We start from the raw sequence: 56,142 nt of genomic DNA, 5'->3' as shown, positions 1-56,142 counted from the left end.
CGCTCGCGGTTGACGGCCAGGGCGTCCGCCTCGATCCGGGCAATGTCCAGAATGTCCTCGATGATGGTCAGCAGGTGCCGACCGCTGCTGGAGATGCTCTCCGCGCATTCCCGGTATTTCGGGGAGCCGACGGGGCCGTAAAGTTCTCCGCTGGTGATCTCCGAGAAGCCGATTATGGCATTCAGCGGGGTGCGCAACTCATGGCTCATATTGCTCAGGAAGCGGGATTTGGCCTCGCTCGCCGCCTCAGCAGCGGCCCGGGCGCGCCGTTCGCCGTCCGCCCGCTTCTCACTGCGTCGGACTTCGAACAGCAGCAGCATCACGACGGCCCCGCCCATCATGAAAATGGCCAGGGTCGAATAGAAGTGGAAGGAATCGATTTCCAGCAGTTCTTCCAACAGCTCCGCCCGTTTGTCACCGATCGCCACCGTCCGCGTGATCTCGTGCAGCGCCGGGCGATAGGGCGTCAGCGCGCGGACGATTCGGTTCCGGCTTTCCAGATCGCCCGGTCGCAGCTGCTCCACATCGGCCTCGATCGACCGCACCGCCTGGAACAGGGATTGGACCGTTTCATAGGCCCCGGGAACGCTCCGCGCCGTCGCGGCTTCCGGTCCGGTAAAGAAGACCGGAAAGCGGCTCCACAGCAGGTCGTATTTCAGGATCATGTCGGCGCGCGTGACATCCTCGCCCAGAACATAGCCGTCCAGGTCGACGATGAAGCCCAGCAGTTCGCGCTGCATCTCGCTGGCGATCCAGTGATTGGTCCGGGTCAGATAGGCATAGGCCCGCCGCTCCGACTCGGTCGTGAATTGCTGTACCGCGATCAGGACCAGCAACATGATCCCGAAACCGACGGAGACGCCGATCCGCAGCCGCCAGTCCTCGAATGCGCCAAACAGGCGCCCCACCCTCTGAACCATCTCCTAGCGTATCTCCAATCCGCGCAGTTGCCAGACCGACTTGTCGTTGTTGGGATTCGGCGTCAGCGTGTCCTGATCTTCATTGGGATAGATGATCCACAACGGGCCTTTGTCCCGCACACTCATCGGCTCGCCGTTTCGCAAAATCGCAATGATGGGTTTGTGCCGTTCCAGATCGGTCACCGGGATCTGGATCGCGTATCCGTTCAATGCGGAGGCGCTGATGACGTCGCCTTCGGCTCCCACGCCGGTCAGCAGATCTTTCATCGATGGCCCGACAAAAACCTGTTCGCCCTCGGTCCAATCCGTAAAGGTGCGCATTTCTGTCTGCGGCAGGGCCTGCAGCATTGCCATATCGAAATCCGCGCGGCCATCGGCATTGGTCAGGGTCACCTTGCCGCTGACAGACAGGACGACCGGCCCGGACGGCGTGGGCAGACTGGTCTCGGAATGGGCAGAATTGCCGGGCAGGATGGTGGCCTGGATCAGCATCAGAACGGCGAAACCCGTTATGGCGATGATCAGTGGGCGCATGACTGCTCCTCCAATAATCGATGGTTACCGGTGCGCGCGGAATGGCGCCAGCTTTACAAACATCATCTTTAGCCGCATCGGGGTTAACGCGAGTTTACCGGTTGGGCAATTTTATTGCAGCGGCGGCCGTCGCTTCGGCGGACGATGCCGTCCGACCTTCTCCAAAGGTTGCTTGCGGACCCATTTGACGAACTTGCGGATTTCCTCCTGCCGCAACAGCGCGTCCGGCGAATTGAGGTGGGCGGCCAGGGTATGCTCGTCGAACAGGCTGTGCAGTTTCTTGTGGCAGATCCGGTGCAGCCAGGACCATTGCGTTCCCTTGTGCTTGCGCGGGATCCAGTGATGCCGGTTCACGGCCGCGCCCTTCGGCATCGGCCGTCCGCAGATCGGGCAGGGACCGAGGTCTTCGCTCGCCAGCTTGTTGTCTGATATCTCAGGGAGTTCGCGTCGGGTCATGGCACCTCGATCCGCTGAATGTGTCGCGGCAATGGTGCGGGCGGCCGGGCTCGAACCGGCACGATCTAGGATCGAGGGATTTTAAGTCCCTTGCGTCTACCAATTCCGCCACGCCCGCATGTGCGCGATGGGTGCGGTGGGGAAGGTACTCGCGGGTTTGTTGCAGCGCAAGGCGGGAGGCGGCGGGCCGGCGTCGCGGTTGATCAGGCTTCCGGGACGCTGAAGAAGATTTCGATTCGTTCCAGCACGTCGCCGAAGGTCGGAATGCCCAGATTCTCCATCAGACCGGGCAGAGCGACCCAGGCAACGATCGCCAGAATCAGCATCACGCCGCCGCCGATGGCGAAGGCCTTCAGCCCGGGCCCGTCGCTGCGATCCTTGTGCAGAAAGCGGCCTTCGGTGCCGTTCGCCGTCACATGGTCGCGCAGCAGCAGGGGCACGGTGCCGCCCAACGTATCGCCGCGATCCAGTCTAATCTTGCGTCTTTTCGTTCTCATAAGCTGCCAGCCGGTGCCAGGGAATGCGGGTCGGGCCGGAACCTCTCTCCGGGGACCGGAACCCGTCAAGCCTCAGTCGCATGAAAATGCGGCGACATCGTGACGTCACCGGGGCGATGTGAGACGATTGCCCGGCGGTTTGCGCGGAAGGGTTTATGGAACGGGATCTGCTGTATTTCGGGTTGATTGCCGGTGGCGCCGCGTTGCTCTGGCTGGTGTTCCGGCGCGGCATGCCCGCCCGGGGGCGGATGTCCCTGATCGCCTGCGGGGTGGCGGTCGGGCTGGCCTATCTGCTGCTGTTCGGGATGATCGAGTAGGCTGGCCGACGATGCCGGTCAATCGCCCCGGACCAGGCGCATGCGTGGCCCGACCCGATCGGCCTGAAGGCCCTCAATGACGCGCAGGAATTCCTGCAGATCGTTCTGAAACTCGCTGTCCACCGCCAGCAGCTTGTTGATGGTTTCGCCGTCGTCGGAAAGCGGCAGCAACAGCCGGGCATAGGAGCGCGCCCGCCGGTCCGTCTGCAGGATGATGACATCGGCGCGCGGGGATCGGGAGCGGCAGGCGGCGAGATAGTGATTGTGGATCAGCGCGCCATAGGGCGGCGGCGTCAGATCCTTCGGCCGCAGGGCGGTCAGTTCCTGGCCGTGAATGTCGCAGATCCCGGTCCCGCTCAGGCGGTACTGGAAGTCGTCGCCATCGGGTGTGCTGACGACGTCCGCTAACAGAATGCGCGGCAGGATATCGGGCATTTCGAGCGGATCGATATCCTTGCGGCGCGGCGCGATCCGGCCGTCGCATTTGGACTGCCAATAGGCATAGGCCCAGGCAAGATCCGGGTACAGCGACAGGTTTTCCTGCAAGGACAGGACTGCCGAGTCGATTGATTGTACCGTTTCCGTCTGACCGGCCATATGCCCGTCTCTTCCCGCCTCCAATTACAATCACCTTTGATCGCTTGGCTAATATGCCAGTGTGTTATTAAAAATTCGTAACTGTGCCGACATAGTTCCTTTGGTCTCGCCTCTACTGTGTCGTGGTGGTCTCGTTTGCTCCCGGTCCGGACAGACGCTCCGGCGTTCCGCCAAGCGATCGGATCAGGGTCTCGACATCCTGCGCCGCCTGCTCCAATCGGTCGGCGTCCTGGCCGCGGGCGACGACGGACAATTGAAAGGCCGTCTTCGTCCAGGCCGGGTAGGACCCGAAATCGATGTCGGGATGGGTTTTCGCCAGTTCGCCGAGCCCCGCCGCGACCATGCCTTCGGGCAGGCTGCTGCGGATCGTGACGGACTGCATCGGCCGGCCGCCTTTCAGTGTCGGCAGAATGCCGTCCAGCATGGCCTGCATGATCTTGGGTACACCGGCCATGACATGGACATTGCCGATGCGGAATCCGGGTGCGGCGGATACCGGGTTGTCGATCAGGGTCGCGCCGACCGGGATGCGTGCCATGCGCATCCGGGCCTCGTTCAGGTCCAGATCCGTGTTGGCGTAGTGCAGTTCCAGGCGCCGAAGGGCATCCGCGTTCACCGGCAGATCGACGCCGAAGGCCTCGGCGACGCAATCGGCCGTGATGTCGTCATGGGTCGGACCGATCCCGCCGGTGGTGAAGACGTAGTCAAAGGCGGCGCTGACCTCCTTGATCGTCCGGACGATGACATCCGGCAGGTCGGGGATGACGCGGACTTCCATCAGGCGGACGCCCACGGAATTCAGCCGTTCCGCGATGTGCGGAATGTTCTTGTCATGGGTCCGGCCCGACAGGATCTCATTGCCGATGATGATCAGGGCAGCGCCGACGCTTTCCGCCATGGTGCCTTAAGCCTTCTCCAGATTGTCGATCTTCAGGGCCGGCAGGTCGCCGGCTGGGGTGAACCCGAAGATCTGACCATAGAATGACAGTTCCGCATGCAGGGCGGCCTTGATCGCGTCCGCGGTGCGGAACCCGTGGCCTTCGCCCTCGAACAACAGATAGGCCACCGGCACGCCGTTTCCACGCAGGGTCTCCACCATGGCTTCGGCCTGGTTCGGCGGGACGACCTTGTCCTCGGACCCCTGCAGGAACAGGACCGGGCAGTCGATCCCCTCCGGATGCTTCAGGGCGGAGCGCGCATGATAGATGTCTTTGGCCGCGGGCCAGGGGCCGATCAGGCTGTCGAGATAGCGGCTTTCGAACTTGTGCGTATCCTGGGCCAGGGTTTCCAGATCGCCGATGCCGTAGGACGACCGCCCGGCCCGGAAGACGGAGCGGAAGGCGAGCGCGCTCAATGTCGTATAGCCGCCTGCGCTGCCACCGACGATGATCAGGCGTTCCGGGTCGACCACGCCGCGCTTCGCCAGAAACCGGGCGGCATTGCAGCAATCGTCGACATCGATCACGCCCCAATTTCCCTTGAGCCGGTCACGATAGGCGCGGCCATAGCCGGTGCTGCCGCCGTAATTGACGTCGGCGACCGCGAATCCGCGTGTCGTCCAGAACTGGATTTTCGCGGCATAGCCGTTATCCGCCTGACCGGTCGGGCCGCCATGCCCCATCACGATCAGCGGCGGCCGCTCATCGTCCGGCACACGGAAATCTGGATTGGCCGGGGCGTAGAAATAGGCATGGGCCATCTGTCCGTCCTCGGTCGGGAAGGCGATGGCCTCGGGGACGGAAACGCTGCCCGGCGGCGGCGGGTCGTCGCTGCTGAGTTTCAGGACCCGTTCGGGTTCCGGTGCCCCGAAGGTCAGTTCCACGATGCCGCCGGGCCCGTCGGGCCGGGCGCCGGAAAAGACGATGCGGCGGTCGGCGGCGACCAGACCGTCAAACCGGGACCACGGCAGGTCGATCGGTGTCGCCTTGCCGCTTTGCAGGTCGAACAGTGCCAGTTTCCAGTCGCCCGCCACGGCGAAGGTGACGATGGCCGTGCGGGCATCGAGGATCGAGTAGGTTCGCATGCCGAACTGCCAGTGCGGCAGACCGAATTCGGCCTCTGCCCGATAATGGGCCGGCGGATCGCCGTCCCGATACAGGTTCCAGTATCCGCTCTGGTCCGAGACATAATACAGCGTGCCGTCGGGGCCGTATTCCGGCTGAAAGACGCTGACCTCGGTCGAGCCGGCGACACTGCGCGGCACGCCCGACACGCGGCCGCCGTTATCCAGACGCGCCTCGCGGCAGATGCTGCCGTCCCAGGGCATGTTCGGATGGTACCATTCGACCCAGGCCAGCTTCGTCCCGTCCGGCGACAGTTTCGGGGCGGCATAGAAATCCGCCCCCTCCGCCAGGCTGGTGACCTTCCCGTCGAATCCGATCGCGACCAGCAGATTTTCGGGCTCCTGACCCTTGCGGGAGCGTTCGGCCACGGCAATCAGCCGCTTGCGGCGTGTATCGACGATGAAATCCGCAAACTCCATTCTGCCGTCGCCTGCGACCGCCTTGGCGGCGCCCTGTCCGGTTGCGGCATAGATCATCCGGTCCGATGCGTTCAGGTACCAGGCCGTGCCCTCGGCGGCGACATAGGCGCGGCCGCCATATTCATGGACCCGGCTGCGCACATTGTGGTCCTCGGCGGAAATGTCGATAGCGCCGTCCTGCGCGGTCCAGCGGACCAGGGTCGTGCGGCCCTTGTTCCACGGGCGCAGTTCGGTCCAGTAGACTGCCTCGCCATCGATCCAGGGCAGGCCCAGGCCGACCGTCGCGCCGGTGATTGCCTCGGCGCTCAAGGGGGATGTCCAGGAGCCGCAGGGCGCCGGCGTTTTCCGATTGTCGTCTGGCATGAAAATCCTTTGTCGCGAAGATTGTGCGGCGGGCAGAGCGTAACGGTCAAAACCCGTTTGACAAGCGGTGGACCGATCCATATGTTCCGCCGGTCTTTCGCCGGGGCAGACGGATTGTGCGCCCTGTGGAACCGAAATAACGGAGAAGCGCCATGCGCATCGCGAGCTCGCTGAAGACGCTGAAGAAGCGTGAAAAGGATTGCCGTATCATCCGCCGCCGCGGTCGGGTCTACGTCATCAACAAGAAGAACCCGCGCTTCAAGGCGAAACAGGCCTGAGGTTCCGCCCGCCGCGTCTCTGCGGCGGTGCTTCGCGTGTTCCGAACCGCGCCCCGACCCGGGCGCGGTTTTCGCTTGTCCGGTTGTCGGGAACAGAAGTTTTTCCGGCCCGCGTCGGAATCGCGCATGGACGCGCAGGGCGCGGCGCTATATCGACGATGCGGGGGCTTTCGAAAGAAATGCGGCCGGATCGAGAAACCGGCCTGTAGGGGTGGTTTCCATGGGTGATAGAGATCTGCGCGGCAAGCCGGTAGCCGATGCGATTCTGGAAAAGGTGCGCGCCGATGTCGACGCCCTGACGGAAGCCGGCTGGCCGCCGAAACTGGTGTCGATCACCGTCGGCGACGTCGAGGCCGTGGACGTCTATGTCCGCAACCAGCGCCGGGTCGCCGAGCGGGTCGGCATCGCCTTCGAGGAACGGGCCTTCCCCGGCGACGTGACCCAGGAGGAGATGGAAGTCGCGATCTCGACCATGAATGTCGATCCGCGCGTCACCGGCATCATCATCCAGCGCCCGGTGCCGCCCCAGATTTCCATCAAGGCGCTGCAGACCGCCGTCCACCCGTTCAAGGATGTCGAGGGCATGAACCCGACCTCCATCGGGAACATCGTCTATAACGAACTGGACCTTGCGCCCTGTACGGCGGCCGCGTCGGTCGAACTCCTGAAAAGCACCAATCTGCCGATGCAGGGGCTGGAAGTCGTCGTCGTCGGTCATTCCGAAATCGTCGGCAAACCGATTGCCTTCCTGCTGATGGCGGAAGGGGCCACCGTCACGGTCTGTCACCACATGACCCGCGCGCTGTCGGTCCATTCGCGCCGGGCCGACGCGGTCTTCGTCGCGGTCGGCAAGCCGAAGCTGGTGACCGCCGACATGATCAAGCCGGGCGCGGCCGTAATCGATATCGGCATCAATGCGATCACAAGGGACGATGGCAGCGAGGGTATCTGCGGCGATGTCGACTATGACGGCGTGTCCGAGGTCGCGGGCTGGATCACCCCGGTGCCGGGCGGCGTCGGGCCGGTGACTGTCGCGATCCTGATGCGCAATACGATGGGCGCCCTGAAGCGTCAGAAAACGGCCTATGAGGCCACCTTTACCCAAAACAGTGCGGCGGAGTGAACCTGTGAGCGATAATCTGGATGTCGAATTCTGCCGTGCGCAGTTCCCGTTGATGTCGGATACGGCCGGTGCGCCGGACGCCTATTTCGAGAATGCCGGCGGCTCCTATGTGCCGCGCCAGGTCATCGAGGCCATGTCCGCCTTCATGACCGACAGCCAGACCCAGCCTGAATGGCCCTTTGCCGCCGCCAAACGGGGCAAGGCCCGGATCGAGAAGGCGCAGAAGGGCATTGCCGCCCTGTTCAACATCTCGCCGGACGAACTGGTGATCGGCCCGTCCACGACCCTGAACAACTATGTCCTTGCCCAGGCGCTGCGCCCCGGCTTCGCGGAAGGCGATGCGATCGTCGTCACCAATCAGGATCATGAGGCCAATGGCGGCTGCTGGCGGCGGCTTGCCGAAACCGGAATCGAGGCGCGGGAATGGCAGCTTGATCCGGCGACCGGCGATCTCGACCCCGCCGATCTCGATGCGCTGCTGGACGACGGCAAGGTGAAGCTGGTCGCTTTTCCGCATGTCTCCAATGTCGTCGGCTCGGTCAATGACGTGAAGGCGATTACCGCGAAGGCCCATGCGGCCGGGGCCATGACCGTGGTCGACGGCGTCGCCGCCGTGGCGCATACGCTGTCGGACCTGAAGGATCTGGACGTCGATTTCTACCTGTTCAGCTTCTACAAGCTGTTCGGGCCGCATCTCGCCATGCTGTACGGCAAGAAGGACCGGATCGACGCCGTCGCGAACCAGAACCACTTCTTCCACGAAGGCAATGGCGCTGCGATGCTCAATCCGGGCGGCACCAACTACGAATCCGCCGGATCGATCGGTGGCATCCTGGATTACTTCGACGCCGTCTATGACCGTCATTTCGACGCGCCCGCCAACGACCCGCGCGCCCGGGCGGTCGCGATCTATCGCCTTTTCCAGAAGCAGGAAGAGGCGGTGATGAAGCGCTTCCTGGATTGGCTGGACACGCGCCCGGAGATCCGCCTGATCGGCCGCCGCGAGGCAGACTGCCATCGCCGTGCCGCGACCTTCAGCCTGGTTGTACCGGACCATAACCCGGAGGACTTGGCCGAGGCGCTGGCCGCGAAGGGCCTCTGCGTCGGCGCGGGCCATTTCTACGGTTACCGATGCGTCGAAGCCCTGGGGCTCAATCCGGAAGTCGGCGTGCTGCGTGTTTCCATGGTCCACTACACGACAGAGGCCGAGGTCGACCGCCTGACCGCGGCACTGGACGAGATTCTGGGCTAACCCGCGATCTTTCTGACGCAGATCCAGGTCCAGCGGATGGCGAGGATTGTCATCACTATGCCGCTGGCCAGCAGGATGCCCTCATACAGGCCAACCGCATTCCGTTCCAGGACGATGCCCAGCCAGTAGGCGGCCGGGATCATGAAGACGACGAAGCCCAGGAAGTTCAGCAGGGTCGGTACCCATGCATCGCCGGTGGCGCGCAGGGCGTTGCCCAATGTGAACTGCGCCCCGTCCATCACCATCGCCGCACCGACCAGCATCGTCGCCGGGGCCATGACGGCCAGCAGTTCCGGATCGGTGATGCGGTAGACCGTCGCCATGGTCGCCATCGGCGCGAAATAGAGGGTCGCCGCGAAGGGGGTCAGCATGACCATGACCCAGAACACACCGGTCCATCCGGCCAGCGCCCGGTCCGGCCAGTCCTTTCGGCCATGGGCGACGCCGACGCGCACCGCGGTCGCGCTGGCAATGCCCAGCGAGATCATGAAGATCATCGCCAGAAGGTTCACATTGATGCTGAACGACGCCAGTTCGCTGGCGACCATCCAGCCGGCGAAGATATGCATGACGTGGTAGGCGCCGCTTTCCGCCGCATAGGCCGGGCCGGCGGCGTAGCCGTGGCGCCGTGCGGTCTTGCCGCCGACGATCCATCCCGGTTCGGCCCGGGTGCGGATGCCCAGCGCCTGCCTGCCGCCCAGATACCAGATATAGCCGACCACGCCGGCCATCATGCCGACCCGGCACAACGTCGTGGCCAATGCTGCCCCGTCGGCGCCCGCAACGCCCAGCCCGCCTTCGATCAGCCACAGGTTCAGCGGGATGTTCAGGATGTTTGCACCCCAGACGGCGATCATGCCGGGCATCGGCCGGCCCATCGCCTCCAGATACATGTTGGTGCAGATGTAGATCAGCAGCGGCACAAGCCCGAGCCCCTGAATCCGCGTCACGCTGGCCGCTTCATGGGACAGGTCCGGCGATTGACCGACCGCCAGGAAGTAGTATTCCGCGAACTGCGTCAGCAGAACCCCGATACCCGCCAGGATCAGGGCATAGGGCAGGGCGCGCCGCCAGACCGCCCCGGTTTCGGACAGCCGTCCCTCACCGCGCAGATGGCTGGTCTCCACCATGGTTCCGAACAGCAGGCCGATGCCGCAGACAAGCAGGAACACGAACGCGGAGGTGCCCAGCCCGTAATGCCCGACCTCCTCCGCGCCCAGCGGGCCCAGCATCACCGTGTCCGCCAGCGCCAGGGTCAGGATGCCCGCACGACTCGCCACGACCGGTACCGCCAGCCGTCCCAGCTCCGCCGAATGCCGCAGAAACCGCCCGAAGAACCATCGGACGCCGGACTGCTGGACGGAAGGATGCGGACCGCCGGGGGGCGGCGGTGGTGGGACGGGCGTGCTCATGCCGTTTTAGGTGTACCGGCCCGGACGGCACGGCAAGAGAAATCGACCAGGCGAACCTGTTTGTGATCCGCTCCGCGGGTGGGGCTAGAACATCGTGTCGATCACGCGGTCGGGCGGGTTGTGGCCGTCGACCCAGGTCTTCACGTTGATGATCACCCGTTCGCCCATGGCGATGCGACCCTCGATGGTCGCGGAGCCCATATGCGGCAGCAAGACGACATTGCTGAGCTTGATCAGCTTCGGATTGACCGCCGGTTCGTTCTCATAGACGTCAAGACCGGCGCCGGCGATCTGGCCCTGGGACAGGGCCTTGACCAGCGCGGCCTCGTCAATGACCTCCCCGCGCGAGGTGTTGACCACATAGGCATGCGGCTTCATCAGATCGAGACGGCGGGCATTGAGCAGGTGATAGGTCGCCGGCGTGTGCGGGCAGTTAATCGACAGAATGTCCATATGGGCGATCATCTGATCCAGCGAGGACCAGTAGGTCGCTTCCAGCTCCTGCTCCAGGTCTTCGGGCACGCGGTTGCGGTTGTGGTAATGCACCGACAGGCCGAAGCCGCGGGCACGGCGGGCGACGGCGGTGCCGATGCGGCCCATGCCGATGATGCCCAGCCGCTTGCCCCAGATCCGGTGACCCAGCATGCCGGTCGGGCTCCAACCGTTCCAGGATCCTTCACGGACCAGCTGTTCGCCTTCCACCAGTCGGCGCGGCACGGCCAGGATCAGCGCCATGGTCATGTCGGCCGTGTCCTCGGTCAGGACATCCGGCGTGTTGGTGACGATGATGCCGCGCTTCCGGGCGGCGGCGAAGTCGATATGGTCGACCCCGGTACCGAAACTGGCGACCATCTTCAGCCCGTCGCCGGCGGCATCGATCACTTCGCGGTCGATCTTGTCGGTGACGGTCGGCACCAGAATTTCGGCGCGGCGGACCGCGTCGAGCATCTGCTCACGGGTGAAGGCCTCGTCGGCCAGATTCAGTTCGCAGTCGAACAGCTCCATCATCCGGGTTTCGATGATGTCCGGCAGTTTGCGCGTGACGACGACTTTCGGCTTCCTGTAGGTCATGGCGTGTCCAACCCCCGATGGTCCCGGTCTGGTTCGGAACGGGGCCGGTGCGACGGATTTCCGCACGGTTCCGCGTCCCTGAATCCGGGTGCAGCGCTTTCTTTATAGAAGAATCGCGCTATAGGAAACCGTTGCCGCCCGACAGGTTGTTCCGAGGATAGGATGCGCCGGCTCGCGCTCACATTGCTGCTCTCCGTCGGACTGGGCATCGCCCTGCTTTCCGGGGGGGCGCCCGTGGCCGCGCAGAGTGCCGGACAGGGAACGGGTCCGGGCAGCGGTCAGCCGATCCCGCGGATGGTGTCCATCAAGGCGACAGAGGCGAATGTCCGTACCGGTCCGGGGGTCGACTATCCGATCCGCTGGGTCTATCGCCGGCTGGACATGCCTGTCCAGGTAATCGCCGAATTCGACAAATGGCGAAAGATCCGGGATTGGGAAGGCGACGAGGGCTGGGTCCATTTCGCGTTGCTGAGCTCGCGTCGAACCGTGATCGTCACCAAGCCGGAAACCACGCTGCGCCGCCTCTCCGACGAAGCCTCCCCCGCCGTCGCCCGACTGGCCGAAGGCATGGTCGCCCGGGTGGAATATTGCGATGCCTCCTGGTGTCTTGTCACCGTACAGGGCTATGACGGGTGGCTGAAGCGTGCGGATGTCTGGGGTGTCGAGGCCGGCGAGACGCTGCAGTAGCAGCGGCGATCCCTCAGTCAGGCTCTTCGAACAGGCGGGCCAGGCGTGCCCGCCAATCCTGGGCTTTCCGATCCGCCCGGCCCATCGCCTGGAAGCCGAGATAGAGATGCAGCACCAGTTCCGAGAGCTCCCGGCGGTGCGCCGCGCTGCCCCCGATTTCGAAATGGTCCAGAACGGCCTCGATCGCGGCCCGCAACCGTTCTGCCATCTGGTGAGTACGCGCGGCGACCCGCGGGTTGAAGGGGGCCAGATCCACCATCGCGTTGCAGATGAAGCAGCCCCTTTCCGCGAACTCCCCCTGACCTGAGAACAGGGGCGCAAGACAGGCCGAGGCGCTGGTGGCGCGCACCGATCCCAGCATGTCGACGACGCCCGACACGACCTTGTCGTCGTAATAGTCCAGGGCGGCGAGATAGACCGATTCCTTGTCACTGAAGGCCTTGTAGAAGCTGCCGCGGGTGATGTTCATCGCGTCCAGCAGATCCGGCAGATTGGTCGCGGCATAGCCTTTCAACCAGAAGACCTGCATCGCCCCCAGCATCGCGGCGTCGGTATCGAATTCCCTCGGTCGTGCCATTTCCGGTTCCTAACGCGATTCCGGCCTATCGTTCACGCGAGCTTCACGCTCTGTTGTTTTGTACCAAATGGTTCCGAATTGTATCTATACCCGACAGGCGGTGTCCTGCCAGGCGCCGTCGCGGTTCCCACCGCACTTTCCCGCGGCATTTCCCCGCCGCAATCGATCGGGATCGCGATCCCTTCAATTCGGGAGTATCACACATGAAGACCCTTACGTCCCTGCTGGCCAATGCACTGGTCTCACTGTTCCTCGCGACCAGCGCCCTGGCGGCCGGTGTCGAGTTGAATACCTCTCAAACCGGTCTAGCCCTGCAGGGTTATGATCCGGTTGCCTATTTCACCGATGGAAAACCGGTTCAGGGTGATTGGCAAATCACGTCGGAGTACCAGGGCGCGACCTACCGCTTCGCAAATGAAGCCCACAAGGCGACCTTCGAAGCAGATCCGGAAGCCTACATCCCGCAATATGGCGGCTACTGCGCCTTCGGGACCGCGATGGGCTTCAAGTTCGACGGCGACCCGACCCAGTGGCGCATCGTCGACGGCAAGCTGTATCTGAACCTGTCCTCGCAGATTCAGGAGCGTTGGCTGAAGGACGTTCCCGGTTATATCGAGCAGGCCGACGGCAAGTGGGTCGACATCGCCGACAAGGCGCCGGCCGATCTGCAGCAGTAAGCGCAGTTGAGGCTCGGTCGGGGCGGCGGGTTCCGTGCCCGCCGCCTTGTCCCCAATTTCATGCCGTCAGGCCGTATTTCGGGGGACGCCGCTCGATCCAGGCTTTCAGTGCTTCCCCGGTATTCCGGGTTTCCGCGACCCGCGCGAACTGCTCCCCTTCAATTCGCAGGCCTTCGCTGATCGGGGCGTTCAGACCATGGGCCACCGCCCGCAGGATCGCAGCCGTCGGTTCGGGGGCGTGCCTCAAGATCCGCTGCGCCAGATCCAGGCTGACCGACATCAGCTCGTCATGGGGGACGACCCGGTTGATCAATCCGAGTTCCAGGGCGCGGGCGGCGCCGAAATCCTCCCCTGTCAGCAGCAGTTCCAGCGCGCGCTTGCGGCCCGCCAATCGCGGCAAACGTTGGGTTCCGCCGAAAGTTGGCGGAATGCCGATAGCGATTTCCGGTTTCGCAAACCGTGCCCGGTCGCTGGCGATGGACAGGGCCGCCGCCTCCGTAATCTCGCAGCCACCGCCATAGGCCAAACCGTTGACCGCGACGATCAACGGCTTCGGAAAGGCCTCTATTCGGGCCGTCAGCGCCTGGCCGCGCCGGACGAACTGCCGCAGGGCGGTGTCTGCGCCATGGGAGATGCTCCCTGCGAATTCCGGAATATCGGCGCCGGCGGAGAAGGCCCGATCCCCAGCCCCGGTCAGGATGACGGCACGCAGCGTGTCGTCGGCTTCGATCCGATCCACCGCCAGAGAGAGACGGTCCAGTGTTTCATAGTTCAGGGCATTCAGCTTGTCTGGCCGGTTCAGCCGCAGGATTGCGATCGGCCCCTGCCGGGATTCAATGAGCGTTTCAGACATCAGATGACTCCGGATTTGCGTTTCGACCGGGCCGACGCTAGACAGATCCAAACGGATGTACACTCACCGGTGAGTATACATGGCAGAATCCGAAGTCAGTACGAAGCAACGAATCGTCGAATCAGCAAATGCCCTGTTCTATCGCGACGGTGTTCGGGCAACAGGGGTCGATGCGATCGCGGAGCGGGCCGGCATCACGAAGCGGTCGCTCTACTATCATTTCCGCAGCAAGGACGACCTGATAGAGGCCTATCTTCAGTCCCGGGATGCCCCCAATCTGGCGGCCTTCCAGCGCTGGTTCGGGCCCGATGATGCGACGCTCGACAGTCGGGTCGCCGCTCTGTTCGACGGTCTGCTGCGCGCGTCGAAGCGGCCGGAATGGCGCGGTTGCGGCTTTCTCAGGACGGCGGGCGAACTGGCCAATATGCCGGGCCATCCGGCAATCCGGGCTGCGTCGATCCACAAGAAGAATGTCGAGGCCTGGCTGTCGCAGGTCCTGGGCGAGGCGGGGCTGCTCCGACCGGACGCCATCGCCCGGCAAGTCGTCCTGCTGATCGACGGTGCGTTCTCTGCGATGCTGGTGCATCATGACACGGCGTATATCGACGCCGCGTCTGACGCCGCCCGCGCCCTGTGTGCCGCGGCCGAACGTCGGTCCTGACCGAATGCAAATCGGCCCCCCGCCTGGGGCAGGGGGCCGGGGCAGCGATCCCGGTACCTTGGGGGGTTAATCGAAATCGGCTGCCAATGCGTCGCGCGACGCTTCGGTGAGCACGGTCATGTGGCCGTACTGCTCATGGGAAAACCCGACCAGCACCTGGGAAGCGGATCGGAATGCCGAGGCCTGCGCCTCGGTGAAGGGGAAGTGGATGAACTGCACCGACGACGCCTTGCCGGCGGCATTGGTGCGGTCGACATCTTCTTCCGGCACACCCTTGACCTCATGGTCGCCGAACCGGATGAACATCGTCTCCTCGACCCCGCCCAGACGGGACAGGAAATTCTTGCGGCGGATCGGATCGTCGATTTCGAACATGACGGTCGCAGTGAGCTCCCGGCCGTTCGGGATCATCGGATTGTAGGCACTCAGTTCATCCGCGATCTGCTCCTCGCCGCCCTTTTCGATGTACAGCATCTCCTGCACCTGGTGCAGCATCGTGTCGAAATTCTCGAAATAGCAGGTGGCTACCGGTCCGATCTCGATCCGGCGGTGTTTCTTCAGGGCGATCAGCTCGGCATGGCGCTGCTTGCGGACCTTGACGTATTCGTCCAGCGGCAGGATGTCGGCCTTGGTAATTTCACGCTTGCTCATATGCTCCATCTCTTCGGATCTCCGTTAGAGGCTGTCCCCCGGCGGCAGTCCGCCGGTCCCCCAAACAGCACCGTTTCGAATTTCAATTGCGAACGTGTCGCAACTACATCAGCCCATAGGATTTGGCCAGCAGAACGATCGGATGGGCGGCCAGTTCCGGATCGTTCCGTTCCGCCCCTTCGCCCGGATCTTCCGGATTGCGGGTGATTCCCTGCTTGATGTGCAGCCCCGCAAGCGGGCATTCCGACGCAACGAACTTCGCCTTTCCCTTGGCCTGCATCTGTTTGAAGACCGGCTTTCCGACCTTCATGCCGACTTCGAAATTGTCCTTCATGATGCCCCAGGAACCGCCATGGCCGGAGCACCGCTCAACCGCGGCAATTCGCGTGTCGGGGATCAGACGGGCCAGTTCCGCCCCCTTCTGTCCCATGTTCTGGGCCCGCGCATGGCAGGAGATATGGATCGCGATCGGCCCGTCCAGCGGCTGCATGCCGTCGGCCAGGCCGGTCTTCTTGGACAGGGCGACAACATACTCCGAAATGTCATGGGACGCTTCGGCCAATGCCTTGATGTCCGGATCGTTCGGCACGATCAGGGGCCATTCGAATTTCAGCATCAGCGCGCAGGACGGCACCAGCGCGATCACGTCATAGCCCTTGTCGATATAGGGTTTGAGGGCTTTCGCGACGTTCTTGGCCTTGCCCGCCACGGTGCCGATATCGCCCTGTTCCATCTGCGGCATGCCGCAGCATTCGGGATAGACGATCTCGCACTCGACGCCGCTCTTCGCCAGGACCTTGACGGCGGCCTCACCGATTTCCGGTGTGTTGTAGTTGCCGTAGCAGGTCGCATAGATCACGGCCTTCTGCCCGGCGGCGGGGCCTTTCGGGTCGGCCTTCGGCAAGTCGCCCGCCATGTCCAGCAGCGTCTTGCCGGCGAAGGGCGGCAGGGCGGCTTCCTTGTGGACCCCTGCGATGGATTGCATCACGCCGCGCGCAAGGCTGTTGTCCTCTCGCGTCGCCCAGTTGGCGAGGCCGGCGACGGTGCTGCCCAGCTTGCCGTTGCGGTCTGTTTTGGTCAGCTGGCCTTCCATGCCGCCGCGCAACCCCTTGCGGTTTTCCACCGCCCGGTAGCGCAACATCAGATGCGGGAAATCCAGGTTGAACTCGTGGGGCGGGACATAGGGGCACTTCACCATGAAGCACATGTCGCACAATGTGCAGGCGTCCACGACCGGTTTGAAATCCTTGGAATCGACGGAATCGAGCTCTTCCGTCTCGGAATTGTCGATCAGGTCGAACAGGCGCGGGAAGCTGTCACACAGATTGAAGCAGCGCCGACAGCCGTGACAGATGTCGAACACCCGCCTGAGCTCTTCGTCCAGCTTCGCTTCGTCATAGAAATCCGGATCGTTCCAGTCGATCGGATGGCGTACCGGTGCATCCAGGCTGCCTTCGCGCATAGCCCGTCTCCTGATCTGTCACACCAGAGGGGATCCCGCGCAGGCTGCGCGGAAAGTGGGGGGAGCGGCGGCGGGCGGTGCCGAGGATCGGCCGTCCGCCCGCAACCGAATTCCCGACCGGAGTCTTACTCCATCGTGTCCAGTGCTTTCTGGAAACGACCGGCATGGGACTTTTCGGCCTTCGCCAGCGTCTCGAACCACTGGGCGATTTCGTCGAAGCCTTCCTCACGCGCGGTGCGCGCCATGCCCGGATACATGTCGGTGTATTCGTGCGTTTCGCCCGCAATGGCGGCCTTCAGGTTGTCGGCGGTTTCACCGATCGGCTCGCCGGTGGCCGGGTCGCCGACTTCTTCCAGGTATTCCAGATGGCCGTGGGCGTGGCCCGTCTCGCCTTCCGCGGTGGAGCGGAAAACGGCGGCGACGTCGTTGTAGCCCTCGATATCGGCCTTCTGGGCGAAGTAGAGATAGCGGCGGTTGGCCTGGCTCTCGCCCGAGAACGCTTCCTTCAGGTTTTCTTCTGTCTTGGTGCCCTTGAGGGACATTGTCTCTCTCCTGTCCGGTTTATGCCGATGCCGCGACAAAAGTCATGGCGCCGGCAGGGAAATGGTCTCACCGATCGCTCCAGTCACGCGACGGTACCAGCGTCACGTATTTGGAACGATTCCATGTTACCCCGGTCGTGGCAGGAGTCAACAGATTATAATCGTTCTAATGTACAGTATATTGGATTGATGAAGCGGCCGAAGATGCCTGCGGTCAGGCGTCCCGGGTGACCCGGATGATCACGTCCACACGGTCCATGACCGTGCCTTCCGGCGGCGCCGGCAGCTGGCTCACCTCGACGGCATCGACCGGGATGTCGACCAGTTCGCCCATCGGCTCGACGAAGAAGTGATGGTGATCCCGGGTGTTGGTGTCGAAATAGGACCGTCCCTGACCGACCACCACTTCCCGCAGCAGCCCCGAATCGCGAAACTGGTGCAGGGTGTTGTAGACGGTTGCCAGCGACACCTTGACGGCGGAGTTGCGCGCCATGCCGTGCAGCTGCTCGGCGGTGATGTGCTGATCGCCGGCGTCGAACAGCAGCTTGGCCAGCGCCAGACGCTGCCGTGTCGGGCGCAGCCCCACCTCCTTCAACCGCGCAAGCGCGTCCGTGAAGGGGCGCTGCGGGGCGGCGGTGTCGGTGATGCTGTCGTGCCGGTGTGCCATCCGACGGTCTCCTAGCCAAAGTCTCTGCCATGCATATCGGCAGAGGCATGCGAAATTCAAGCGCTAACACAATAGGGTAGGTGTCTTTTTGGAACAACACCAATTCACAGCACTGTGTGGAGAAGCTCACACCACTCGCAAATCTAACCCGATTCCCATACAATATATGGCGATTTCTTCTGGCAGTTACGCTATATCGGGCGCATGGCACGCAATACGAGACGGGACCCGCCGCCCCTGAAACGCGGCGGCGCGCGGAAGTCCGCGGCGAAAAAGGCGACAGGCAAGGCGCCCGGCGGCAAGAAATCGGCGGCGCGCAAGGCCCCGGCGCGGCATGCATCCGCGTCGAGACCGACCCGTCCGGCACGCCGGGTCTGGCCGCGTCTGCTGCGCGGCCTGCTGTCGCTTGCGATCTGGGGGCTGGTTGTGTCAGCCGGGGTGATCGGCTGGTTTGCGTGGGACATGCCTGATCCGGAAGAGGCGCTGGCCCGGGACGTCCGGCGTCCCGGCGTGACCATCCTGGCGGCGGACGGCACGCCGCTGCTGAAGGTTGGCGATCTGTACGGCACGCCGGTCAAGCTGGCCGAGTTGCCGGTTCATGTGCCCCACGCCCTGCTCGCCACGGAAGATCGGCGATTCTATTCCCATCCCGGTATCGACCCCATCGGCATCGCCCGGGCGCTGTACACCAACATCGTCGCAGGCGGCGTACGCCAGGGCGGCAGTACATTGACGCAGCAGCTGGCCAAGAATCTGTTCCTGTCCCGTGATCGGACGATCCGTCGGAAGGTGCAGGAGGCCTTGCTGGCCTTCTGGCTGGAGGCACGCTACGGCAAGGATCGCATTCTCGAGATCTATTTGAATCGCATCTATCTGGGGGCCGGCGCCTATGGTGTCGATGCGGCGGCACGGCGCTATTTCGGCCGGCCGGCGACTGAAGTGACCCTGTGGCAGGCCGCTGTGCTGGCCGGGCTGCCCAAGGCGCCGTCCGCGCTGAACCCGTTCCGCGCCCCGCGCAAGGCGGCGGCCCGTGCCCGGGAAGTGCTGGATGACATGGTCCGGGCAGGCTTCATTCCGGCCTCCGATGCGCAGGCGGCCAAACAGGACACGGTGATCACTGTGCCGGTCGACAGCGCCGGGGCGCAGACGCGCTGGCTTGCCGAATGGGCCGTGGATCGGGCGGCCGACATTCTGGGCGGTGTCGATCGTGATATTCTGGTGGAGACAACGCTGGAATCCGACGTGCAGCGCGCAGCGGAAGCCGCCGCGGCGCAGGTCGGGCCGGAGGCGCGGGCCAGGGACGCATCCGAACTGGCGCTCGTCGCAATGCGGCCGGATGGCGCGGTGGCGGCATTATTGGGCGGGGCGGATCGGCGCGGATCGGCCTTCAACCGCGCGGTTCACGGCAAGCGGCAGCCGGGTTCATCCTTCAAACTGTTCGTCTATCTCGCGGCCTTTGAGGGCGGGCTGACCCCCGATACGCAGATCGACGACAGGATCGCCCCGATCGAAGGCTGGTCGCCCCGCAATGCCGGTGCCGGGTATCGCGGCGTGGTGACCCTGCGCGAAGGCGTTGCCCGGTCGATCAACACGGTGGCCGTCGCGGCCATGGAAACTGTCGGCCGCGGCAAGGTGGTCGACATGGCCCGACGCATGGGCATCACGGCGAACCTCAACCCGGACCCGGCCCTTGCGCTGGGGGTCTACGAGGTCAGCCCAATGGAGATGGCCGGCGCCTATACGACCCTGGCGGCCGGTGGTCATGCGGCCACCCCCTATGTCGTCCGTCGGGTCAGGGACGCCGCCGACGGCACGGTGATCTATGAACGGGAACCGGGGCTGGGGCCGCGCATCCTGTCCGCCGATGTGGTCGCCATGGCGAATGACGTGTTCGGTGCCTCCGTCGCCTGGGGAACCAGCAAGGCGGCCGCTCTGCCCGACCGCCCCGCTGCCGGCAAGACCGGCACGACGCAGGATTATCGTGACGCGTGGTTCGCGGGCTATACGCCGCAGCTTACCGCTGTGATCTGGATGGGCAATGACAACGGGGCGCCGACCGACGGTGTCTATGGCGGCCTCTATCCGGCGCAGATGTGGCGCGTCTTCATGGCGCAGGCGCTCGCGGGAGAGGCCGCCCGGCCCCTGGCGCGGGGCCACGAGAACCGAAGCGGCGGTTAAGCCTTCCGCGTGCTCCAGCGCCTATCCTGAAGGAAGTAGGTTCCTGCTGTCGCAGGAACCATCTTCGGACCGATGTCAGGCTCCCGCCACCAGCTTTCGGGCAAATCGGTCGATGCGGGTGCAGGCCTCGCGCAGCGTGTCGGCGTCGGCGACTAGGCCGAGCCGGATATGACCCTTGGCACTGGGGCCGAAAGCGCCACCGGTCATGACGCCGACCTCTTCCTCGTCCAGCAGGCGCGCCGCGAAATCGAAATCGCTGAGCCCGGTCGGGCGGACATCGACCATGGCGAACATGCCCGCCGACGGACGGCGCAAAACGAGGCCCGGCGTATTGCCCAACGCGCCCATGACGATGTCCCGCTTGCGGTGATAATCGGTCAGCATGGCGGCACGGTCCTCCTCCACGCCCGGCAGCGGCGTCTCGGCGAGTGCCGCTGCCGCCGCTTCCTGGATGAAGGGCGCGCTGCCATACAGCATGCAACAGGCGAAATCGCTCAGCAGCTCGGAGAACTCCGGGGTCGAGACGGTCCAGCCGATGCGCCAGCCGCTCATCCGGTGCGATTTCGACAGCGACCCGATGGTCACCGTCCGTTCGGCCATGCCGGGCAGGGCGCAGGGGGCGACATGCTCGCCATCATACAGGAAGTCGACATAGACCTCGTCCGAGATCAGCCAGAGGTCGCGGCGCTTGCACAGGTCGGCGACCGCCTCCATGACGGCACGCGGATAGACCGCGCCGGTCGGATTGTTCGGGGAGTTGATCAGAACCACGCGGGTTCGATCCGTCACCGCCGCTTCCAGCCGGTCCGGATCCAGCACGAAATCGGATTCCGGGTCGGTCTTGACCGTGACGAGCCGGGCGCCGCTGGCCTGGGTTACGCCGGGATAGGTCGCATAATAGGGCTCCGGCGCGATGACCTCGTCGCCGGTGTCGCTCAGGCACATCAGCGCCGCGAACAGGGCATTCTGCGCCCCGGAGAACAGACAGCAGGCTTCCGGCGCGACGCTCTGACCCGTCAATGCCTTGTGGCGTCGGGCAATGCCCGCCTTCACCGCGGGGGAGCCGGTCAGCGCCGAATAGTGATGCATGCCGGCATCGAGGGCGTTCTTCGCCACCTCGACCAGTGCGGGATGGGTCGTCGCGGTACGGTCCTCACCCACGGACAGGACGATGATCGGCTGGCCGGCCGCATGGCGCGTTACCGCGCGACGGTGGATTTCCCAAGCCTTGTCGCCCATGCCGCCGACTCGCTCGGCGATCCCGGAAAAACGCATTGTCATGACCCCCATTCAGAACGCCGATACGGCTGTGCGCGAAACGGCGCAACTTCCTTCAATTCACCGGGGCGGGCAAGTCCGATGCGAATTCCTCCCGGCCGGAGGGTAGGGGGGCGTCGGGATTTCTGGCGAAGACGGCGATGTCTTCTATGACGCGGTCGGCATTCAGGTCGCGGGTCAGCATGTGGAATCCGGTGTCGTAGAGCGCCAACCGCCAGCCACTGTCCGGGGTCAGGCGCGCAATGACGCCCTTCAACGCATATTCGGGCAGGATATCCTCGTTCTGGCCATAGAGAATCAGGGTGTTGTCACCCAGGTCGGGAACGCCCGCATAGGCCCGGTCCATCAGCCCGACCAGGCCATGCACCGCGTCCACACGGGTCCGCCGGATCATCCATGGATCCTTGCTGAGGGCCCGAAGCACCTCGATATTGTCGGTCGGTCGGCGCCGGATATGCGGGGCGATCTCTAGCCAGGGCACGGTATGGGCCATGACGGCCAGCGGCCAGCGCTGCCACCAGGGCATGACCTCCCGGCCCCACACCGCCGGCGCCGACAGGATGACCCGGTCGACATTGGGCCGCGGCAGTTGCGGATCGGTCAGCGCAGCAATCGCCACCGCGCCGCCCATGCTTTCCCCCAGTAGGGCGATCGGCAGGTCGGGATGGCGTCGGCGCAGCAGATCCACGACGTTCTGGAGATCGGACGCCATGGCCCTTGCGCCGTGCCACACGCCGCGCCCCGCGGTCCGGCCAAACCCGCGCTGGTCATAGGCATAGACCGCCAGTCCGCTGTCGGCCCATTTCGGCGCCGAATCCGCAAAGGCGCGGGCATAGTCGTTGAAGCCATGAAGCGCCAGCAGCACCGCCGCGGCATCGCCATTCGGCAGGGCTGCCAGATACGGAAGCCGATACCCGTCCGGCATGACAAAGGCTTCCGCCTCCATCACAGCGGGCCCCCTGACCGGCCCCAGCCCCTCCACCCGCGGCGCACAGGCCGCGAGGAGACAAAACAGCGGGACGAGGATCAGGCGCCGCATCGGTGCCCCCCGGGTCAGTCCCGGCTGCTGCGGGTGATCTGCAGGAAGATGTCTTCCAGATCCGTCTCTTCGGTGGAGAGATCGTGGATGGTGAGCTTGGCCTCGTTCAGGGCGGCGATGATTTCGCCGGCGGTCATGGCGGAGGGGCGGTAGGCGATGGTCATCACCGTCGGTCCGCCGGCCGGGCCGTCGTCCTGGATCGTCGGGTTCAGCTTGCGCAGCGGTTCTGGGATTTCGGTCAGGGTTTCCTTCACCGTGACGCGCACGGTCTTGGCATCCAGCCGTCCCAGAAGGCTGCGCTTGTCGTCATGGGCGACCAGCTTGCCATGGTTGATGATGGCGATGCGGTCACACAATTCTTCGGCTTCTTCCAGGTAATGCGTGGTCAGCAGCACCGTCGTGCCGCGCTTGTTCAGGGCAACCACGTTTTCCCAGAGCTGCTGGCGCAGTTCGATGTCGACACCGGCGGTCGGCTCGTCCAGCACCAGGACGGGCGGGTCGTGCACCATGGCCTTGCCGATCAGCAGGCGGCGGCGCATGCCGCCCGACAGCGTCCGGGCATAGGCATCGCGCTTGTCCGTCAGGCCGACCATGGACAGGATTTCCTCGGTCCGGCGTTCGGCGGCAGGAACCCCATAGAGGCCCGCCTGAACGTCCAGCATCTCCTCCGGCGTAAAGAACGGGTCGATGTTCAGTTCCTGGGGCACGACGCCGATGGAGGATTTTGCCATGCGCGGATTGTCCGACACATCATATCCCCAGACCTTCGCGCTGCCGGCGGACTTGATGACCAGCCCGGCCAGGATGTTGATGAAGGTCGACTTGCCCGCGCCGTTGGGACCCAGCAGACCGAACAGGCTGCCGCGTGGGATCTGAAGGTCGACAGTGTCCAGCGCCCGCTTCTCGGCGGTCTTGCCTTGGCTGCGATAGACCTTGGACAGGCCCTTGGCCTCGATCGCGAAATCCGGGTCGGTCACCGCCCGGCTGTCGGCGCTTGTCTGGAAGTCCAGCGGCATGGTGCGTCTGTCCTCGGTTCGGTCCCCCGCCCGGCGCATCGGACTTGCGCGGATGGGGTAGGCTGGGTCATAACGGCTGTGTGGCGTCGTGATGCCGTGAAACCCCTAGATAGGCCCAAGGGCCATCGGGGGCAAGCGCCGACGCGGAAACGCATTTTTGCCGAGTCGCCGAAAACCCGGTACAGGGGTGGCCGGCGCGGCGAGCGATCCTGGGTGAGAGGGACTGGAAGCATGGGTGTGCCGTCGATCGACGAACCGGAAACCGAAACTGTCGACTCCAGCCGAGTCAGCTGTGACGGCGGCGGCGGGGCGCTGGGTCATCCCAAGGTCTATCTGCAGATCGGGCCGAGCCGATCCGTCGACTGCCCGTATTGCGACAAGCGCTTTGTCCTGAAGGACGGCGTGCCGCTGGGCGGTCATCACTAAGGTCCCGGCTCAAAGGTTCAGCACTTCCTTTGCCGTGTCGATGAAGGCGCGCAGCTTCGGGCTGCGTGACGCGCGTTGCGGGAAGTACAGGAAGAATCCGGGCTTCTCCATAACACTGTCGCGCAGAATCTCGACCAGGCTGCCATCGGCGATTTCCGTGCGCAGCAGCGGCTCGTAGACATAGATGATGCCGAAGCCGTCGAGGGCGAGCTGACGGGCATAGGACACGTCATTGACCACGATCGATCCCTTGACTTCGATCGAGACCTCTTCGCCGTCATCTTGCAGAATCCAGTCGAACAGCGTCTCCGACTTGGACTTCCGATACGTGATGCAGTTGTGGTCCTGCAGGTCCGAAAGCCGGGTCGGCGTGCCGTGCCGCTGCAGATAGGACGGCGCCGCGACAAGCGCGGTGCGGAACGGTGCCGTCAGGCGGATTGCCACCATATCCTCCGCTATCATCCCGCCCAGCCGCACACCGGCGTCGAATCCGTCGGCGAATATGTCGACGTTGGAATTCTCGCAATAGACCTCGATCCGCAGATCGGGATAGCGACGGGTCATTTCACGGACCACCCGATCAATTCCCAGATTGATCGTCGGCGACGGTATGTTCAGACGAAGAAGTCCGGTAACCTGTCCGTTGGCGGCACGGGCCCGGTCCACCGCATCGGCGATGTCAGAGGCCGCCGGCGCGGTCGCGGTGACAAAGTCGCGGCCGGTTTCGGTCAGTGAGACGCTGCGGGTCGTGCGCGTGAACAGCGGCAGGCCCAGCCGGTCCTCAACAGACCGCACCGCGTGGCTGACCGCGGACGGGCTCATGCCCAGCTCCTTGGCCGCGGCGGCGAAGCTCCGGCTGCGGGCGACGGCCAGGACCGCCGGCAAATGGATCAGAATGTCTCGGTCCATTCGTGAACAGTATCGAATAATGTAATCGATTTGAACGATGTTGTTCGGGAGCGGTCTTGGCACCACTTCCTGTTAAGTGGCCAGATGGGGGCACGCGTCCCGCGTTGCAATCCGCCGGCCCGGAAATCAGGGGACGAAATCATGATCAAATTCACGCTCAACGGGGCGGAGCAGACATTGGATGTCGATCCGGACATGCCGCTGCTCTGGGCCCTTCGCGACCATGCCGGCCTGACCGGGACGAAATTCGGGTGCGGTCTGGCGCAATGCGGCGCCTGCACGGTCCATGTCGACGGTTATCCCACCCGATCCTGCCAGACCTTCGTCGGCGATGTCGATGGCGCGACGGTTACGACGATTGAAGGCGTCGGCGGTGACAAGGTGGCGGAAACGGTTCAGGCCGTCTGGGCCGAAATGGACGTGCCGCAATGCGGCTACTGCCAGTCCGGGCAGATCATGTCGGCGGTCTCCCTGCTCAGCGAGACGCCGAAACCCACCGATGAGGACATTGACGGCGCCATGTGGGGCAATCTCTGTCGCTGTGCGACCTATCAGCGGATTCGCGCGGCCATCCACGAAGCCGCACGCCGTTTGGAGGCCTGACCCATGCTCGCACACACGCTTCAAACCCTTGCCCGGCGCGCCGGCGATACGACGCTGTCCCGCCGTGGCTTCCTGCTCGCCGCCGCCGCAACCTCGACCGGCTTCGCAATCGGCTTCCGTCCGGTCCGGGCCGAATCCACTGCAGGTTCGGCCGTCAGCCCCTTCGCGAGTTATGTCGAAATTGCCCGGGACGGTTCGGTCAGGATCCTGTCCTCCCAGTTCGACATGGGCCAGGGGTCCTATCATGGCATCGCAACACTGGTGGTCGAGGAATTGGGCGTCGGCTGGGACCGGGTTTCGGTCGAAGGCGCCTATGGCAACAAGGATCTGTACGGCAATCTTGCCTGGGGCGGTGTCGCCCAGGGGACCGGCGGGTCGACGGCCATGGCCAGTTCGTGGCAGCGCTACCGCCATGCCGGTGCCGCCGCGCGACAGATGCTGATCGCCGCAGCGGCCGCTGATTGGGATGTCCCGGCCGGAGAGGTCAGCCTGATGGACGGGCGCCTGTCCCATGCCGGGTCGGGCCGAGATGCCGATATCGGCGAGTTCGCCGAAGCGGCCGCGGCGCAGCCTGTTCCGGCGGAGGTTGTGCTGAAGGACCCGTCGGAATGGACGCAGATCGGCAACCCGGATGTCCTGCGCTACGACCGTGTCGGCAAGACGCGCGGCGAGCAGGACTTCACGCTGGATGTCCGTCTGCCGGGCATGCTGACGGCGGTGATGATCCATCCGCCGAAATTCGGCGCGACCGTCGCGTCCTTCGATGCCGCCGATGCCAGGCAATCCCCGGGCGTGGTCGATGTCGTCGCCATTCCACGCGGCGTGGCCGTCGTTGCACAGGACATGTGGTCCGCCCTGAAAGCGCGCGATCTGGTGAGTGTCGAATGGGACGAGAGCCAAGCTGAAACCCGCGGCAGCGATGAAATCCTGGCGGAGTATCGGGCTCTTTCGGATGGTGCCCCGACCGCGATGGCCCGCAGGGACGGCAATGTCGCCGATGCCCTGGCCAAGGCGGACAGGGTGCTGGAGGCAAGCTTCGAGTTTCCGTTCCTCGCCCATGCCGCGATGGAACCGCTGAATGCCGTTGCGCGGATGAATGAGGACGGGACGCTGGAAGTCTGGGCCGGACATCAACTGCCGGACCTGTACCAGTATCTGGCTTCGGTCACCGCGGACATTCCGCCCCAGAATGTTCGACTGCATGTGATGAAGGCGGGGGGCAGCTTCGGCCGCCGTGCGGTCGCTGACGGCGATGTTGTCGTCGAATCCGTGGCGATCGCCAGGGCCATCGGCTGGAAAGCACCGGTAAAGGTGCAATGGACCCGCGCGAACGACATGCGCGGTGGCCGATATCGGCCGGCCTATGTCCACAAGCTGCGGGCCGGCCTGGATGCCGACGGGAATCTGGTCGCCTATGAGGATCACATCGTCGGTCAGTCGATCGTGAAAGGCACGCCGTTCGAAGGTGCCCTGGTTCATGACGGTGTCGATCACACCTCGGTCGAAGGCGCGGTGAACCTGCCCTATCACGTACCGAATCTGTCGGTTGGTCTGACGACCACGGATGTCGGCGTGCCGGTCCTGTGGTGGCGTTCCGTGGGATCGACCCAGAACGCCTATGCCGGTGAGGTCTTCATCGACGAGGTGGCGGAAGCGGCCGGTGCCGACCCCGTCGATTTCCGCATGAAGCTGCTCAAGGACAAGCCCCGGCATGCCGAGGTCCTGCGCCTGGCGGCGGAAAAGGCGGGATGGGGCAAGGCGCTGCCGGAGGGTCGACATCACGGCGTCGCCGTGCATGAGAGTTTCGCGTCCTTCGTTGCCCAGGTGGCGGAAGTCTCCGTCGATGGCGGCGACATTCGTGTGCATCGGGTTGTCTGTGCCGTGGATTGCGGCACCGCGATCAACCCCGACACGATCCGGGCCCAGATCGAGGGCGGTATCGGCTTTGGCCTCGGCGCGATCATGAGCGAGGAAATCACCATGACCGGCGGCGAAGTCGATCAGGGCAATTTCGACAGCTACGAGCCGCTGCGGATCGACGCCATGCCGGAGGTCGAGGTGCATATCGTCGAAAGCGATGCCCCGCCGACCGGTGTCGGAGAGCCCGGCGTGCCGCCGATCGGCCCTGCCGTCGCCAACGCCGTGTTCCGGGCAACGGGACGCCGTCTGCGGACGCTTCCCTTCCGAAAGGGCATGACGGCCTGACGCCGTGGAACGTCGTGAAGATCGCGGGGGCGTGCCTTAGGGCGCGCCCCCGGATTCTTTGCGGAAATCCTCATTGCCGATTAACGAAACATTAGGCCCTGTGATTTTACCCTTCTCTGGATTGATCTCTTTCGGATAGGGCAGGGCTGATGAAAATCGGTGAGGAGATTCCCTCGGCACAGGTCGCGATCCTGGATAACGATCTGCCGGTTTGTTTCGACATCCGGGATCTGATGAAGGGACATCGATGTTTGATCATCGGTGCGCCGCAGGCCTTTACGCCGATCTGCTCGAAGACCCATGTCCCGGAAATCGCCAATGATATTGAGCATTACCGCTCCCTCGGCTTTGACCGCTTTCTGGTGGTCGCCCCGGACAATCCCTGGGCGATGAAAGTCTGGCAGCGGAATTTTCCGGAAGCCGAGGAATTTGTCTTCCTTTCCGACGGCAATATGGAATTCGTTCGCGCCTGCGGTTTGACGGAGCGTTGTGCCGGGCTGTTCCTCGGGGAATGCTCAAAACGATATGTCATTCAGACAACGGGCACCCGTGTCGAACATATCGATGTTGAGGAGTCCGTGCTGGTGGTCAGCCGAACCGGGTCCCGGGCACAATTGCATTCCCTGGTCGATCAGGATGCGGATAACATGTTCGAGATCGTGGACGCCTGACCGGGTTTGAGTTTCATGCCGCTTCGACCACCGCGTCTGCGCCGGACCTGGCTGTTTACCGGCGGCGCGGACCGCACCATGCAACTGGGCGCCGGCCAGAGCGGTGCCGATGTCGTCATTCTCGAATTGGAGGATTTCACCCGCCCGGCGCAGCGCCCGGCGGCCCGCGCCCTGGCGGCCGGACTGTTTCCGGCGTGGCGTGCAGCAGGGGCCGTTGCTGCCGTGCGGGTCAATCCGCTGTCCGGTGACGGCATGGACGACCTGCGCGCCGTGCTGCCGGCAGGGCCGGACGTGATCATGTTGCCCAAGGTCGACGGTCCTGAACGGATTCGCGAGCTTGCCGAGGCTGTGGACGGTATCGCCGGAACCCGCGCGGAGGTCGAACTTGTCCCCAATGTCGAACTGGCGCGCGGGCTGATGCGCACCTACGACGTCGCGCTTTCCGACCCTCGCGTGACCGCCTGCCTGGTTGCGTCGGAGGACATGGCCGCCGATCTGGGGGCCGAGCGCGGCCATGACGGCATGGAACTGCTGTATGTTCGGCAGCGGTTTCATGTGGAATGCCGCGCGGCAGGGGTGGTCTCAATCGATTGCCCCTATACCTATACCGACCTTGCCGGGCTTGAGGCCGAAACACGTCACGCCCGCCGGTTGGGCTATACCGCCAAGTCGCTGGTCCGGGCGGACCATGTCGATCCGATCCATCGCATCCTGACCCCGGCACCCGAGGCCCTGGCACAGGCGCGGCGGATCGTGGAGGCCTTCGACAAGGCGGAGACCGCCCATGTCGAGCTGGACGGGATCATGCTCGAACTGCCGATGATCTCCAATGCAAGGCGGCTTCTCGACCGGGCGGCGGAATTCGAAGCCTGGGCGGCGCGTTAGCTGCCCTCGCGCGCCATCATCGCGGTATGGCGGCGTTGCATCTCTTCGGGTGTGACGTCTCGCCGGGCGGCAGCACGACCTCCAGGCGAAAACCAAATCCCCACACAGGCGTTGAAAAAAGGCCGAAACCGATTTCGGCTTCGACCTTTTCCCCAGGGGGCGATGGGATGGAAAGATTGGGGCGCGATACGGGCCCCCGGGGGTGCCCCTACTCCGCCGGCAGCCAGCGGCCGCTCAGTGTCTGGGCGGTGTCGGCCCGGCCCCAGCGCAGCAGGCTGGCGAACCGGTCCGGGGTGGTGTTCAGGGTCTGCCAGAAGGCGAAGGCCCGGGCTTCGTTTTCGGCGCGCAGCGCGTGGCTGCCCGGGGTGTGGCTCAGCGTGTGATAGGGCGTCAGGAACATCTCTTTTCTCCTTCAAAACGTGGGTTCGGGGCAAAGCATCCGGTCGGTGACGCTTCATCTGGAGTAAATGTGGCTTAACCCTTTGGCATTCACAAACGAGTAAAAATCGACTTATAGATAAGTGCAGCTATCTTGTGAGGATGTATGCCCAGACTTCTGCCACCCCTTGCCGCGCTGCGTGCTTTCGAAGCGGCGGCCCGACATCTGAGCTTCAAGGCCGCCTCCGAGGAGCTGCGCGTTACGCCGGCGGCGATCAGCCAGCAGATTAAGACGCTGGAGGAATATACCGGTGTGAAACTGTTCCGGCGCCTGACCCGGGCCCTGGCCCTGACCGAGGCGGGCCGTCAGGCTGCGCCGGAGGTCAGTGCCGCTTTCGATCAACTGGAAAATGCCTATGTCATCATGCGCAGCGGGGGGCGGGCCGGCCCGCTGAATGTCAGCCTGCCGCCGTCGCTGGCGTCGAAATGGCTGGTGCCGCGTCTGGCCCGGTTTCATGAACGGCATCCGGAGATCGACCTGCGGATCGATGCCAACTCCCGCCTGGTGCAATTCGATTCAGAGGCGATCGATCTGGCCGTGCGTTTCGGCATGGGAAGTTATCCGGGGCTGACGTCGGAACCCTTGTTCCAGACCCGGACGCTTCCGGTCTGCAGCCCGAAACTGACACGCGGTGAGAACGCGCTTCGGAACCTGTCCGATCTGAGAAATCACACCTTGATTCACCTTCAGGAGACCGGCGCCGCGGCGATGGAGGATACCTGGGCGATGTGGTTGCGGGCGGCGGGCATCACCGATGTCGATCCGACCCGGGGACCACGCTTCAACACCCATTCGCTGGTGATCGACGCCGCGATCGCCGGACAGGGCGTGGCGCTGGTCGAGTATGTCTTCGCCGATGCGGAACTGGCCAGTGGCAAGCTGGTGCAGCCTTTTGCCGACGTGCCGATTCTGAACGCCAATCTGGGCTATCACGTCGTCTTTCCGCCGCATCATGGCGACGACCCACGTCTCCAGGCCTTTCGCTCATGGCTGTTCGAGGAGCGGGACAGGACCCTGAATGTCACTGTGCCGGACCAGGCGGGATAGGGCCGGCATGCGTTCGGAAGTGGCAAATGAAAGGGTCATTGGACCGGCCATACGAACGGGGGCCCACTAGGGGCCCCCGCCGGGTTTCGCGCATTGCTTGAACGCGTCATTTCCTGCTGGATCCCTGACCCACCGGCCGTAGTGAGTGGGGTCCGTCCACCGCATCGGTTTTGCGGCGGATGCTTCACCGTCGGACTTTCACCGACCGCGTGAGAGAAAGTGTCGCGCCGAAATCCCCCTTGAGTCAATGGGGTCATTTCGTGCCGCGAATTCGCACCGCACTAGGGTGCCAAGTGGCTTCCGCGATTGGCGATTTCGGCCAGGACGGGGCCCGTATCGTTGCGCCGCGAAGTCCAAAGGCCGCGAGATTCTGCTTCCTGAAGGCGTGCCGCAATGTCCGTGAGCGCGTCCGGATTGGTCCGTTCCAGAAAATCCCGAACCGCCTCGTCCATCAGATAGGCCTCGAACACGGCATCGAAATGGTGGTCGGACACCGCCCGCGCCGTTGCCGCGAAGGCGAAGAGATAGTCGACGGTCGCCGCCATCTCGAAAGCGCCCTTGTAGCCGTGGCGCATGACGCCCTGAATCCATTTCGGATTGACCACGCGGGCGCGCACCACCCGGCCGATCTCATCCTCCAGGCTGCGGACCTTCGGGCTCTCCGGGCGGCTGTGATCGTTGTGATAGACCGGGACCTTGTCGCCGCTCAGGGTTCGCGCCGCGACCGCCATGCCGCCTTCGAACTGGTAATAGTCGTCGCTGTCGAGCAGGTCGTGCTCACGGTTGTCCTGATTGTGGAGAATGGCCTGAACCCGCCCCAGGCGGCGTTCGAAGCCGCTGCGATCGGCGGCGCCTTCCTTTCCGGCGCCATAGGCGTAACCGCCCCAGGCCAGATAGGCATCCGCCAGATCGGCCTCCGTCGTCCAGCCCTTCTCGTCGATCAGGGCCTGCAGCCCCGCGCCATAGGCACCCGGCTTGGAGCCGAAGATGCGGGATCCGGCGCGCATCACCGCGGCATCCGCATCGACGCCTTCCGCGATCAGGGTCGCGGTCTCCTGGCGTACCCCGGCGGCCAGCGGATTCACATCCTCCGGTTCATCCAGCGCGGCGACGGCGCGGGCGGCGCTGTCGACCAGATCGATGAGACCCGGGAAGGCGTCCCGGAAGAAGCCGGAGATGCGCAGGGTCACATCAACACGGGGCCGGTCCAGCAGGTCGGCGGGCAGTATCTCGAACCCGGTGACGCGCCGTGACGCGCTGTCCCAGGTCGGGCGCACGCCCATGAGCGCCAGGGCCTGGGCGATATCGTCGCCGCCGGTCCGCATGTTTGCCGTGCCCCAGCAGCTCAGTGCCAGGCGTATGGGATAGTCGCCATGTTCCTGGGCATAGGTCTCAACCAGCAACTGCGCCGACTTCCAGCCCAGGGTCCAGGCCGCCGGTGTCGGGACGGTGCGGGTATCGACGGAATAGAAATTACGGCCGGTCGGCAGAACGTCCGGCCGGCCTCGTGTCGGCGCGCCGGAAGGCCCGGGCGCCAGGAACCGGCCATCCAGCGCTGTCAGGGCGCCGGTCAGTTCCGCATTGCCGCTGTCCGATACGATGGCGCGCAACGGACCATTCAGCCATTCCATTACCGCTGCGCTGGCCGGTCCGGGCGGTTCGACCGCGCCCAGGACAAGTCGCCGGGCATAGACCTCCAGCCGCTCGACCGTATCGCCGAAGCTGCGCCAGGTCGCGCTATCCAGCCCCGCCAGCACATCCGGTCGAAGGCCGGTCCACGGATCCCCCATCGGGCAGTCCAATGGGTCGAAATCGGCCGCGAATCCGAAATCCTTCGCCAGGGCCCGGATCAGGGAGGCATCGCGCTTCTCGCCCTTGCCGCGCGGCACCCGCGCCAGCGCCACCAGCAGATCGGTCAGTTGGTCGCCGTCCGGCGCGCGGCCAAAGACGTGCAGCCCGTCGCGAATCTGCATCTCCTTCAATTCGCACAGGTAATTGTCCAGCTTGGCGAGGGCCTGCTCCTCGTCGTCGCCGGTATTGATGCCGCAGTCGGTTGCCAGGCCGATCCGGTGGGTCAGGTCCAGAATGTCGCGCTTCAGGACCTTGATGCGGCGCGGATCGGTTCCGGCGGCCTCGAAATACTCGTCGACCAGCAGTTCCAGATCCTTGAGCGGCCCATAGCTTTCGGCGCGGGTCAGCGGCGGCGTCAGGTGGTCGACGATGACCGCCTGGGCCCGGCGCTTCGCCTGGGTGCCTTCCCCCGGATCGTTGACGATGAAGGGATAGATATGCGGCAGCGGCCCAAAGACGGCCTCGGGATAACAGTCTTCTGACAGGGCCACGGCCTTGCCGGGCAGCCATTCCAGATTGCCGTGCTTGCCCATATGCAGCACCGCCTGCGCGCCGAAGGACCAGCGCAGCCAGGCATAGAAGGCCAGATAACCGTGCGGCGGCACGAGGTCCGGACTGTGATAGGTCGCCTGCGGATCGATATTGTAGCCGCGCGCCGGCTGCAGGCCGATCGCCAGTTTCCCCAACCGGAAGACCGGCAGCGCGAAGCGGCCGCAATCGACCTCGCCCGGCCGGAAGAAGGGATCGTCCTCAGGTGCGCCCCAGCGGTCGGTTACGGCGTCGCGGACGGATTGCGGCAAGTCTCCGAAGAAAAGCTGGTAGTCGGCCAGCGACAGGGATTCCCGCTCCTCCCGGCCCTGGTTGGTCGCATTTGTGGGACCGGCCTTCAGATAGTCGATCAGGGCGTCGCCATTCTCGAACCCGCCCTCGATGGCATAGCCGGCCTGTTTCATCGCCTCGATCAGGGCGATGGTTCCGGCGGGCGTATCGAGCCCGACCCCATTGCCCAGTCGCGCGTCACGGTTCGGGTAGTTGGCAAAGACCACCGCGATCCGACGCTCCGCCACGGGCGTGTTGCGCAGGGTCAGCCAGCCGGCGGCCAGTTGGGCAACAAAACCGCAGCGGTCGGCAACCGGTTCGTAGGTGACGATATCGGCCTGGGTCAGCGGGTCGCGCCGGGCGGCGCCCTTGAAACTGACCGCGCGGCTCAGGATCCGGCCGTCGACTTCCGGCAGGGCCACATTCATGGCGATGTCGCGGGCGGAAAGTCCGCGTGTGCCCTCGGCCCAGGCATCGCGATTGCCGCCGGAGAAGACGACTTGCAGGACCGGGCAGTCCTGCCCGTCGAACGGCGTCTCCATCCGCGCCGCGCCGGGGACCGACAGCGCGAAGCCGGTTCCGTTCAGGACTATTCCGGCGCCGCCCTCGGCCAGTAGCCCGCGGACCGTATCCGCCGCGACCGGATCCTTGAGACTGGCGGCATAGATCGGCAGCGCGTCCACGCCGACAGCGTCCATCGCCTCAATCAGCGCGTCGATCACCGCCGTGTTGGCGGCCTGGAACAGGGCACGATAGAAGACGATGGCGGCCACCGGGCGGCCCTCGGCGCGCGGCAGATCGGCAAGGTCCGGCAGATTGCGGCCCGGCCAGTAGAGCCCCGCGCGCAGCAGCGGTGCCGGCTCCCGCCACGCCGCCTCGTGGTTCAGCAGGCTCGCGGCATGGGCCAGCAGGTTTTCCGCATTGTCGATCCCGCCCTGCACGAAATACTGCCACAGGCGATGGACCGTATCGCCGGGCAGCGTCGACAGACCGTGCAGTTCCGCATCCGGCTGGTCGTCGCCGGGCAGCCAGGCCAGGGCGATGCCCTTCTTGCGGCACAGGGCGGTCGCCTCGTCGACGCCATAGGGCCAGTAGCCGCGTCCGCCCAGCAGGCGGCCGATGACCAGCTTCGCTTTCGAAAGCGTCTGTTCGAGATAGAGGTCGACCGAATAGTTATGGCCGAGATGCAGCAGATTGACGCAGCGGAGCGTCGGCGCTCCGGGATCGGCGGCCAGGCGGCGCTCCTGGGCGGCGGCCAGGCAGGCGATTTCGGTGTCTGCGGCGGTCAGGATGACGATGTCGGCCGGATCCTGCCCCAGATCGACGGCTTCCGATCCATCGTCGATCCCGCCCGGCGTTGCCGCTAACAGGTGCATGAGGAACCTCTATTGCGAGGCGGTGGGCGAAAGCCGGTGGTCAGTCGTCGACCGACGGTTCCTCACCGCCCGGAATGGCCATGCCGATCAGGTGGTAGCCGCTGTCGACGTAATGCACTTCACCGGTGACGCCCGCCGACAGATCGGACAGCAGGTAGAGGCCGGAATTGCCGACTTCATCCAGCTCGATATTCCGACGCAGCGGGGACGACTTGCCCTGCCAGTTATAGGTGAAGCGCGCGCCCGCGATGGCCGATCCGGCCAGCGTGCGCATCGGACCGGCGGACAGCGCATTCACGCGCACGCCGTTGCGGCCCAGATCGACGGCAAGATACCGCACGGATGCTTCCAGCGCCGCCTTGGCCACGCCCATGACATTGTAGGAGGGCATGACGCGCTGCGCGCCTTCATAGGACAGGGTCAGCAGGCTGCCGCCATCCCGCATCAGCGGTTCCGCCGCCTTGGCGACCGCCGTGAAGGAGAAGCAGGAAATGTCCAGCGTGTGCCGGAAATTGTGCCTTGTCGTGTCGACGTAACGGCCCTTGAGCTCTTCCTTGTCGGAATAGGCGATGGCATGGACGACGAAATCGACCCCGTCCCAGACCTTGCCCAATTCGTCGAAGGTGGCCTGAATGCTGTCGTCGTCGGAGACGTTGCAGGGCAGCAGTGCCGCCGCCTCAACGCCCGCCGCCAACGGCTTCACCCGCTTCAGAAACGCATCGTTCTGATAAGTGAAGGCCAGTTCGGCACCGTGATTGTGGCAGGCTTCCGCGATGCCCCAGGCGATCGAATGATGGTTCGCAACGCCCATGATGAGGCCGCGCTTGCCGGCCATGAGTTTCTTCGCGCTCATGCTCCGGCTCAGTCCGCGTATTTCCGGAAAGCCAGCGTCGCATTGGTGCCGCCGAAGCCGAAACTGTTCGAGATCACGAGATTCAGGTCGACATCGTCGATCCGCTCCCGCGCGATCGGGATGTCGCCCAGATCGTCATCCAATTCATCGATGTTGATCGACGGGGCGATGAAGTTGTTGTTCATCATCAGGATCGAATAGATCGCTTCCTGGACACCCGTCGCGCCCAGCGAGTGGCCGGTCATCGACTTGGTAGACGAAATCGTCGGGATGTTGTCGCCGAAGACTTCGCGGATCGCCTCGATCTCGCGGGAATCGCCGATCGGGGTCGAGGTGCCGTGGGTGTTGATGTAGCCGACGGGCTCGTTCAGACCCTGCAGCGCTAGCTTCATGCAGCGCACAGCGCCCTCGCCGGACGGCTGAACCATGTCGTAGCCATCGGAATTCGCGCCATAGCCGACGATCTCGCCATAGATCTTGGCACCGCGCGCCTTGGCGTGTTCCAGTTCTTCCAGGACGACGACGCCGCCGCCACCGGAAATAACGAATCCGTCGCGGTTCTTGTCATAGGCGCGGCTGGCCTTGGTCGGGTCGTCGTTATAGCCGGAACTCAAGGCCGGCATGGCATCGAACAGCACCGAAAGGGTCCAGTCCAGTTCCTCGCCGCCGCCGGCGAAGACGATGTCCTGCTTGCCCCACTGGATCAGTTCCGCACCGTTGCCGATGCAATGCGCACTGGTCGAGCAGGCCGAGGAGATCGAGTAGTTATAGCCCTTGATCTTGAACGGCGTCGCTAGGGTCGCCGAATTGGTCGACGACATGGCCCGCGGCACCATGAAGGGGCCGACCCGTTTCGCCGACTTTTCGCGCGCCGTGTCCCAGGACCACAGCATGTTCTTGGTCGACGGGCCGCCGGAGCCCATGATCAGGCCGGTGCGGTCGTCGGAAATCTCCGATTCCGTCAGGCCGGCATCGGCGATGGCCTGTTCCATCGCTATGTAGTTGTAGGCCGCGCCGTCGCCCATGAAGCGCAGCAGCTTCTTGTCGATATGCTCGGCGATATCGATGTTCGGCTTCCCGTGCACATGGCTTCGGAAGCCGCGCTCGGCATATTCCTCGCTGTGGCTGATCCCGCTGCGGCCTTCGCGCAGGGATTCAAGCACCTCGTCCTGACTGTTCCCGATGCAGGACACGATGCCCAGCCCGGTGACGACAACACGCCGCGTATTCATGGCTATCTCGCAGCTCCACCCGTTCTGTATGTTCTGTATTCGCGTCTCACGCCCGAATGTAGGGACGCGGCGCGATGATTACGAGGCGTCAGCGCCATCCGTCCGGAACAGACCGACGCGCATGTCCTTCGCTTCGGCGGCGGGTTTGCCGTCGACGCGAACCATGCCGTCGGCGATTCCCATGACCAACCGGCGCATGATGACCCGCTTCAGGTTGATTTCGTAGGTAACCTTCTTGGCTGTCGGCAGGATCATGTCGAACAGTTTCACTTCGCCGACACCCAGCGCGCGGCCACGGCCCGGCGCGCCCATCCAGCCCAGGAAGAAGCCGACAAGCTGCCACATCGCGTCCAGCCCGAGGCATCCCGGCATCACCGGATCGCCCTTGAAATGACAATCGAAGAACCAGCGGTCCGGACGTACTTCGAACTCTGCCAGAATCTGGCCCTTGCCATGCTGGCCGCCGTCCTCGGTAATCTGGGTGATGGCGTCGATCATCAGCATCGGCGGCAGCGGAAGCTGCGCATTGCCCGGGCCGAATAGCTTTCCTTTGGCGCATTCGATCAGTTCATCGTAAGAGAAGCTGTTCTGCCGCGCGGCTACGGTCGCCTGGTTTCCCGTCAAGTGTTCGCCCTCATTCCTAACAAACAAACGCCCGGCGCCGTCATTTTGCAGGCCGGATATCGAATTCAACATTTCAGTCATAGCGAAGATGTCCCCGGAACACAATGGATAGACGACACGCCCGCTTGACGGTTCGAGAGGCTGCACCCCTTGGTGCATTACGGGTGTACGCATCCGGCTACAGGTTGAAAACGGTACGACCTGATCCGCTCGGAATGGGGCTGCCATGGGGGCAGGAATCCGTGCAAAGGGCGCTGTTTTCCCTCACTGATTCGGGCAATGGTGCGGTCCTGTCGAGAAGCATCCGCAACGGAGCCTGTCAGCGCACCTGGAAATCCGGAGAACCGGCGGAGATTCCGAATTGCAGTTGACGTTCATTGCGTGAACGCGGTAAGCGTTCGCGGCGTGAACACGGATATGGAAAGCTCTCGACCATGATCGACAAGGACAGTTCGGAAGAAAGCATGGCGATTACGCTGGGCCTGCTTACGGCTGTCGAGCGTGAGGAGAGCATGACCCAGCGTTCACTGGCGGGCGAATTGGGAATCGCCCTGGGGCTGGCCAATGCCTATCTGAAACGGGCCGCCCGAAAGGGATGGGTCAAGGTTCAGCAGGTTCCGCCCAATCGCTACGCCTATTACGTCACGCCGCAAGGCTTTGCCGAAAAGGCGCGCCTGACCGGCGAGTATCTCAGCACGTCTCTCACATTCTTCCGGCGGGCCAAGGAACAGATCGGCGAGGCCCTGGAAGCTTTCGCTGAGGCCGACCGGCGGAAGGTCGTTCTGATCGGCGTCAGCGAACTGGCGGAAATCGCCGCATTGTGCCAGCTGCAGATCGATGTCGAGCTGGTCGGCATTCTGGACGCCAAGAGCCACAAGGACACCTTCGCGGGGCTGCCGGTGGCGCAGCGGCTGGAAGAACTGCCCGCGGCGGAAGCGTTTCTGATCACCGATGTCCGTCATTCCCAGGAAAGATACGATGCAATGGTCGCGCGCTGCGGCCTGGATCGGGTGAAGGCGCCCAAGCTTCTGCATATCCGTACGTCGCCGCCGGGGAAGAAGCCGGAAACGCCGCCAGAGGCCACGCGATGAAGCATTGGTATGTGGTCTATACCAAGGCCGGGCAGGAACGCCTGGCCGAGGGCAACCTACAGGCGCAAGGGTTCGAAACCTACATGCCGCGCCTGGCGTCGCGCCGAAAAGGGGCGCCGCGCGGAGCGGTGACAACGGTCCCGATGTTTTCCCGGTATATTTTCGTGCGGATCGATGTCGATGCCGCGCCTTGGAGGTCGATCAACGGGACCTATGGGGTTTCCAGTCTGGTCAGTTTCGGTGACCGCCCGGCACGGGTCCCCGATACCGTGATTGACGAGTTGCGCAGCCGGGAGGATGAAACCGGGGTCGTGCATCTGCCGAAGGTCGCGCCTTTCCAGCCGGGCGAGTCGCTGGAAATTTCCGACGGGCCGTTGTCTGAAGTACGTTGCCTCTATCAAGCCCGAACCTCGCAGGAACGCGGCATTGTCCTGATGTCCTTGCTGGGCCGCGAGGTTCCGGTGCGTGTCCAGCAGGAAAAACTCCGTCGGGCATCCTGAAGCCACCTGATCAGCGCTCAATTCTTCTTGCCTCCGTCCGACGACTGCCCGTAAACCGCTGACATGCTGTTCTGGCTGTCATATTTTCTGGCCCTCGCTGTGACCGGCGCTGTCCTGACCGGGGCTGTCCTGTCCTGGCTGAAACGGCGGGCGATTCTGGACGCGCCGAACGAACGCTCCAATCATGAGGTGCCGACGCCCCGCGGCGGCGGCCTCGCCATCGTCGGGACGATTCTGATCGGGTGGTTGGCGGTGTCGTTGTTCAGGCCCGACCTGGCGACCGGGCTTCATCCCGGCATTCTGGCCGCATCGGTGCTGCTCTGCGCGGTGTCCTGGCTGGACGACCTGCGCACCCTGGGGGCGGCCATCCGATTGCCGGTTCATCTTGCCGCCTGCGTGGCCGGGCTCTGGCTCCTGCCCGGGGACGGTCTGGTCTTCCAGGGTATCCTTCCCGGATGGCTGGACGCGGTCCTGGCGGTCTTGCTCTGGGCCGGCTTCGTGAACTTCTACAACTTCATGGACGGAATCGACGCGATCACCAGCGTCGAGACAATCGGCGTGTCGGCCGGTCTGGTCGCGGTTGCCGCGATATTGCCCGCGGAAACCCTGCCGGTCGCAGGTCCGCTGCTGCTGGCCGCAGCGGCGCTGGGCTTCCTGTGGTGGAACCGTCCGCCGGCCCGGCTTTTCATGGGCGATGTCGGCAGTGTGCCGCTCGGTTTTCTGCTCGGCTGGTTTCTGCTGTTTCTGGCGGTGAAAGGATACTGGCTGCCAGCATTGCTGCTGCCGGCCTATTATCTGGCCGATGCCGGGCTGACCCTGCTGCGCCGGGCGGCGCGATTCGAAAAGGTCTGGCAGGCGCATCGCGAACATTTCTACCAGCGTGCCGTTGCGGCGCGCCTGTCGCGTGGTCTTGCGCGGGCGAACGCACATGGCCGTATTTCCGCCGCGATCGGATGCGTGAATGCCGGTCTGATCGCAGCGGCGCTGCTATCATTGTCTCAGCCCGTGATCGCAGTATGTTTGGCCGTCGCTGCTGTTGGAGGATTGTTGTGGTGGATGACCCGATAAAACCCGGAGCGACGGTCCTGGTGACCGGTGCGACAGGATTTGTCGGTCGCGCCGTCTGCACCCGATTGGAGGCGGCCGGGTATACCGTGCGGGCCGTCGGCCGGCACGAAGTCGGCGAGATTCACCGCGGGACGGATTGGCGCGCGGTGCTGGAAGGATGCGATGCGGTCGTTCATCTGGCGGCCCGCGTGCATATCATGAACAATGCCGGTGATGATGCGGACGACGCTTATCGCGAAGTGAATCTGCACGGCACGGCAACCCTGGTACGGCAGGCCCGCGAAGCTGGTATCCGCCGTTTCCTGTTCATGAGTACGATCAAGGTCCTGGGTGAATCCGGAACCGATGTGAAACCGGACGATCCGCCCGCCCCGCATGATGCCTATGCCGTCAGCAAGACCGAGGCCGAAGCCGCGATTCAGGATCTGGCCGGCGAAATGGATGTCGTCATTCTGCGTCCGCCGCTGGTCTATGGTCCAGGCGTTCGGGCCAATTTCGAACGCCTGATGCGGCTCGTCGCCTCCGGGTGGCCGCTGCCTTTCGCGGCGATCCGCAACCGCCGCAGCCTGATCCATGTCGGCAATCTGGCCGATGCGGTACGCCATGCCATGACATGCCGACCCGGCATCTATCATCCCAAGGACCGGCAGGATCTTTCCCTGCCCGAACTGACCCGTCTGATCGCGTCCGGAATGGAGCGCCCGTGTCGCCTGTTCCCGGTGCCACCCGGGCTGATGCGCGTCCTGGGGCGGTTGACCGGCAGCCACGCCGCCGTATCACGCCTGACGGAGACCTTCACATCCGACGGGTCCATGGATGGGTGGATCCCGCCGGTGTCGACCGAGGACGGCATCGACAAGACGGCCTGGACCTATCTGCGGCGCCATGCCCGGTGAGGGAGGGCGATAACCCTTCGCCCGCTTGCGCGGAATGCGGGGCGGCGCTATACGCGACGTATGTTGGGGCCGCTACGCCATAAACGCGCGCGAATCGCCTTTGCCCACGATGTCGTGATGGCGGGGGCATCCTTTCCGCTATCGCTCTATCTGCGCGTCGGCGATTCGATGCCCTTTCTGGCCGACAGGTACCTTTGGCAGGGGACGGCGATCTTCGCCGGAATCGCGGCGGCGGTCTTCCTGTTCAGCGGTCTCTACCGGGGGATCTGGCGCTACGCCTCGATCAACGATCTGGTCGCGCTGACCCGCGCTGTGACCATCATCATCCTGATATTTTTGCCGCTTCTGTTCATCATCACGCGACTGGAACAGGTTCCGCGCTCACTGCCGATCATCAACTGGTTCGTGCTTCTGGCGATGCTGGGCGGACCGCGATTCCTCTACCGGCTGCTGAAGGACAGACGGCTGGACAACATCCTGACCGTGAATGATCCGAACCGAATGCCGGTGCTGCTGGTCGGCGCCGGGGACGGTGCAGAGCTGTTTCTGCGTGAACTGCGCCGTGACACGGACTCCCCCTATCAGGTCGTGGGTATTCTGGACGAGAAGGGCACGCGGGTCGGACGGGAGATTCACAATGTTCCCGTGGTTGGAACATTGGACGATCTGGCGACGGTGATCCAGCGTGCGCCCGCGCCGCCGCGAAAGCTGGTCATCACGAAGGAGAGGCTGGACGGGGAGCTGGTCCGTCAGGTGGTCGGCAAGGCGGAACAGCACGGCCTGAGCGTGTCCCGCGCCCCGAAACTGACGGAACTGCGGGCCGGCGTCGAATCGGATCGTCTGGCCGTTCGCCCGGTCGCGGTGGAGGATCTGCTGGGGCGTCCGCAGCAGCCGCTGGACCGGGAGTCCATGGCCGCCCTGATCCGGGGGCGCCGTGTTCTCGTGACCGGAGCAGGCGGCACGATTGGATCGGAGCTGGTGCGTCAGATCGCCGAGAACGACCCGGCCGAACTCGTGCTGTATGACGCGTCGGAATACCAGTTGTACCAGATCGACATGGAACTGGCTGAGACGCGGCCAGGGCTGAAGCGCGAAGCGGTGCTGGGGGATGTCCGAGACCGCAAGCGGGTCGAGGAAACCATGGCCCGCATCCGCCCGGAACTGGTGTTCCATGCCGCGGCGCTGAAACACGTGCCGATGGTCGAAGCAAATCCGGTCGAGGGGACGCTGACCAATGCGCTGGGCAGCCGCATCGTCGCAGATGCCTGCCGCACGGCGGGGGTTGCCTGCATGGTGCAGATATCGACCGACAAGGCGGTCAATCCGACCAATGTCATGGGCGCGACGAAGCGCATCGCCGAAGCCTATATCCAGGCACTGGACCCGGTATCGCGAGCCGAGGGCGGAACCCGCTATGTCGTGGTGCGATTCGGCAATGTTCTGGGGTCAACGGGCTCCGTCGTGCCGCTGTTTCAGCGCCAGTTGGCGGCCGGCGGCCCCCTGACGGTCACCCACCCCGAGGTGACCCGTTTCTTCATGACGGTGCGAGAGGCGGTGGAACTGGTGCTCCAGGCCGCCGTCGTCGGGATGGAAGACGCGGAGGCCGCCGGGCGCATCTTCGTGCTCGACATGGGGCAGCCGGTGAAGGTCATGGACCTTGCGCACCAGATGATCCGGCTGGCCGGCCTGCGGCCCGGAAAGGACATCGAAATCCGTATCACCGGTCTGAGGCCGGGTGAAAAGCTGTATGAAGAGCTGTTGCATGGCGGTGAGTCGGAACTTCCGACCCGCGCCCCGGGAATGACCCTGGCCGCGCCCCGCACCGGCGACCTGGACGAAATGCGCCGGGCGCTGGACGACCTGGAGCAGGCGGCCCGGGAACGCCGCGGCGAAGATGTGCTGCGACGAATCAGCGCCCTGGTGCCGGAATACGAGGCCGATCCGACTACGGTCGGCGCCCGATCCGATGCAATGCGCGGTTCGGACTCCACTTCGGAAACCGACCCGCCATCCGGTTCGGAACAGCCGCTCGACATGCGGCATATCGCGGAATAGAACCTGCCGTCTGCCGAGACGCCGGAACGACCACGAAGGAAAAGACCCGCCATGAGCGATCATCCCATCCAGCGCGCGCTGATTTCCGTTTCAGACAAGACCGGTCTGGTCGAATTCGCCCAGGGTCTCGCCCGGCACAAGGTGCGGCTTCTGTCCACCGGTGGATCTGCGAAGATCCTGAAGGAAGCGGGCCTGGCGGTCACGGAAGTCTCCGACCATACCGGCTTCCCGGAAATCATGGACGGGCGGGTCAAGACGCTGCATCCGTCGATCCATGGGGGAATCCTGGCCCGGCGGGACGACCCGAAGCACCGCATCGCGATGGAGACGCATTCGATCGCACCCATCGATATGGTCGTGGTCAATCTCTACCCCTTCGTTGAAACCGTCGCTTCGGGTGCCAGCTACCAGGAATGCATTGAAAACATTGACATTGGGGGCCCTGCCCTGATTCGCGCGGCAGCAAAGAACCACGAGACCGTGACCATTGCGACCGACCCGGCGGAGTATGAAAGCATCCTGCAGGCCATGGATGAGAATGAAGGCATGACGTCGCTGGAACTGCGTCAGTTCCTCGCGCGCGAGGCCTATTCCCGCACCGCGGCTTACGACAGCGCCATCGCCAACTGGTTCGGTGCACAGCAGGAAGAGCATTGGCCGAAGCGGATCGCGGTGGCCGGCCGACGCGAAAAGAAGCTGCGCTATGGCGAAAACCCGCATCAGCAGGCGGCGCTCTACACACGCGCCGGCGACCACCGTCCGGGTGTCGCCAATGCCGAACAACTGCAGGGCAAGGAATTGAGCTTCAACAACATCAACGACGCCGACGCGGCCTTCGAACTGGCCGCGGAATTCGATGAGCCGGTGGTCGTGATCGTCAAGCATGCCAATCCCTGCGGCGTCGCGACCGGCGGCACGGTGGCCGAAGCCTGGGACAAGGCGCTGGCCTGCGATCCGGTGTCCGCATTCGGCGGGATCGTCGCGGTCAACCGCTCGGTCAATCTCGATCTGGCGGAAAAGCTGAAGGAATTGTTCCTTGAGGTCGTCATCGCCCCGGAATTCGGCCCGCGCGCCCGGGAGGTTCTGGCAACCAAGCCGAATGTCCGGCTGCTGCGCACCGGCGAGATGCCGGATCCGGCGGAAGTCCGGACACAGGTTCGCACGGTTGCCGGCGGACTGCTGATCCAAAACACCGACAATGGTCGCGTAGATCGCGCAGACCTCAAGGTCGTGACGGAGCGTCAGCCGACCGATCAGGAAATGACCGACATGCTGTTCGCCTGGCGCGTGGCGAAACATGTGAAGTCGAACGCCATCGTCTATGCTCGCGAAGGGGCCACGGTCGGTGTCGGCGCCGGGCAGATGAGCCGCGTTGACAGCGCCCGGATCGCAGCGTGGAAGTCGAAGGAGCAGGTCGGTACGGAAAACTCCGTCGTCGCGTCCGACGCATTCTTCCCGTTTGCGGATGGACTCATGGAAGCGGTCAAGGCCGGGGCGACGGCGGCGATTCAGCCGGGCGGTTCGATGCGCGACGAGGAAGTGATCCGCGCCGCGAACGAGGCCGGCATTGCGATGGTCTTCACCGGCATGCGCCACTTCCGGCATTGATCGGGACCCGCTATGCTGTCCGGCAACGTTTCCAAAGAGGCGGGCGAACCGGTGGCGGAGCGGGAATCGAAACTGTCCCTGCGCGATTATCGCGGCGAGGTGCGCGCCCACAGCCATGGACACCATCAGTTCGTGCTGCCGTTGAGGGGCGCGCTGGAACTGGAGGCCAAGGGGCGCGGCGGTTTCGTCGACGACATTCGGGGCGCGCTGGTTGCGTCTGGCGATCTGCATGCCTTCATCGGTCACCGGGCCGCACGCTGCGCCATTCTGGATGTGCCGGAAGGCGGATCGGACCTTCTGAACGCGGCCGCGGAAGACCGCCGGGACCCGTTCTTCGCGCTTGATCCGGCGCTGTTTCACCTGCTTCGGTTCGTGGAGGCGCGCGGCCTGTCGGATGGCGGGATTGAGGGCCTGCTGCTGGCAACAGCCCTGGAAAGCATCGCGACCGGGCAGGGCAAGACCGAACCCCGTCAGTTGCGCCGGGCGATCACCTTCATGGAGGCGCAAAGCCACAAGCCGCTGACCGTGGCGGATATCGCCCAGGCGGCGGCGCTCAGTGAAAGCCGCCTTTACGACCTGTTCCGGACCTGGATCGGCACCGGACCGCAGGCGCATCTGACCACGATCCGCATTCGCCGTGCCCGGGCGGCACTCAGTGGCACGGATCTGCCGATCGCCCGGATCGCGCAGGATTGCGGCTTTTCTGACCAGACCGCCTTCACCCGCGCTTTTCGGCGGCTGACGGGCACGACGCCGGCAGCCTATCGCAAGGGCCGCGATCCCGCTACGGGAGTCTCGATCTAGAAGTCGGCAGTCCTGGACAAGACTTCCCGGCGGGCGGGGGCTAAATGTTCGGAAAACCGAAGCCCCGAAAGGACCGTTGCCATGAAACTGACCGACTTCAAAGTACTCACCTTCGATTGCTACGGCACCCTGATCGACTGGGAAAGCGGCGTCTATGTCGCAACCCAGGCGATGCGGACCGTCGGCAATCTGGATATCTCTCGGGACGCGCAGCTGGAAGCCTTCGCCCGCCACGAATCCACGGTTCAATCCGAAATGCCGACGGCGCTTTACAGTGACGTTCTGACCGAAACCCATCGCCGCATGGCCGACGATCTGGGTGTCAGCGGGCTGACCGAAGAGGATCACCGCCGGTTTGGAGAGTCCGTGCCCTACTGGCCCGCCTTCGATGATTCCGCGGCAGCCCTGCGCCGGCTGAAGAAGCATTTCAAGCTGGCGATCCTGTCCAACGTGCACCGTGCCGGTTTCGCGGCCAGCAACCGGCGTCTGGGGGTCGAATTCGATCACATCATCACCGCCCAGGATGTCGGGTCCTACAAGCCGACGCCGCGAAACTACGAGGTGATGATCGAGGATATGGGCAAGATGGGAATCGCCCCATCCGAAATCCTGCACACCGCGGAGAGCCTGTATCACGACCACTGGCGGGCTGGGCAGTTCGGCCTCAACCGGGCCTGGATCTACCGTCGCCATGCCCAGGAAGGGTTCGGCGCGACTCGCAAGCCCGAGATCGAGGTGACGCCCGAATGGAAGTTCCATTCCCTGGCCGAAATGGCCGATGCCGTCGAGGCGGAGAAATAACGCCCTGCCGCAAACCGGTCCCCGGCGCGGCGCGGAGTGCGCCGGGGGTCCGCTTATCGCGCGCCGGTGATCAACTTGATGCCGGCAACCCCGAAGGCGATTGCGGTGACTCCTTCGATCCACCGTCGGAAACGGGCATAGCCGTCGATCATGCGTCGGGTTGAGAAGGCCAGCGCGTAACCGCCGAACACGCCGATCCCCAGAACCCAGCATCCACCGACAACCGCGAAGGCGGCCCAGCCCGGTGAGGTAGGTGTGATGGCGATTGCGATTATGGCCAGCCAGGCGAAGATCGATTTCGGATTGGTCAGATGGATCGCAAGACCCAGCGTGAAGCAGCGGATGTCGGAGTGCCGGTCCGCTGTCTCGGCCGGTTGCTTCGGGGCGCTTCGCGACGCGGCCCGCATGGCCTTGAAGGCCAGCCACAAAAGATAGAGCCCGCCGAGGAGCCGAATGATTTCAGTGACTTCCGCATATTGTGCCAATATGGCCGACATGCCGGCAGCGGCAAGACAGCCCCAGGTCGCCGATCCCAGGATGACACCGCCCGCCAGGAACAGGCCGGCGCGACGGCCGGTTCGCATTGCGGTTGTCATGATGGCCAGATTGGCCGGACCGGGACTGGCGGTGGCGATCAGATAGGCGCCGTAGGCGATCAGAAGATCGGGCAGGAAGGCGTGATAACTCATCGGATTGTCCAATCGAAGGCGGCGCGCGGACTCGTCGATTCTAGCCGCAAGCCCCGGAACATTGCCAGTGGAATTCGCGCTTGGCGGCGGGCGGCGGCGCGGCCAAACTCCGCTCCATGACACAGAGGATGACAGGGTCGGAACCGACACCGGCCGAAACATGCAGACGCCTGCTGCGCAGTGTCGACCGCGCCAGTCTGGCGACGTCGATGGCCGACGGGTCGGGCCCGTACGCCTCTCTGGTACTGATTGCGGCGACTCCGGTCGGTGAACCGCTGATGCTGCTCAGCGATCTGGCCGACCATACTCGGAACTTTCAGGCCGACCCGCGCGTCTCCCTGATGATCGACGGGACGGCGGGGCTCGACGACCCCCTTACGGGGGCACGGGCGACGCTTCAGGGTCGGATCGAAAAGGTCGAGGATGACCTCCTGCGCACCCGGTACGTGCGGCGCCACCCGTCGGCGCGGTTCTATGCCGGGTTCCGGGACTTCAACCTCTACCGCATCGTGCCCGAACGCGCGCATCTGGTGGCCGGGTTCGGACGCATTCACTGGGTCGAGGCGGCTGAAGGGCTTCTCTATAAGGGATCAACCGAGACCCTGGCCGCCGCCGAAGCGGAGATTCTGGCGCATATGAACGCGGATCATCTCGATGCGATCGGACTTTATGCCAATCGGCTGCTGCGCCGGGACGGCGTTGGCTGGTTCATGACCGGGGTCGATCCGGAGGGCTGCGACCTGCGTCGTCAGGGGGCGGTCGCCCGGCTGGATTTCGACCGCGCGGCGGGAGATTCCGAGGCTGTGCGTCGCGAACTCGTCGGATGCGTCAAACGGGCGCGGCAAATGGCGTGATTTGGTGCGGTGCAGCGCGGAATTTAAGGGATTCGCGACTCGCCAACATGGTGCGCAAACGGTATAACCGGTGCCCCGGCGGACGACTATCCGTGTGTTCGCAACCGTCGTTCGCGCGCCGCCGGGTTGGGTCGAAGAGTAGGCAATCGAAAGGCGCCGGAACACCGGCTCGCCGCACCCCGTATCCGGCCCCGGAGCGGCGGTGCAAGATCGTTTAAGCGAGACCGGTACGGCGCAACAAGGAGGAAACCTTGGCGTCCGAGAAAACTGTCACGCGCAGCTCCTACGGGCTGGGTAAACATGGTGTCGTCAACACGGCGACGCAGCACTGGAATCTGGGCGCGGAAGCGCTGTACGAAGCCACGGTGCGCCGCGGCCTCGGCACGGTGACGAAGGGCGGGGCGCTGGCCTGCCAGACCGGCAAGTACACCGGCCGCTCGCCGAATGACAAGTTCATCCTCGAAGAACCGACGACCCGGGAGTCGATCTGGTGGGGCAAGGTCAATCGCCCGATCGACCAGGATCGTTTCGATCGCCTGCATACCATGCTTTCGGTCTATCTCCAGAACCGGGACCTGTATGTCCAGGACCTCTATGCCGGGGCCGATCCCGCACATCGGATCAAGGTTCGCGTCGTGTCCGAAAGCCCATGGCATGCGCTTTTCGCCCGCAACATGTTCATCCGTCCGCCGGTCGAGGATCTGGCCGATTTCGTGCCGGATGCGACGATCCTGCACGCGCCGTTCATGAACGCGGTGCCGGAGCGCGACGGCACGAATTCCGAATGTTTCGTTCTGGCGGACCTGGCGCGCAAGCTGGTGCTGATCGGCGGCACGCAGTATGCGGGCGAAATCAAGAAATCCGTCTTCGGCATGATGAACTACATCCTGCCGGAAAAGGGCGTCCTGCCGATGCATTGCTCGGCCAATATCGGCCAGCAGGGCGACGTCGCCGTGTTCTTCGGCCTCAGCGGCACCGGCAAGACCACGCTGTCCGCCGATGGTACACGGACGCTCATCGGCGATGACGAACATGGCTGGTCCGACAACGGTGTCTTCAATTTCGAAGGCGGCTGTTATGCCAAGGTGATCAATCTGAGCCAGGAAGCGGAGCCGGAAATCTACGCCACGACCCAGCGTTTCGGCACGATCCTGGAGAATGTCGTGTTCGATCCGCATACCCGGGAAGTCGACCTGTTCGACGGATCGCTGGCCGAGAACACCCGCGCGTCCTATCCGATCGACTTCATCCCGAATGTCGAGCCAACGGGCATGGGCGGCCTGCCGAAGAACATCGTCATGCTGACCGCCGACGCGTTCGGCGTTCTGCCGCCGATTTCGGAACTGACCCCGGAACAGGCGATGTATCACTTCCTCAGCGGCTACACCGCCCGCGTCGCCGGTACGGAACGCGGCGTCACCGAACCGCAGGCGACCTTCTCGACCTGTTTCGGTGCGCCCTTCATGCCGCGCCATCCGACGGTCTATGCCAAGATGCTGGGCGAGAAGATGGCCAAGACCGGGGCCCGCTGCTGGCTGGTCAATACCGGCTGGTCCGGCGGTCAGTACGGCGTCGGCAAGCGCATGTCGATCCAGTATACCCGCGCCATGCTGCGCGCCGCGATCGAAGGCAAGCTGGCCTCCGTCGCCCGCGTCCAGGATCCGAATTTCGGCCTGCTGGTCCCGGAAAACTGCCCGGACGTGCCGAACGACGTGCTGCAGCCGAAGACGACCTGGTCCGACGGTTCCGCCTATGACGAAACCGCCCGCAATCTGCGCGGCCTGTTCCAGGACAACTTCAAGCAGTTCGAAACCGACGTGTCCGAAGACATCAGGAAGGCCGGCATCTACGCCGCCTGATCCAGGTTCGCACAGTCAGATCGGGGAATGCCCGGGCCGAAGGGTCCGGGCATTTTCTTTGGCGGGCTGATGGAGCGGTTGGCGCCGCGAAGCGAAGCGCTTACTGCGCGGCCGGCGCCACGTCGAGCAGTTCCAGATTCCGTCTGGCGTCGTCGGCGGCGGGGCGTCCGTCATGTTCCTCGACCAGCTTGATCCAGTCCCGCCGCGCCGCATCCTTATCCCCGGCCAGTCGATGCAGGATTCCCCGCTCCAGCAGGGCTTCCGGGTGCGTCGGGTCCAGTTCCAGGGCCCGGTTCGCATCTTCCATCGCCAGACCGTTGGCCTCGACGAAACGATAGGCGCTGGCCCGCATGGTGAAGGCCGCCGGGTCGGTCGGGTCCAGTTCGATGGCCCGGTTCAAATCGTCGATGCACTCCCAGAATCGGTCCATCTGGCCCAGAACCAGTGCGCGGTCGACCAGAATCATCGGGCGGTCCGGTGTCAGCTCCAGGGCCGCGGACTGAACGCTGTAGGCACGATCCAGATTGCCGGCTTCCATCCAGGCGATGCCGGCATGGGCCAGGATGTCGGCGACGATCTCGCTGGGGGCCTCGTCCGGCATCTGCCGGGCCAGTTCCTCCAGGCGCGACGCGGCTTCCTGATAATGGCCCAGCATCATCAGCGCGACGGCGGAACAGTGTTTGGCCGGGACTCCGCCCCCCAGATCCTGCCAGCCCAGCGCCATTTCGAAGGCTGCGGACGGGTCGATCCGGGTCTGCTGCATGCAGGTCTGATACTGTTTCTCATCCACGGTGCCCAGGGACTGGGCCGCAGCGGGAAGGCCGCCCGGGATGAAGGTCGCGGGGACCAGGAACATCAGGGCGGCGAGGACAGGTTGATGCCGATAGCGCATGCCCCTAAATTCGTCGCCGCGACCCGCCGACGCAAGCCCAAGCCGCTGCATCGGGTACAAATTCTTTCCTGCACCCAATCCTGCAATCTTTCGGGAGCCATCAATGTCTGATTCCGCCAGAACCGCGCCGCATCTCTTTGTCTTCGGATACGGGTTCTGTGCGCAGGCGCTGGCGGAATCGCTGATGCGCGACGGCTGGACGGTTTCGGCGACCTGCCGAAATCCCGAGAAACAGGCCCATCTGATGGAAGCGGGCGTGGACGCCCATCTGTTCGATCGCGGTCGCCCGCTCGGTGCCGCCGGAATCGAGGCGCTGCACCAGGCCAGCCACATTCTGAGTTCCGTGCCGCCCGATGCGGAGGGCGATCCGGTGATCGATCATCACGGCGCGGACATTCGGGATGGGGCGCCGTTCGACTGGATCGGCTACCTCTCGACCACCGGTGTTTACGGCAATCATGAGGGCGGGCTGGTCGATGAGAGCTTCGATCTGACCCCTAGCGGCACCCGCGGACAGCGGCGGGTCGATGCAGAGCGGGCGTGGTTCGGTCTGGGCGCCGCCGGTCCGGTGCAGACATTCCGGCTGGCGGGGATCTACGGGCCGGGCCGAAACGCCCTGGAAACGGTCAGGAAGGGCCGTGCCCGGCGGGTGGTGAAGCCGGGACAGGTGTTCAGCCGCATTCACCGCGACGATGTCGTGCAGATCCTGCGCGCCTCCATCGCCCGTCCGAATGGCGGGGCGGCCTACAACTGCTGTGATGATGAACCGGCCCCGCCGCAGGATGTGATTGCCTTCGCCTGCGACCTGCTGGGCGTGGAGCCGCCGCCGGAAGTGCCGTTCGAGGAAGCCGATCTGTCGCCGATGGCGCGCAGCTTCTATTCCGACAACAAGCTGGTTTCGAACGACCGTATCAAGCGGGAACTGGGCGTTCGCCTTGTCTGGCCAGAATACCGTGCTGCCCTGACCGCTTTGCTGGCAAAATGACAGTTTGAGCAACCGATAGTGTTTTTTCTCGCTTTCCTGTAATGTGCTACCTGTGATCGCATTCTGCAGGGAGGGGGAAATGCCCTACGTCGATGCGGCCTTGGCTTTTGCACTATCGATGCTGGCCATCGCCATTCTGGTAAACCGGATCGTCATGTATGCCGTGGCGGGCCCGAAGAGGGAACAGGCCGCGAAGGCTATCCGCACCTTTGCCGAGAAGGAACTGCTGAGTCTCTACACGCGCCAGAAGGTCCGGATCGAAAGCAGGCTGGGGCATGCGCTGGACGGTGCGGTGGAAAGCAGTCTCCAGGATCTGAGGCGAAGGCTTAAGGACGCGTCGGAGGACTCGCCTTCGGTACCGGCTGGGGACGGGTCCAACGAACTGCAGAGCACCAACCTTCATGGCCAGGCGATCGTCAGTGTCACCGCCGAGGAACTGGTCAGCCTGATCAAGAAGACGGCCTTCGGGAAGGCGCTGATCGAGGCTGCGAAGGACCAGTCGGATGCATTCTTCGACGAAGTGGGGGAGCGTTACGACGCCTTCCGCAACATGTTCCGGGCCCAGGTCCGGAAATCGGCGCGGCGCTGGTCGATCGGAATCGGCATTCTCGTGGCGCTGGCGCTCAACATCAACAGCTTCACCCTGATATCGGTCTATATCAGCGATCCGGTCGCGCGCGCGGCGGTGACTGCCAAACAGACAGAGATCACCGCCATGGCTGAAGCCGATCTGGCGAAGCAATGCGGTCAGCCGGGGCAGGAAAACTTCGACGAATGCGTGAAGAACTTCAACACAAAGCTCGAGGCTATCCAGAAACAGGTCGAGGATCTGGGCGATACCATCCCGATGGGATGGGAAGGAAAGACCATCCCCGAGATCCGGGCGAGCTTTTTGAAGGAACTGACGACCAATCCGGTCTTCTACCTGCTTGGCTGTGCCTTGACCGGCTGGCTGGCCGGGCTGGGAACACCGTTCTGGTACGACACCGTGAAGCGGATCGCGACCTTCGCGCAGACGGTCCGCACCACCGCCAAATCGCAGTCGTCCGGCGCGGGCAACACCACTGGAACGGGGCAGAGCCAAACAGGATAGCCGGATCAGCCGCTCACGGATTGTAGCGCTCGCCAGAGCCGTTCCAGGTCGGGCGGGTCCGAAAGGCGATGTCCGCCGCCCGCGACGACTTCCAGGTCGACGCGGTCGGCGGTCACCTGTTCGGCAACCCGGTGCGCATGGGCCAGCGGCACGACTTCGTCATTGGTGCCGTGCAGGATGTGAACGGGGCCGTTCACCGCGATCCTGGTGCCGCCCAGAACCTCATGTTGGGCGCTTTCCTCGATCAGCGCGCGGGTGATCGGGTAGGGATCCTCCTCGAATTCCGACGGGCGGTGCCAGACACCGTCCCGGTCCAGGGCCTGCCGGGCCTCCGCGTCCAGTTGCGGCAGCATCAGCCGGCGCGGGAAATCCGGCGCGGGGGCAATCAGCACCAGGCCCTTGATCCGCTCCGGCCGGTCGCGCGCCAGCAACAGCGCCATCCAGCCGCCCATGGAGGACCCGACGACGATCTGTGGTCCGTCGCAGACGGTATCGAAGACCAGCCGGGCATCGTCATACCAGTCGCCGATCGTCCCGTCGGCGAAGGCACCGCCGCTGAGACCATGGCCGCGGTAATCGAACCGCACGAAGCCCAATCCGGCCGCGGCGCACCGGTCCGACAGAAAAGCCGCCTTTCCGCCATCCATGTTGGAATGGAAGCCACCGCAGAACAGGATTCCCGGCGTTTCACCGCTCTCAGCCCTCGGACTGCTTGCGTTGCGCGGGATATCCCGGTATGCGATCCTTGCTCGACCGGTGCTGCCCGGCTCCGGCTGATCGAGCGTTTTGACGGTATCCGGGTATGCGTTCTCGGACATGGACAGGGCGTATCCTTCGGGTGGCGACGGACTGACGAATTGTGACGATGGAACGCTCTAGCACGGATGATGCGCCTGCCGAAACCTCCGCGGAAACCTACCGCGGGACGGTGCTGCAGGTACTGCCCGCCCTGGTTACCGGGGGGGTGGAGCGCGGCACGATTGATGTCGCGCTGGCCCTGAAGGACGCTGGCTACAGACCGCTGGTCGCATCGGCCGGGGGGCCGATGACGCGGGAGCTCAACCGCGCGGACATCGAACATTTCGAACTGCCGCTGGCGTCGAAAAACTACTTCACCATGCGCCGCAATGCCGACCGACTGGCGGACCTGATCCAGGCGGAGGGCGTCGATATCGTGCACGCGCGCAGCCGTGCGCCGGCCTGGAGCGCGCTCTGGGCGACTCAACGCACCGGCGCGCGTTTCGTGACCACGTTTCACGGCACCTACAATTTCAACAATCCGCTGAAGCGCTATTACAATTCGGTCATGACCCGTTCCGACCGTGTAATCGCCATCAGCGAGTTCATCCGCCGCCATATCCATGACAATTACCGACCGGACGGGACTAAGGTCCGGGTCATCCATCGCGGCATCGACATGGATCTGTATTCCGGCGAGAACGTTGCGCCGGAGCGCCTGATCCGTCTGTCGGAGCGCTGGCGCCTGCCGGATGGCGTGCCGATCGTCATGCTGCCGGGACGAATGACGCGCTGGAAGGGACAGACACTCCTGCTGCGTGCGCTGGCGGAAATGGCCAACCGGCCTGTGCGATGCCTGCTGGTCGGTGATTCCCAGGGGCGCGACGCCTATGTCCGGGAGGTCGAGGATCTGGCCAAGCGTCTGAAGGTCGATCATATGGTCCATGCGGTCGGCGGTTGTGACGACATGCCCGCGGCCCTGAAGCTGGCCGATATCGTGATTTCCGCGTCGACGGACCCGGAAGGGTTCGGCCGGGTCGCGGTGGAGGGCCAGGCCATGGGCCGGGTCGTCATCGCCCCCGCCCACGGCGCCGCGCCGGAACAGATCGAAGATGGCGTGACCGGCTGGCTGTTCCGGCCAGGCGATGCCTTTGATCTGGCGAACAAGCTGGACCGGGCACTTGAAATGGGCCCCGAAGCCCGCATGGCCATGGGCCAGGCCGGCGTCGAGAATGCCAGGGCCCGCTTTACCAAGGCCGGGATGTGCGCGGCCACGCTGGACGTCTATCAGGAATTGCTGCAGGCGCCCGCCGTCAGCGCGGCTTGAGATCCTTCGTCATGGCGGAACTCCCGACCGGCCTGAAAAGGGTCCTCATAATCAAACTCGGCGCGCTGGGCGATTTCGTGCAGGCCATGGGCCCGTTCCAGGCGATCCGCAAGGCGCTGCCGGCGGCCGAGATCACCCTGCTGACGACCCGGCCGTTTGCGGGCCTGGCCGAGAAGTCGGGCTGGTTCGATACGGTCTGGATCGATGACAGGCCGCGTGGGCCGCTGGGCTACCTGGCCCTGCGCAGCCGGCTGCGCGGGGGTCGTTTCGACATGGTGTTCGACTTGCAGACATCGGACAGGTCGGGCTTCTACTGGTGGCTGCTTTGGCCGGATCGCCCCTGTCTGTCGGGCATAGCCCCCGGCGCGTCTCATCCGCATGACAATCCGGCACGGAACGGCATGCACACGCTGGAGCGTCAGCGCGAGCAACTGGCGATGGCCGGGATCCGGGAGGTGCCGATGCCCGATGTCGGCTGGATGAATGCCGATCTGTCGGGTCTGAACCTGCCGGGGCGCATCGGTCTGCTGGTACCGGGCGGCGCACCGCACCGGCCGGAAAAACGCTGGCCCGCCGATCGGTTTGCGGCACTGGCCGCGCGCTGGGTCGCCGAGGGCCTGACCCCGGTACTGATCGGCACCGCGGCGGATGCCGAATGGACCAGCGCCATCGCCGCCGCCTGCCCGGATGCGCTGGACCTAACTGGCCGGACGGATCTGTTCCAACTGGCAAGCCTGGCGCGCCGCGCCGAGATCGCCGTCGGCAACGATACCGGACCGATGCATCTGGCCGCTGTGGCCGGATGCCGCTGTGTGGTTCTGTATTCCCATGCCTCCGATCCGAAACTGTGCGGACAGAAGGGGCCGGAGGTGACAATCCTGCGCGTGCCGAGCCTTTCGGGCCTGAACGAGCTGGACGTTCTGGCGGCCTGCGCCCGGCTGGCGTGAGCGAATTCCCTTGCCCCGCTTTCGGGGCTGCGATACACCCCGGCCGTTCGACTATTTGACGAGCGGTGCCGTCCAAACGTCCTTCGTAGGGGCGAGGCGGTGCCGGAACCGAACGTTGACAGGTTGTGGGGGCGGCCCTTCGAAACGGGCCGAGATACCCGCGATCCGGAAACGGTGCCCCGTTTGGTTGACGGGACCTGGATGGAGACAAGACGCCATGGTGGCAATTACCCTTCCCGACGGCAGTGTGCGATCCTATGACGGCCCGGTCACGGCGCTGGATGTCGCGACCGAAATCGGCCCCGGCCTGGCGAAGGCCGCGGTGCTGGCCCGTGTCGATGGCACGGAATGGGATCTGAACCGCCCGATCGAAAACGATGCGAAGCTGGAACTGATCCGGCGCCA

56 protein-coding genes and 1 tRNA gene (2 of these 57 only partly in view) are annotated in these 56,142 nt (G+C 64.4%); 29 read left to right on the top strand and 28 right to left on the bottom strand.

The window, feature by feature from the left end; all coding sequences use genetic code 11:
- The 5 genes from R8L07_06920 to R8L07_06900 all read right to left on the bottom strand — a co-directional run.
- On the bottom strand, positions 1-920 hold the 5' portion of the coding sequence (locus tag R8L07_06920) for a HAMP domain-containing sensor histidine kinase (protein MDW3205261.1). 484 nt of this gene lie to the left of the window's left edge; the window shows 920 of its 1,404 coding nt (coding positions 1-920); it begins with the start codon at positions 918-920; the stop codon falls past the left edge of the window.
- 3 nt (positions 921-923) lie between these two features.
- The gene (locus R8L07_06915; protein MDW3205260.1) at positions 924-1,454 is read right to left on the bottom strand and encodes an oxidoreductase; all 531 of its coding nucleotides are present in this window, start codon (positions 1,452-1,454) and stop codon (positions 924-926) included.
- Between the two features lie 111 nt (positions 1,455-1,565).
- A complete protein-coding gene (locus tag R8L07_06910; protein MDW3205259.1) occupies positions 1,566-1,910 on the bottom strand; it encodes an HNH endonuclease in 345 nt (114 codons plus the stop codon).
- Positions 1,911-1,942: 32 nt separating this feature from the next.
- Positions 1,943-2,028 (bottom strand) — tRNA-Leu (locus R8L07_06905).
- 85 nt (positions 2,029-2,113) lie between these two features.
- On the bottom strand, positions 2,114-2,407 hold the full coding sequence (locus R8L07_06900; protein MDW3205258.1) for a hypothetical protein: 294 nt from the start codon (positions 2,405-2,407) through the stop codon (positions 2,114-2,116).
- A gap of 155 nt (positions 2,408-2,562) precedes the next feature.
- Between R8L07_06900 and R8L07_06895 the strand changes: the two genes are divergently transcribed.
- Positions 2,563-2,724: a hypothetical protein gene (locus R8L07_06895; GenBank protein ID MDW3205257.1), complete on the top strand. Its 162-nt coding sequence runs from the start codon at positions 2,563-2,565 to the stop codon at positions 2,722-2,724.
- 18 nt (positions 2,725-2,742) lie between these two features.
- On the opposite strand, the gene R8L07_06890 is transcribed toward R8L07_06895, so the two are convergent.
- From R8L07_06890 to R8L07_06880, 3 genes are all read right to left on the bottom strand, one after another.
- Positions 2,743-3,321 (bottom strand): PAS domain-containing protein, encoded by a 579-nt coding sequence (locus tag R8L07_06890; GenBank protein MDW3205256.1) that lies wholly within the window; start codon positions 3,319-3,321, stop codon positions 2,743-2,745.
- A 112-nt stretch (positions 3,322-3,433) separates the two neighbouring features.
- Positions 3,434-4,219, bottom strand: a complete 786-nt coding sequence (locus R8L07_06885; protein ID MDW3205255.1) for a molybdopterin-binding protein — start codon at positions 4,217-4,219, stop codon at positions 3,434-3,436.
- 6 nt (positions 4,220-4,225) lie between these two features.
- On the bottom strand, positions 4,226-6,112 hold the full coding sequence (locus tag R8L07_06880) for a prolyl oligopeptidase family serine peptidase (GenBank protein MDW3205254.1): 1,887 nt from the start codon (positions 6,110-6,112) through the stop codon (positions 4,226-4,228).
- A gap of 206 nt (positions 6,113-6,318) precedes the next feature.
- Here R8L07_06880 and ykgO point away from each other — a divergent pair, with 206 nt between their 5' ends.
- From ykgO to R8L07_06865, 3 genes are all read left to right on the top strand, one after another.
- Positions 6,319-6,444, top strand: a complete 126-nt coding sequence (gene ykgO, locus R8L07_06875; GenBank protein ID MDW3205253.1) for a type B 50S ribosomal protein L36 — start codon at positions 6,319-6,321, stop codon at positions 6,442-6,444.
- A gap of 220 nt (positions 6,445-6,664) precedes the next feature.
- Positions 6,665-7,567, top strand: coding sequence for a bifunctional 5,10-methylenetetrahydrofolate dehydrogenase/5,10-methenyltetrahydrofolate cyclohydrolase (locus R8L07_06870; GenBank protein MDW3205252.1), 903 nt, complete (start codon positions 6,665-6,667; stop codon positions 7,565-7,567).
- Between the two features lie 4 nt (positions 7,568-7,571).
- The gene (locus R8L07_06865) at positions 7,572-8,819 is read left to right on the top strand and encodes an aminotransferase class V-fold PLP-dependent enzyme (protein ID MDW3205251.1); all 1,248 of its coding nucleotides are present in this window, start codon (positions 7,572-7,574) and stop codon (positions 8,817-8,819) included.
- Here the strand turns inward: R8L07_06865 and R8L07_06860 are convergent.
- Together R8L07_06860 and R8L07_06855 are read right to left on the bottom strand one after the other, a co-directional pair.
- Positions 8,816-10,231, bottom strand: coding sequence for an MATE family efflux transporter (locus R8L07_06860; GenBank protein ID MDW3205250.1), 1,416 nt, complete (start codon positions 10,229-10,231; stop codon positions 8,816-8,818). The genes R8L07_06865 and R8L07_06860 overlap by 4 nt on opposite strands.
- An 84-nt stretch (positions 10,232-10,315) precedes the next feature.
- Positions 10,316-11,302, bottom strand: a complete 987-nt coding sequence (locus tag R8L07_06855) for a D-glycerate dehydrogenase (protein ID MDW3205249.1) — start codon at positions 11,300-11,302, stop codon at positions 10,316-10,318.
- 162 nt (positions 11,303-11,464) lie between these two features.
- On the opposite strand from R8L07_06855, the gene R8L07_06850 reads away from it, so the two are divergent.
- Positions 11,465-11,989 (top strand): SH3 domain-containing protein, encoded by a 525-nt coding sequence (locus R8L07_06850; protein MDW3205248.1) that lies wholly within the window; start codon positions 11,465-11,467, stop codon positions 11,987-11,989.
- Between the two features lie 13 nt (positions 11,990-12,002).
- On the opposite strand, the gene R8L07_06845 is transcribed toward R8L07_06850, so the two are convergent.
- The gene (locus R8L07_06845; GenBank protein MDW3205247.1) at positions 12,003-12,566 is read right to left on the bottom strand and encodes a TetR/AcrR family transcriptional regulator; all 564 of its coding nucleotides are present in this window, start codon (positions 12,564-12,566) and stop codon (positions 12,003-12,005) included.
- A 203-nt stretch (positions 12,567-12,769) separates the two neighbouring features.
- On the opposite strand from R8L07_06845, the gene R8L07_06840 reads away from it, so the two are divergent.
- Entirely contained in the window at positions 12,770-13,243 is a 474-nt protein-coding gene (locus R8L07_06840) for a YHS domain-containing (seleno)protein (protein ID MDW3205246.1), read from the top strand.
- 58 nt (positions 13,244-13,301) lie between these two features.
- Here R8L07_06840 and R8L07_06835 read toward each other — a convergent pair whose 3' ends face one another.
- Positions 13,302-14,096 (bottom strand): crotonase/enoyl-CoA hydratase family protein, encoded by a 795-nt coding sequence (locus tag R8L07_06835; GenBank protein MDW3205245.1) that lies wholly within the window; start codon positions 14,094-14,096, stop codon positions 13,302-13,304.
- Between the two features lie 79 nt (positions 14,097-14,175).
- Here R8L07_06835 and R8L07_06830 point away from each other — a divergent pair, with 79 nt between their 5' ends.
- Complete coding sequence (locus tag R8L07_06830) at positions 14,176-14,757, top strand: helix-turn-helix domain-containing protein (protein MDW3205244.1); 582 nt, start codon at positions 14,176-14,178, stop codon at positions 14,755-14,757.
- Positions 14,758-14,823: 66 nt separating this feature from the next.
- Here the strand turns inward: R8L07_06830 and R8L07_06825 are convergent, their stop codons facing one another.
- The 4 genes from R8L07_06825 to R8L07_06810 form a co-directional block, all read right to left on the bottom strand.
- Positions 14,824-15,408, bottom strand: coding sequence for a DUF3501 family protein (locus R8L07_06825; protein MDW3205243.1), 585 nt, complete (start codon positions 15,406-15,408; stop codon positions 14,824-14,826).
- Positions 15,409-15,511: 103 nt separating this feature from the next.
- Entirely contained in the window at positions 15,512-16,870 is a 1,359-nt protein-coding gene (locus R8L07_06820) for a heterodisulfide reductase-related iron-sulfur binding cluster (protein MDW3205242.1), read from the bottom strand.
- Positions 16,871-16,995: 125 nt separating this feature from the next.
- Positions 16,996-17,412 carry a rubrerythrin family protein gene (locus R8L07_06815; GenBank protein ID MDW3205241.1) on the bottom strand — a complete coding sequence of 139 codons (417 nt, stop codon included), beginning with the start codon at positions 17,410-17,412 and terminating at the stop codon, positions 16,996-16,998.
- Between the two features lie 214 nt (positions 17,413-17,626).
- Entirely contained in the window at positions 17,627-18,079 is a 453-nt protein-coding gene (locus R8L07_06810; protein MDW3205240.1) for a Fur family transcriptional regulator, read from the bottom strand.
- A 204-nt stretch (positions 18,080-18,283) separates the two neighbouring features.
- On the opposite strand from R8L07_06810, the gene R8L07_06805 reads away from it, so the two are divergent.
- Positions 18,284-20,257, top strand: coding sequence for a PBP1A family penicillin-binding protein (locus tag R8L07_06805; protein ID MDW3205239.1), 1,974 nt, complete (start codon positions 18,284-18,286; stop codon positions 20,255-20,257).
- 75 nt (positions 20,258-20,332) lie between these two features.
- On the opposite strand, the gene R8L07_06800 is transcribed toward R8L07_06805, so the two are convergent.
- Genes R8L07_06800 through R8L07_06790 form a run of 3 tightly spaced genes read right to left on the bottom strand, consistent with a single transcriptional unit; the run spans position 20,333 to position 23,590 of the window.
- Positions 20,333-21,538, bottom strand: coding sequence for a pyridoxal phosphate-dependent aminotransferase (locus tag R8L07_06800; protein ID MDW3205238.1), 1,206 nt, complete (start codon positions 21,536-21,538; stop codon positions 20,333-20,335).
- A gap of 52 nt (positions 21,539-21,590) precedes the next feature.
- On the bottom strand, positions 21,591-22,574 hold the full coding sequence (locus tag R8L07_06795; GenBank protein ID MDW3205237.1) for an alpha/beta fold hydrolase: 984 nt from the start codon (positions 22,572-22,574) through the stop codon (positions 21,591-21,593).
- A 14-nt stretch (positions 22,575-22,588) separates the two neighbouring features.
- Positions 22,589-23,590 carry an ABC transporter ATP-binding protein gene (locus R8L07_06790; protein ID MDW3205236.1) on the bottom strand — a complete coding sequence of 334 codons (1,002 nt, stop codon included), beginning with the start codon at positions 23,588-23,590 and terminating at the stop codon, positions 22,589-22,591.
- Positions 23,591-23,821: 231 nt separating this feature from the next.
- On the opposite strand from R8L07_06790, the gene R8L07_06785 reads away from it, so the two are divergent.
- Positions 23,822-24,016: a zinc-finger domain-containing protein gene (locus R8L07_06785; GenBank protein MDW3205235.1), complete on the top strand. Its 195-nt coding sequence runs from the start codon at positions 23,822-23,824 to the stop codon at positions 24,014-24,016.
- A 9-nt stretch (positions 24,017-24,025) separates the two neighbouring features.
- On the opposite strand, the gene R8L07_06780 is transcribed toward R8L07_06785, so the two are convergent.
- Positions 24,026-24,925 (bottom strand): LysR family transcriptional regulator, encoded by a 900-nt coding sequence (locus R8L07_06780; GenBank protein MDW3205234.1) that lies wholly within the window; start codon positions 24,923-24,925, stop codon positions 24,026-24,028.
- Positions 24,926-25,066: 141 nt separating this feature from the next.
- On the opposite strand from R8L07_06780, the gene R8L07_06775 reads away from it, so the two are divergent.
- The 4 genes from R8L07_06775 to R8L07_06760 all read left to right on the top strand — a co-directional run bounded on the left by R8L07_06775 (position 25,067) and on the right by R8L07_06760 (position 29,289).
- Entirely contained in the window at positions 25,067-25,528 is a 462-nt protein-coding gene (locus R8L07_06775; GenBank protein ID MDW3205233.1) for a (2Fe-2S)-binding protein, read from the top strand.
- A 3-nt stretch (positions 25,529-25,531) separates the two neighbouring features.
- Positions 25,532-27,733 carry a xanthine dehydrogenase family protein molybdopterin-binding subunit gene (locus R8L07_06770; GenBank protein ID MDW3205232.1) on the top strand — a complete coding sequence of 734 codons (2,202 nt, stop codon included), beginning with the start codon at positions 25,532-25,534 and terminating at the stop codon, positions 27,731-27,733.
- Between the two features lie 149 nt (positions 27,734-27,882).
- Positions 27,883-28,404 carry a redoxin family protein gene (locus tag R8L07_06765; GenBank protein ID MDW3205231.1) on the top strand — a complete coding sequence of 174 codons (522 nt, stop codon included), beginning with the start codon at positions 27,883-27,885 and terminating at the stop codon, positions 28,402-28,404.
- A 15-nt stretch (positions 28,405-28,419) separates the two neighbouring features.
- Positions 28,420-29,289 (top strand): CoA ester lyase, encoded by an 870-nt coding sequence (locus R8L07_06760; GenBank protein MDW3205230.1) that lies wholly within the window; start codon positions 28,420-28,422, stop codon positions 29,287-29,289.
- A 208-nt stretch (positions 29,290-29,497) separates the two neighbouring features.
- Here the strand turns inward: R8L07_06760 and R8L07_06755 are convergent, their stop codons facing one another.
- Entirely contained in the window at positions 29,498-29,689 is a 192-nt protein-coding gene (locus tag R8L07_06755; GenBank protein ID MDW3205229.1) for a hypothetical protein, read from the bottom strand.
- 144 nt (positions 29,690-29,833) lie between these two features.
- Here R8L07_06755 and gcvA point away from each other — a divergent pair, with 144 nt between their 5' ends.
- Positions 29,834-30,775 (top strand): transcriptional regulator GcvA, encoded by a 942-nt coding sequence (gcvA, locus tag R8L07_06750; GenBank protein ID MDW3205228.1) that lies wholly within the window; start codon positions 29,834-29,836, stop codon positions 30,773-30,775.
- 281 nt (positions 30,776-31,056) lie between these two features.
- On the opposite strand, the gene cobN is transcribed toward gcvA, so the two are convergent.
- The 4 genes from cobN to fabA form a co-directional block, all read right to left on the bottom strand.
- Positions 31,057-34,821, bottom strand: coding sequence for a cobaltochelatase subunit CobN (gene cobN, locus R8L07_06745; GenBank protein ID MDW3205227.1), 3,765 nt, complete (start codon positions 34,819-34,821; stop codon positions 31,057-31,059).
- A gap of 40 nt (positions 34,822-34,861) precedes the next feature.
- Positions 34,862-35,674 carry an SDR family oxidoreductase gene (locus R8L07_06740; protein MDW3205226.1) on the bottom strand — a complete coding sequence of 271 codons (813 nt, stop codon included), beginning with the start codon at positions 35,672-35,674 and terminating at the stop codon, positions 34,862-34,864.
- Between the two features lie 8 nt (positions 35,675-35,682).
- Positions 35,683-36,906, bottom strand: coding sequence for a beta-ketoacyl-ACP synthase I (gene fabB, locus R8L07_06735; GenBank protein ID MDW3205225.1), 1,224 nt, complete (start codon positions 36,904-36,906; stop codon positions 35,683-35,685).
- A 78-nt stretch (positions 36,907-36,984) separates the two neighbouring features.
- Positions 36,985-37,530 (bottom strand): 3-hydroxyacyl-[acyl-carrier-protein] dehydratase FabA, encoded by a 546-nt coding sequence (fabA, locus tag R8L07_06730; protein MDW3205224.1) that lies wholly within the window; start codon positions 37,528-37,530, stop codon positions 36,985-36,987.
- Positions 37,531-37,964: 434 nt separating this feature from the next.
- On the opposite strand from fabA, the gene R8L07_06725 reads away from it, so the two are divergent.
- The 8 genes from R8L07_06725 (at position 37,965) to R8L07_06690 (ending at position 46,353) form a co-directional block, all read left to right on the top strand.
- Complete coding sequence (locus tag R8L07_06725) at positions 37,965-38,621, top strand: winged helix-turn-helix transcriptional regulator (protein ID MDW3205223.1); 657 nt, start codon at positions 37,965-37,967, stop codon at positions 38,619-38,621.
- Positions 38,618-39,121, top strand: coding sequence for a transcriptional activator RfaH (locus R8L07_06720; GenBank protein MDW3205222.1), 504 nt, complete (start codon positions 38,618-38,620; stop codon positions 39,119-39,121). Before R8L07_06725 ends, R8L07_06720 begins: the two co-directional genes overlap by 4 nt.
- Before the next feature lie 63 nt (positions 39,122-39,184).
- Positions 39,185-40,189 (top strand): glycosyltransferase family 4 protein, encoded by a 1,005-nt coding sequence (locus tag R8L07_06715; protein MDW3205221.1) that lies wholly within the window; start codon positions 39,185-39,187, stop codon positions 40,187-40,189.
- Positions 40,174-41,085 carry an NAD-dependent epimerase/dehydratase family protein gene (locus tag R8L07_06710; protein ID MDW3205220.1) on the top strand — a complete coding sequence of 304 codons (912 nt, stop codon included), beginning with the start codon at positions 40,174-40,176 and terminating at the stop codon, positions 41,083-41,085. Before R8L07_06715 ends, R8L07_06710 begins: the two co-directional genes overlap by 16 nt.
- A 117-nt stretch (positions 41,086-41,202) precedes the next feature.
- Positions 41,203-43,140 (top strand): nucleoside-diphosphate sugar epimerase/dehydratase, encoded by a 1,938-nt coding sequence (locus R8L07_06705; GenBank protein ID MDW3205219.1) that lies wholly within the window; start codon positions 41,203-41,205, stop codon positions 43,138-43,140.
- 51 nt (positions 43,141-43,191) lie between these two features.
- Entirely contained in the window at positions 43,192-44,748 is a 1,557-nt protein-coding gene (gene purH / locus R8L07_06700) for a bifunctional phosphoribosylaminoimidazolecarboxamide formyltransferase/IMP cyclohydrolase (protein ID MDW3205218.1), read from the top strand.
- 12 nt (positions 44,749-44,760) lie between these two features.
- The gene (locus R8L07_06695) at positions 44,761-45,552 is read left to right on the top strand and encodes an AraC family transcriptional regulator (protein ID MDW3205217.1); all 792 of its coding nucleotides are present in this window, start codon (positions 44,761-44,763) and stop codon (positions 45,550-45,552) included.
- Positions 45,553-45,633: 81 nt separating this feature from the next.
- A complete protein-coding gene (locus R8L07_06690; GenBank protein MDW3205216.1) occupies positions 45,634-46,353 on the top strand; it encodes a haloacid dehalogenase type II in 720 nt (239 codons plus the stop codon).
- Positions 46,354-46,406: 53 nt separating this feature from the next.
- Here R8L07_06690 and R8L07_06685 read toward each other — a convergent pair whose 3' ends face one another.
- Positions 46,407-47,042 (bottom strand): LysE family translocator, encoded by a 636-nt coding sequence (locus R8L07_06685; GenBank protein MDW3205215.1) that lies wholly within the window; start codon positions 47,040-47,042, stop codon positions 46,407-46,409.
- Positions 47,043-47,170: 128 nt separating this feature from the next.
- Between R8L07_06685 and R8L07_06680 the strand changes: the two genes are divergently transcribed.
- A complete protein-coding gene (locus tag R8L07_06680; protein ID MDW3205214.1) occupies positions 47,171-47,896 on the top strand; it encodes a DUF2470 domain-containing protein in 726 nt (241 codons plus the stop codon).
- A 251-nt stretch (positions 47,897-48,147) separates the two neighbouring features.
- A complete protein-coding gene (locus R8L07_06675; protein ID MDW3205213.1) occupies positions 48,148-49,755 on the top strand; it encodes a phosphoenolpyruvate carboxykinase in 1,608 nt (535 codons plus the stop codon).
- Positions 49,756-49,855: 100 nt separating this feature from the next.
- Here R8L07_06675 and R8L07_06670 read toward each other — a convergent pair whose 3' ends face one another.
- Positions 49,856-50,647, bottom strand: a complete 792-nt coding sequence (locus R8L07_06670) for a tetratricopeptide repeat protein (protein MDW3205212.1) — start codon at positions 50,645-50,647, stop codon at positions 49,856-49,858.
- Between the two features lie 103 nt (positions 50,648-50,750).
- Between R8L07_06670 and R8L07_06665 the strand changes: the two genes are divergently transcribed.
- Positions 50,751-51,632 carry an SDR family oxidoreductase gene (locus R8L07_06665; GenBank protein MDW3205211.1) on the top strand — a complete coding sequence of 294 codons (882 nt, stop codon included), beginning with the start codon at positions 50,751-50,753 and terminating at the stop codon, positions 51,630-51,632.
- 79 nt (positions 51,633-51,711) lie between these two features.
- Positions 51,712-52,725 (top strand): hypothetical protein, encoded by a 1,014-nt coding sequence (locus R8L07_06660; protein MDW3205210.1) that lies wholly within the window; start codon positions 51,712-51,714, stop codon positions 52,723-52,725.
- 5 nt (positions 52,726-52,730) lie between these two features.
- Here the strand turns inward: R8L07_06660 and R8L07_06655 are convergent, their stop codons facing one another.
- Entirely contained in the window at positions 52,731-53,543 is an 813-nt protein-coding gene (locus R8L07_06655; protein ID MDW3205209.1) for an alpha/beta fold hydrolase, read from the bottom strand.
- A gap of 47 nt (positions 53,544-53,590) precedes the next feature.
- On the opposite strand from R8L07_06655, the gene R8L07_06650 reads away from it, so the two are divergent.
- From R8L07_06650 to thrS, 3 genes are all read left to right on the top strand, one after another.
- Positions 53,591-54,790, top strand: a complete 1,200-nt coding sequence (locus tag R8L07_06650; protein MDW3205208.1) for a glycosyltransferase family 4 protein — start codon at positions 53,591-53,593, stop codon at positions 54,788-54,790.
- Positions 54,791-54,801: 11 nt separating this feature from the next.
- A complete protein-coding gene (locus R8L07_06645) occupies positions 54,802-55,737 on the top strand; it encodes a glycosyltransferase family 9 protein (protein MDW3205207.1) in 936 nt (311 codons plus the stop codon).
- Between the two features lie 217 nt (positions 55,738-55,954).
- A protein-coding gene (gene thrS, locus R8L07_06640) for a threonine--tRNA ligase (GenBank protein MDW3205206.1) crosses the window boundary here: on the top strand, positions 55,955-56,142 show its 5' end (the start). 1,765 nt of this gene lie beyond the right edge of the window; only the first 188 of its 1,953 coding nucleotides appear in the window; it begins with the start codon at positions 55,955-55,957; its stop codon lies beyond the right edge, outside the window.

The organism is Alphaproteobacteria bacterium, assembly GCA_033344895.1.
Classification (GTDB): Bacteria; Pseudomonadota; Alphaproteobacteria; order UBA8366; family Aestuariispiraceae; genus Pacificispira.
The sequence above is the reverse complement of the archived record's forward strand: the minus strand, read 5'-3'. Positions and strand labels throughout refer to the sequence as shown.

Coding starts and splice junctions, on each gene's coding strand:
- R8L07_06705 (MDW3205219.1), top strand. CDS start 41,203: ATGGCGGGGGCATCCTTTCCGCTATCGCTCTATCTGCGCGTCGGCGAT.
- R8L07_06815 (MDW3205241.1), bottom strand. CDS start 17,412: ATGTCCCTCAAGGGCACCAAGACAGAAGAAAACCTGAAGGAAGCGTTC.
- R8L07_06825 (MDW3205243.1), bottom strand. CDS start 15,408: ATGAGCAAGCGTGAAATTACCAAGGCCGACATCCTGCCGCTGGACGAA.
- R8L07_06845 (MDW3205247.1), bottom strand. CDS start 12,566: ATGGCACGACCGAGGGAATTCGATACCGACGCCGCGATGCTGGGGGCG.
- R8L07_06680 (MDW3205214.1), top strand. CDS start 47,171: ATGACAGGGTCGGAACCGACACCGGCCGAAACATGCAGACGCCTGCTG.
- R8L07_06775 (MDW3205233.1), top strand. CDS start 25,067: ATGATCAAATTCACGCTCAACGGGGCGGAGCAGACATTGGATGTCGAT.
- R8L07_06835 (MDW3205245.1), bottom strand. CDS start 14,096: ATGTCTGAAACGCTCATTGAATCCCGGCAGGGGCCGATCGCAATCCTG.
- R8L07_06660 (MDW3205210.1), top strand. CDS start 51,712: ATGCCCTACGTCGATGCGGCCTTGGCTTTTGCACTATCGATGCTGGCC.
- R8L07_06915 (MDW3205260.1), bottom strand. CDS start 1,454: ATGCGCCCACTGATCATCGCCATAACGGGTTTCGCCGTTCTGATGCTG.
- R8L07_06665 (MDW3205211.1), top strand. CDS start 50,751: ATGTCTGATTCCGCCAGAACCGCGCCGCATCTCTTTGTCTTCGGATAC.
- cobN (MDW3205227.1), bottom strand. CDS start 34,821: ATGCACCTGTTAGCGGCAACGCCGGGCGGGATCGACGATGGATCGGAA.
- R8L07_06695 (MDW3205217.1), top strand. CDS start 44,761: ATGCTGTCCGGCAACGTTTCCAAAGAGGCGGGCGAACCGGTGGCGGAG.
- R8L07_06780 (MDW3205234.1), bottom strand. CDS start 24,925: ATGGACCGAGACATTCTGATCCATTTGCCGGCGGTCCTGGCCGTCGCC.
- R8L07_06690 (MDW3205216.1), top strand. CDS start 45,634: ATGAAACTGACCGACTTCAAAGTACTCACCTTCGATTGCTACGGCACC.
- R8L07_06645 (MDW3205207.1), top strand. CDS start 54,802: ATGGCGGAACTCCCGACCGGCCTGAAAAGGGTCCTCATAATCAAACTC.
- R8L07_06885 (MDW3205255.1), bottom strand. CDS start 4,219: ATGGCGGAAAGCGTCGGCGCTGCCCTGATCATCATCGGCAATGAGATC.
- R8L07_06650 (MDW3205208.1), top strand. CDS start 53,591: ATGGAACGCTCTAGCACGGATGATGCGCCTGCCGAAACCTCCGCGGAA.
- R8L07_06855 (MDW3205249.1), bottom strand. CDS start 11,302: ATGACCTACAGGAAGCCGAAAGTCGTCGTCACGCGCAAACTGCCGGAC.
- R8L07_06755 (MDW3205229.1), bottom strand. CDS start 29,689: ATGTTCCTGACGCCCTATCACACGCTGAGCCACACCCCGGGCAGCCAC.
- R8L07_06830 (MDW3205244.1), top strand. CDS start 14,176: ATGGCAGAATCCGAAGTCAGTACGAAGCAACGAATCGTCGAATCAGCA.
- R8L07_06725 (MDW3205223.1), top strand. CDS start 37,965: ATGATCGACAAGGACAGTTCGGAAGAAAGCATGGCGATTACGCTGGGC.
- R8L07_06655 (MDW3205209.1), bottom strand. CDS start 53,543: ATGTCCGAGAACGCATACCCGGATACCGTCAAAACGCTCGATCAGCCG.
- gcvA (MDW3205228.1), top strand. CDS start 29,834: ATGCCCAGACTTCTGCCACCCCTTGCCGCGCTGCGTGCTTTCGAAGCG.
- R8L07_06820 (MDW3205242.1), bottom strand. CDS start 16,870: ATGCGCGAAGGCAGCCTGGATGCACCGGTACGCCATCCGATCGACTGG.
- R8L07_06840 (MDW3205246.1), top strand. CDS start 12,770: ATGAAGACCCTTACGTCCCTGCTGGCCAATGCACTGGTCTCACTGTTC.
- R8L07_06800 (MDW3205238.1), bottom strand. CDS start 21,538: ATGACAATGCGTTTTTCCGGGATCGCCGAGCGAGTCGGCGGCATGGGC.
- R8L07_06860 (MDW3205250.1), bottom strand. CDS start 10,231: ATGAGCACGCCCGTCCCACCACCGCCGCCCCCCGGCGGTCCGCATCCT.
- fabB (MDW3205225.1), bottom strand. CDS start 36,906: ATGAATACGCGGCGTGTTGTCGTCACCGGGCTGGGCATCGTGTCCTGC.
- R8L07_06685 (MDW3205215.1), bottom strand. CDS start 47,042: ATGAGTTATCACGCCTTCCTGCCCGATCTTCTGATCGCCTACGGCGCC.
- R8L07_06810 (MDW3205240.1), bottom strand. CDS start 18,079: ATGGCACACCGGCACGACAGCATCACCGACACCGCCGCCCCGCAGCGC.
- R8L07_06785 (MDW3205235.1), top strand. CDS start 23,822: ATGGGTGTGCCGTCGATCGACGAACCGGAAACCGAAACTGTCGACTCC.
- R8L07_06740 (MDW3205226.1), bottom strand. CDS start 35,674: ATGAGCGCGAAGAAACTCATGGCCGGCAAGCGCGGCCTCATCATGGGC.
- R8L07_06895 (MDW3205257.1), top strand. CDS start 2,563: ATGGAACGGGATCTGCTGTATTTCGGGTTGATTGCCGGTGGCGCCGCG.
- R8L07_06900 (MDW3205258.1), bottom strand. CDS start 2,407: ATGAGAACGAAAAGACGCAAGATTAGACTGGATCGCGGCGATACGTTG.
- R8L07_06770 (MDW3205232.1), top strand. CDS start 25,532: ATGCTCGCACACACGCTTCAAACCCTTGCCCGGCGCGCCGGCGATACG.
- R8L07_06795 (MDW3205237.1), bottom strand. CDS start 22,574: ATGCGGCGCCTGATCCTCGTCCCGCTGTTTTGTCTCCTCGCGGCCTGT.
- R8L07_06765 (MDW3205231.1), top strand. CDS start 27,883: ATGAAAATCGGTGAGGAGATTCCCTCGGCACAGGTCGCGATCCTGGAT.
- purH (MDW3205218.1), top strand. CDS start 43,192: ATGAGCGATCATCCCATCCAGCGCGCGCTGATTTCCGTTTCAGACAAG.
- R8L07_06890 (MDW3205256.1), bottom strand. CDS start 3,321: ATGGCCGGTCAGACGGAAACGGTACAATCAATCGACTCGGCAGTCCTG.
- R8L07_06760 (MDW3205230.1), top strand. CDS start 28,420: ATGCCGCTTCGACCACCGCGTCTGCGCCGGACCTGGCTGTTTACCGGC.
- R8L07_06805 (MDW3205239.1), top strand. CDS start 18,284: ATGGCACGCAATACGAGACGGGACCCGCCGCCCCTGAAACGCGGCGGC.
- R8L07_06910 (MDW3205259.1), bottom strand. CDS start 1,910: ATGACCCGACGCGAACTCCCTGAGATATCAGACAACAAGCTGGCGAGC.
- R8L07_06670 (MDW3205212.1), bottom strand. CDS start 50,647: ATGCGCTATCGGCATCAACCTGTCCTCGCCGCCCTGATGTTCCTGGTC.
- R8L07_06790 (MDW3205236.1), bottom strand. CDS start 23,590: ATGCCGCTGGACTTCCAGACAAGCGCCGACAGCCGGGCGGTGACCGAC.
- R8L07_06715 (MDW3205221.1), top strand. CDS start 39,185: ATGCTGTTCTGGCTGTCATATTTTCTGGCCCTCGCTGTGACCGGCGCT.
- R8L07_06850 (MDW3205248.1), top strand. CDS start 11,465: ATGCGCCGGCTCGCGCTCACATTGCTGCTCTCCGTCGGACTGGGCATC.
- R8L07_06720 (MDW3205222.1), top strand. CDS start 38,618: ATGAAGCATTGGTATGTGGTCTATACCAAGGCCGGGCAGGAACGCCTG.
- R8L07_06870 (MDW3205252.1), top strand. CDS start 6,665: ATGGGTGATAGAGATCTGCGCGGCAAGCCGGTAGCCGATGCGATTCTG.
- ykgO (MDW3205253.1), top strand. CDS start 6,319: ATGCGCATCGCGAGCTCGCTGAAGACGCTGAAGAAGCGTGAAAAGGAT.